The 57056-nt window shown below is 65.5% G+C and carries 51 protein-coding genes and 2 pseudogenes (1 of these 53 running past the window's edge); 37 read left to right on the top strand and 16 right to left on the bottom strand.

Annotated features, from left to right (window positions below):
- Positions 1-33: 33 nt before the first annotated feature.
- Positions 34-228 carry a hypothetical protein gene (locus J2X52_RS03640; protein WP_310148883.1) on the bottom strand — a complete coding sequence of 65 codons (195 nt, stop codon included), beginning with the start codon at positions 226-228 and terminating at the stop codon, positions 34-36.
- A 541-nt stretch (positions 229-769) separates the two neighbouring features.
- Between J2X52_RS03640 and J2X52_RS03645 the strand changes: the two genes are divergently transcribed.
- The 11 genes and pseudogenes from J2X52_RS03645 (at position 770) to J2X52_RS03695 (ending at position 14407) form a co-directional block, all read left to right on the top strand.
- Positions 770-4633, top strand: a complete 3864-nt coding sequence (locus J2X52_RS03645; RefSeq protein WP_310148886.1) for a methylmalonyl-CoA mutase family protein — start codon at positions 770-772, stop codon at positions 4631-4633.
- 20 nt (positions 4634-4653) lie between these two features.
- Entirely contained in the window at positions 4654-5172 is a 519-nt protein-coding gene (locus J2X52_RS03650; protein ID WP_310148889.1) for a DUF6036 family nucleotidyltransferase, read from the top strand.
- Entirely contained in the window at positions 5159-5368 is a 210-nt protein-coding gene (locus J2X52_RS03655) for a hypothetical protein (protein ID WP_310148891.1), read from the top strand. The genes J2X52_RS03650 and J2X52_RS03655 overlap by 14 nt, the downstream gene beginning before the upstream one ends.
- 14 nt (positions 5369-5382) lie before the next feature.
- Positions 5383-5850, top strand: a pseudogene (locus J2X52_RS03660) (methylmalonyl-CoA mutase family protein); the annotation flags it as partial.
- A gap of 140 nt (positions 5851-5990) precedes the next feature.
- A complete protein-coding gene (locus tag J2X52_RS03665) occupies positions 5991-8369 on the top strand; it encodes an NACHT domain-containing protein (RefSeq protein ID WP_310148894.1) in 2379 nt (792 codons plus the stop codon).
- Positions 8370-8539: 170 nt separating this feature from the next.
- On the top strand, positions 8540-9925 hold the full coding sequence (locus J2X52_RS03670) for a S41 family peptidase (RefSeq protein ID WP_310148898.1): 1386 nt from the start codon (positions 8540-8542) through the stop codon (positions 9923-9925).
- 116 nt (positions 9926-10041) lie between these two features.
- Complete coding sequence (locus tag J2X52_RS03675; protein WP_310148901.1) at positions 10042-10770, top strand: phospholipase D family protein; 729 nt, start codon at positions 10042-10044, stop codon at positions 10768-10770.
- A 1-nt stretch (position 10771) separates the two neighbouring features.
- A complete protein-coding gene (locus J2X52_RS03680; RefSeq protein WP_310148903.1) occupies positions 10772-11593 on the top strand; it encodes a restriction endonuclease in 822 nt (273 codons plus the stop codon).
- Between the two features lie 224 nt (positions 11594-11817).
- Positions 11818-12474 (top strand): hypothetical protein, encoded by a 657-nt coding sequence (locus tag J2X52_RS03685; protein WP_310148907.1) that lies wholly within the window; start codon positions 11818-11820, stop codon positions 12472-12474.
- A gap of 380 nt (positions 12475-12854) precedes the next feature.
- Positions 12855-13559, top strand: a complete 705-nt coding sequence (locus J2X52_RS03690) for a hypothetical protein (protein WP_310148909.1) — start codon at positions 12855-12857, stop codon at positions 13557-13559.
- Between the two features lie 299 nt (positions 13560-13858).
- On the top strand, positions 13859-14407 hold the full coding sequence (locus J2X52_RS03695; RefSeq protein WP_310148912.1) for an RNA polymerase sigma factor: 549 nt from the start codon (positions 13859-13861) through the stop codon (positions 14405-14407).
- 776 nt (positions 14408-15183) lie between these two features.
- On the opposite strand, the gene J2X52_RS03700 is transcribed toward J2X52_RS03695, so the two are convergent.
- Positions 15184-15630 carry a hypothetical protein gene (locus tag J2X52_RS03700; RefSeq protein WP_310148915.1) on the bottom strand — a complete coding sequence of 149 codons (447 nt, stop codon included), beginning with the start codon at positions 15628-15630 and terminating at the stop codon, positions 15184-15186.
- Between the two features lie 123 nt (positions 15631-15753).
- Between J2X52_RS03700 and J2X52_RS03705 the strand changes: the two genes are divergently transcribed.
- A complete protein-coding gene (locus tag J2X52_RS03705) occupies positions 15754-17883 on the top strand; it encodes a hypothetical protein (protein WP_310148917.1) in 2130 nt (709 codons plus the stop codon).
- Here J2X52_RS03705 and J2X52_RS03710 read toward each other — a convergent pair.
- Entirely contained in the window at positions 17784-18098 is a 315-nt protein-coding gene (locus J2X52_RS03710; RefSeq protein ID WP_310150248.1) for a hypothetical protein, read from the bottom strand. The genes J2X52_RS03705 and J2X52_RS03710 overlap by 100 nt on opposite strands.
- On the opposite strand from J2X52_RS03710, the gene J2X52_RS03715 reads away from it, so the two are divergent.
- The 3 genes from J2X52_RS03715 (at position 17991) to J2X52_RS03725 (ending at position 19487) form a co-directional block, all read left to right on the top strand.
- On the top strand, positions 17991-18257 hold the full coding sequence (locus J2X52_RS03715; protein WP_310150303.1) for a hypothetical protein: 267 nt from the start codon (positions 17991-17993) through the stop codon (positions 18255-18257). The two genes, J2X52_RS03710 and J2X52_RS03715, sit on opposite strands and share 108 nt — an antisense overlap.
- 179 nt (positions 18258-18436) lie before the next feature.
- A complete protein-coding gene (locus J2X52_RS03720) occupies positions 18437-18706 on the top strand; it encodes a hemolysin XhlA family protein (protein WP_232135700.1) in 270 nt (89 codons plus the stop codon).
- Between the two features lie 100 nt (positions 18707-18806).
- The gene (locus J2X52_RS03725; RefSeq protein ID WP_343226782.1) at positions 18807-19487 is read left to right on the top strand and encodes a hypothetical protein; all 681 of its coding nucleotides are present in this window, start codon (positions 18807-18809) and stop codon (positions 19485-19487) included.
- Positions 19488-19785: 298 nt separating this feature from the next.
- Here J2X52_RS03725 and J2X52_RS03730 read toward each other — a convergent pair whose 3' ends face one another.
- Positions 19786-20349 carry an NAD(P)H-dependent oxidoreductase gene (locus tag J2X52_RS03730; protein ID WP_310148925.1) on the bottom strand — a complete coding sequence of 188 codons (564 nt, stop codon included), beginning with the start codon at positions 20347-20349 and terminating at the stop codon, positions 19786-19788.
- 90 nt (positions 20350-20439) lie between these two features.
- On the opposite strand from J2X52_RS03730, the gene J2X52_RS03735 reads away from it, so the two are divergent.
- The 6 genes from J2X52_RS03735 to J2X52_RS03760 all read left to right on the top strand — a co-directional run bounded on the left by J2X52_RS03735 (position 20440) and on the right by J2X52_RS03760 (position 27041).
- Positions 20440-20832 carry a helix-turn-helix domain-containing protein gene (locus J2X52_RS03735; RefSeq protein ID WP_310148928.1) on the top strand — a complete coding sequence of 131 codons (393 nt, stop codon included), beginning with the start codon at positions 20440-20442 and terminating at the stop codon, positions 20830-20832.
- Between the two features lie 263 nt (positions 20833-21095).
- A complete protein-coding gene (locus J2X52_RS03740; RefSeq protein WP_310148933.1) occupies positions 21096-21518 on the top strand; it encodes a hypothetical protein in 423 nt (140 codons plus the stop codon).
- Positions 21515-22993: an ATPase domain-containing protein gene (locus J2X52_RS03745; RefSeq protein ID WP_310148936.1), complete on the top strand. Its 1479-nt coding sequence runs from the start codon at positions 21515-21517 to the stop codon at positions 22991-22993. The genes J2X52_RS03740 and J2X52_RS03745 overlap by 4 nt, the downstream gene beginning before the upstream one ends.
- A 21-nt stretch (positions 22994-23014) precedes the next feature.
- Positions 23015-24652 (top strand): diguanylate cyclase, encoded by a 1638-nt coding sequence (locus J2X52_RS03750; protein ID WP_310148939.1) that lies wholly within the window; start codon positions 23015-23017, stop codon positions 24650-24652.
- 280 nt (positions 24653-24932) lie between these two features.
- Complete coding sequence (locus J2X52_RS03755) at positions 24933-25946, top strand: alpha/beta hydrolase (RefSeq protein ID WP_310148942.1); 1014 nt, start codon at positions 24933-24935, stop codon at positions 25944-25946.
- A gap of 204 nt (positions 25947-26150) precedes the next feature.
- The gene (locus tag J2X52_RS03760; RefSeq protein WP_310148945.1) at positions 26151-27041 is read left to right on the top strand and encodes an alpha/beta hydrolase; all 891 of its coding nucleotides are present in this window, start codon (positions 26151-26153) and stop codon (positions 27039-27041) included.
- A 293-nt stretch (positions 27042-27334) separates the two neighbouring features.
- Here J2X52_RS03760 and gnd read toward each other — a convergent pair.
- From gnd to J2X52_RS03780, 4 genes and pseudogenes are all read right to left on the bottom strand, one after another.
- Positions 27335-28330: pseudogene (gene gnd, locus J2X52_RS03765) on the bottom strand (phosphogluconate dehydrogenase (NAD(+)-dependent, decarboxylating)); the annotation flags it as partial.
- Positions 28331-28657: 327 nt separating this feature from the next.
- Positions 28658-29023 (bottom strand): hypothetical protein, encoded by a 366-nt coding sequence (locus J2X52_RS03770; protein ID WP_310148948.1) that lies wholly within the window; start codon positions 29021-29023, stop codon positions 28658-28660.
- A gap of 11 nt (positions 29024-29034) precedes the next feature.
- Positions 29035-29610, bottom strand: coding sequence for a DUF3667 domain-containing protein (locus J2X52_RS03775; protein ID WP_310148949.1), 576 nt, complete (start codon positions 29608-29610; stop codon positions 29035-29037).
- A 3-nt stretch (positions 29611-29613) separates the two neighbouring features.
- A complete protein-coding gene (locus J2X52_RS03780) occupies positions 29614-31515 on the bottom strand; it encodes a DUF5694 domain-containing protein (protein ID WP_310148952.1) in 1902 nt (633 codons plus the stop codon).
- A 686-nt stretch (positions 31516-32201) separates the two neighbouring features.
- Here J2X52_RS03780 and J2X52_RS03785 point away from each other — a divergent pair.
- The 4 genes from J2X52_RS03785 to J2X52_RS03800 all read left to right on the top strand — a co-directional run bounded on the left by J2X52_RS03785 (position 32202) and on the right by J2X52_RS03800 (position 34986).
- Positions 32202-33608, top strand: a complete 1407-nt coding sequence (locus J2X52_RS03785; RefSeq protein ID WP_310148954.1) for an alkaline phosphatase PhoX — start codon at positions 32202-32204, stop codon at positions 33606-33608.
- A 165-nt stretch (positions 33609-33773) separates the two neighbouring features.
- A complete protein-coding gene (locus J2X52_RS03790; RefSeq protein ID WP_310148956.1) occupies positions 33774-34010 on the top strand; it encodes a hypothetical protein in 237 nt (78 codons plus the stop codon).
- 251 nt (positions 34011-34261) lie between these two features.
- The gene (locus J2X52_RS03795) at positions 34262-34576 is read left to right on the top strand and encodes a hypothetical protein (protein ID WP_310148958.1); all 315 of its coding nucleotides are present in this window, start codon (positions 34262-34264) and stop codon (positions 34574-34576) included.
- A gap of 287 nt (positions 34577-34863) precedes the next feature.
- Positions 34864-34986 carry a hypothetical protein gene (locus J2X52_RS03800; protein WP_310148961.1) on the top strand — a complete coding sequence of 41 codons (123 nt, stop codon included), beginning with the start codon at positions 34864-34866 and terminating at the stop codon, positions 34984-34986.
- Here the strand turns inward: J2X52_RS03800 and J2X52_RS03805 are convergent.
- Entirely contained in the window at positions 34983-35108 is a 126-nt protein-coding gene (locus tag J2X52_RS03805; protein ID WP_310148964.1) for a hypothetical protein, read from the bottom strand. The genes J2X52_RS03800 and J2X52_RS03805 overlap by 4 nt on opposite strands.
- A gap of 360 nt (positions 35109-35468) precedes the next feature.
- Positions 35469-36212, bottom strand: coding sequence for a creatininase family protein (locus J2X52_RS03810; RefSeq protein WP_310148967.1), 744 nt, complete (start codon positions 36210-36212; stop codon positions 35469-35471).
- A 321-nt stretch (positions 36213-36533) separates the two neighbouring features.
- Between J2X52_RS03810 and J2X52_RS03815 the strand changes: the two genes are divergently transcribed.
- The 3 genes from J2X52_RS03815 to J2X52_RS03825 are packed head-to-tail and all read left to right on the top strand — an operon-like array spanning position 36534 to position 38815.
- Positions 36534-37277 carry a hypothetical protein gene (locus J2X52_RS03815; RefSeq protein ID WP_310148971.1) on the top strand — a complete coding sequence of 248 codons (744 nt, stop codon included), beginning with the start codon at positions 36534-36536 and terminating at the stop codon, positions 37275-37277.
- 42 nt (positions 37278-37319) lie between these two features.
- Entirely contained in the window at positions 37320-38192 is an 873-nt protein-coding gene (locus J2X52_RS03820; RefSeq protein ID WP_310148974.1) for a hypothetical protein, read from the top strand.
- 20 nt (positions 38193-38212) lie between these two features.
- Positions 38213-38815: a hypothetical protein gene (locus tag J2X52_RS03825; protein WP_310148976.1), complete on the top strand. Its 603-nt coding sequence runs from the start codon at positions 38213-38215 to the stop codon at positions 38813-38815.
- A 97-nt stretch (positions 38816-38912) separates the two neighbouring features.
- Here J2X52_RS03825 and J2X52_RS03830 read toward each other — a convergent pair whose 3' ends face one another.
- Positions 38913-41738: a WG repeat-containing protein gene (locus tag J2X52_RS03830; RefSeq protein ID WP_310148978.1), complete on the bottom strand. Its 2826-nt coding sequence runs from the start codon at positions 41736-41738 to the stop codon at positions 38913-38915.
- Between the two features lie 214 nt (positions 41739-41952).
- Here J2X52_RS03830 and J2X52_RS03835 point away from each other — a divergent pair, with 214 nt between their 5' ends.
- The 4 genes from J2X52_RS03835 to J2X52_RS03850 all read left to right on the top strand — a co-directional run bounded on the left by J2X52_RS03835 (position 41953) and on the right by J2X52_RS03850 (position 44681).
- Positions 41953-42324, top strand: a complete 372-nt coding sequence (locus tag J2X52_RS03835) for a YajD family HNH nuclease (RefSeq protein WP_310148981.1) — start codon at positions 41953-41955, stop codon at positions 42322-42324.
- Between the two features lie 170 nt (positions 42325-42494).
- A complete protein-coding gene (locus J2X52_RS03840; protein ID WP_310148984.1) occupies positions 42495-42773 on the top strand; it encodes a hypothetical protein in 279 nt (92 codons plus the stop codon).
- 112 nt (positions 42774-42885) lie between these two features.
- The gene (locus tag J2X52_RS03845; RefSeq protein WP_310148987.1) at positions 42886-43983 is read left to right on the top strand and encodes a hypothetical protein; all 1098 of its coding nucleotides are present in this window, start codon (positions 42886-42888) and stop codon (positions 43981-43983) included.
- Complete coding sequence (locus J2X52_RS03850) at positions 43983-44681, top strand: hypothetical protein (protein ID WP_310148989.1); 699 nt, start codon at positions 43983-43985, stop codon at positions 44679-44681. Before J2X52_RS03845 ends, J2X52_RS03850 begins: the two co-directional genes overlap by 1 nt.
- 234 nt (positions 44682-44915) lie before the next feature.
- Here J2X52_RS03850 and J2X52_RS03855 read toward each other — a convergent pair whose 3' ends face one another.
- Positions 44916-46769, bottom strand: coding sequence for a GGDEF and EAL domain-containing protein (locus tag J2X52_RS03855; protein ID WP_310148992.1), 1854 nt, complete (start codon positions 46767-46769; stop codon positions 44916-44918).
- A gap of 400 nt (positions 46770-47169) precedes the next feature.
- Positions 47170-47775 carry a hypothetical protein gene (locus J2X52_RS03860; RefSeq protein ID WP_310148994.1) on the bottom strand — a complete coding sequence of 202 codons (606 nt, stop codon included), beginning with the start codon at positions 47773-47775 and terminating at the stop codon, positions 47170-47172.
- A 343-nt stretch (positions 47776-48118) separates the two neighbouring features.
- On the opposite strand from J2X52_RS03860, the gene J2X52_RS03865 reads away from it, so the two are divergent.
- The 5 genes from J2X52_RS03865 to motB all read left to right on the top strand — a co-directional run bounded on the left by J2X52_RS03865 (position 48119) and on the right by motB (position 53546).
- The gene (locus J2X52_RS03865; protein WP_310148996.1) at positions 48119-50248 is read left to right on the top strand and encodes a prolyl oligopeptidase family serine peptidase; all 2130 of its coding nucleotides are present in this window, start codon (positions 48119-48121) and stop codon (positions 50246-50248) included.
- 190 nt (positions 50249-50438) lie between these two features.
- Positions 50439-51029: an NAD(P)H-dependent oxidoreductase gene (locus tag J2X52_RS03870; RefSeq protein ID WP_310148998.1), complete on the top strand. Its 591-nt coding sequence runs from the start codon at positions 50439-50441 to the stop codon at positions 51027-51029.
- 24 nt (positions 51030-51053) lie between these two features.
- Positions 51054-51599 carry a hypothetical protein gene (locus J2X52_RS03875; RefSeq protein WP_310149001.1) on the top strand — a complete coding sequence of 182 codons (546 nt, stop codon included), beginning with the start codon at positions 51054-51056 and terminating at the stop codon, positions 51597-51599.
- Between the two features lie 99 nt (positions 51600-51698).
- A complete protein-coding gene (motA, locus tag J2X52_RS03880; protein ID WP_310149005.1) occupies positions 51699-52559 on the top strand; it encodes a flagellar motor stator protein MotA in 861 nt (286 codons plus the stop codon).
- Between the two features lie 12 nt (positions 52560-52571).
- A complete protein-coding gene (gene motB, locus J2X52_RS03885) occupies positions 52572-53546 on the top strand; it encodes a flagellar motor protein MotB (protein ID WP_310149008.1) in 975 nt (324 codons plus the stop codon).
- Positions 53547-53573: 27 nt separating this feature from the next.
- On the opposite strand, the gene J2X52_RS03890 is transcribed toward motB, so the two are convergent.
- The 3 genes in view from J2X52_RS03890 to J2X52_RS03900 are tightly spaced (at most 7 nt apart) and all read right to left on the bottom strand, a layout consistent with a single transcriptional unit that may run on beyond the window.
- Positions 53574-54296 (bottom strand): ABC transporter ATP-binding protein, encoded by a 723-nt coding sequence (locus J2X52_RS03890; protein ID WP_310149010.1) that lies wholly within the window; start codon positions 54294-54296, stop codon positions 53574-53576.
- Between the two features lie 7 nt (positions 54297-54303).
- Positions 54304-55680 (bottom strand): DUF3526 domain-containing protein, encoded by a 1377-nt coding sequence (locus J2X52_RS03895; protein WP_310149013.1) that lies wholly within the window; start codon positions 55678-55680, stop codon positions 54304-54306.
- Positions 55677-57056, bottom strand: the 3' portion of a protein-coding gene (locus J2X52_RS03900; RefSeq protein WP_310149016.1) for a DUF3526 domain-containing protein. Its footprint extends 48 nt past the window's final position; 1380 of the gene's 1428 nt are visible here — the last part of the coding sequence; its start codon lies off the right edge, out of view — the gene reads right to left on this strand; the stop codon is at positions 55677-55679. The genes J2X52_RS03895 and J2X52_RS03900 overlap by 4 nt, the downstream gene beginning before the upstream one ends.

Consider the following 57056-nt stretch of genomic DNA (forward strand, 5'->3'; position numbering starts at 1 on the left):
CGCGACCGCGCTGCTGCATCCACGTAGCGCCCCTCAAGGCGTTTCAAGCGATGCCTGCAACGCCGTCGCCAGTGCCGCATCCCCGCTGACCAGATCGGTCCAGCGCAGTTCGAGGCCCTTGCGCTTCCCCTTGGGGACTAGCTTCAGGCCGTCGGGGTCGATGGTCAGCGAATAGGCGTGTTCGCCGATGCGGACTTCGCGCTTGAGGGGTTTGTCGAGTGGGGTCATGGGCGGCGGGTCTGCTGGGAGGGGTTGGATGCTGCGCCCGATGCTGTTGAGAGCGGGCAAGGGTGGCGTCAGCGCTCGACGTCCGTGAGGAAGTCGCTGGGACCCGGCGTGCGCCGGGGCGACGGGGCTCATAGGCCTTCGCTTCCAATCTTTCGTCGAGCGAAGTGACGAAAATCAAAATGGATGACCAGCCGTTCGGCTGTTGAAAGACTCTTCCAGCTTGATCCAGGCATACGTCTGTTGAAGGCCGCTGGGATGACGGAAGCACGCTGCCGATTTCCCGCCGTCGCCCCAGCGCAGGCTGGGGCCCATTGTGATCTTCAGCTTTGATCGCACCGCACTCGGCAACTACCAGATCGCGCATCGAACGAAGCCGTCGCCCCGGCGCACGCCGGGGCCCAGCGACTTCGCTCTCCGCATCGACACAACCAACCCACACCTGTAAACCCGAAATCTGCCGCACCGCAGCATATTTTCATCCGAAACAGCTACGCGCCCACCGCTACAATCGACGCATCTTTTGTCCCCGCAGGAGCGCGCCATGAGCACGCCGGCCAGCCAGATCGATTCCACCGCCACCGCCGCCCAGTCCGACGCCTCGCCGCTGCGCTTCGTCACTGCCGCCAGCCTGTTCGATGGCCACGACGCCGCGATCAACATCATGCGTCGCCTCATCCAGTCGCAGGGCGCGGAGGTCATCCACCTCGGCCACAACCGCAGCGTCGAGGACGTGGTGCGCGCGGCGCTGCAGGAAGACGCCGACGCCATCGCGCTGTCGAGCTACCAGGGCGGTCATGTCGAGTACTTCAAGTACATGGTCGACATGCTGAAAGAGAAGGGCGCCGGCCATATCCGCGTTTTCGGCGGTGGCGGCGGCACGATCACGCCCGAGGAAATCCGCGAGCTGCAGGGCTACGGCGTCGAGCGCATCTACCACCCCAACGACGGCATGAAGATGGGCCTGGTGGAGATGATCGAAGACGTGGTGAGCCGCGCAGGCGGCGCCCGGGATGCAGCGGCCGGGGATCGCGATGCGCTGGAGCAGATGCCCGACATCGAAGACGAAATCGGCATCGGCCGGGTTCTCAGCGCGCTCGAGGACGGCGTCTACTCCGAATCCGAACTCGCCCTGATGCGCAAAGGCTGGGCGAACCGCTCTGCCAAATCCCGAATCCCCAATTCCGAATCCCACCCGACCACGCCAGTGGTCGGCATCACCGGCACCGGCGGCGCCGGCAAGTCCTCGGTCACCGACGAACTGCTCAACCGCTTCCTCGCCAGCTTCCCGCAGATGCGCATCGCGGTGATCTCGGTCGATCCCACGCGTCGCCGCAGCGGCGGCGCCTTGCTCGGCGATCGCATCCGCATGAATTCGCTGCGCAGCCATCGCGTCTACATGCGCTCGATGGCCACGCGCCGCCAGAACGTCGCCACCAATGCGGTGCTCAAGGACTGTATCGGCTTCCTCAAGAGCCTCGCCTACGACCTCGTCATCGTCGAGACCGCCGGTATCGGCCAGTCGGATTCGGAGATCGTCGATCTGGTCGATTTCCCGATGTACGTCATGACCAGCGACTACGGCGCGGCCAGCCAGCTCGAGAAGATCGACATGATCGATTACGCCGAGCTGATCGTGCTCAACAAGTACGACAAGCGCGGCGCCGAGGACGCGCTGCGCGACATCCGCAAGCAGTGGAAGCGCAACCGCGTGGCGTTCCAGACCGCCGACGAAGACGTGCCGGTGTATCCCACCATCGCCAGCCAGTTCAACGACCCCGGCGTGAGCTGGATGTTCGCCAACCTGTGCCGTCTGCTGCGCGAGAAGACCGGTGTAGGAACGGCCTCGGCCGCGAATGAGGCCTCCGGAGACATTGCGCGGATCGCGCCCGAGGGCGCTCCTACAACAGCGGTGGGCTGCGATTTCCAGCCTCACCTCGACACCTCGCTCAAGGAACCGCGCGCCACCGTGCTGATCCCCGGCGCACGCGTGCGCTACCTCGCCGAGATCGCCGAGCAGGGCCGCCGCATCAACACCGACATCGAGCGCCAGGCCGAAGCCGCCGACCGCGCCCAGGCCATGTGGCAGGCGCTGCAGGAACTCGAAGACCCGCAGCTGCCCAAGGCCCTGGATCTCTACCACTCCGACGACCTGCAGCCCGCGCGCGAGTCCACCACCTCTCCCTCTGGGAGAGGTCGCAGCGCAGCTGCGGGTGAGGGTGCTTCTCGCGCCACCGTCGTCGACAGCCCATCCCCCGCAGTCCCCGCCGACCCCGTCCAGGCCGGCACCGCGCCCGACCCCAACACCGCACGCGAACTCAGCACCTCTCCCTCCGGGAGAGGTCGCACCGCAGGTGCGGGTGAGGGCGGGGCTGTCGCAGCCACCCCCATCGACCGCTCCTTGCTGACCCTCCGCCAGCGCTACAACGACGCCATCCAGACCCTCAGCAGCGAATCCCTCAAGCTGCTGCGCGAATGGCCGCAGCGCCTGAAATCCATCACCGACGAATTCACCGAGTACCAGGTGCGCGACAAGTCGATCAAGGTCGACAACTACCGCGACTCGCTGAGTCACCAGAAGATCCCCAAGATCGCAGCCCCCACCTACAAGAGCTGGGGCGAGCTGCTGACCTTCCTGGGCAAGGAGAACCTGCCGGGCAGCTATCCCTACACCGGCGGCGTCTACCCGTACCGCCGCACCGGCGAAGACCCCATCCGCATGTTCGCGGGCGAGGGCACGCCCGAGCGCACCAACCGCCGCTTCCATTACCTGTCCGTCGGCCAGCCGGCCGCGCGCCTGTCCACCGCCTTCGACAGCGTCACCCTGTACGGCGAAGACCCGGCGCCGCGCCCGGACATCTACGGCAAGATCGGCAACTCGGGCGTCAACATCCCCACGCTCGACGACATGAAGAAGCTCTATTCCGGCTTCGACCTCTGCGCGCCCACCACGTCGGTGTCGATGACGATCAACGGCCCCGCGCCGATGATCCTGGCGATGTTCATGAACTGCGCCATCGACCAGCAGGTGGAGAAGTACCTCAAGGAAGACGAGGCCCGCTGGAAGGAAGCCGAAGCCAAACTCGCCAAGCTCTTCGAAGGCCGCGAGCGCCCCCGCTATCACGGCGAACTGCCGCCCACCAACGATGGCCTGGGCCTCGGTCTGCTGGGCGTCTCCGGCGACCAGATGGTGGACGCCGATACCTATGCCGAGATCAAGGCGCGGACGCTGGCCACCGTGCGCGGCACCGTGCAGGCCGACATCCTCAAAGAGGACCAGGCCCAGAACACCTGCATCTTCAGCACCGAGTTCGCGCTGCGGATGATGGGCGACATCCAGCAGTACTTCGTCGACCGCAAGGTCCGCAACTTCTACTCGGTCAGCATCTCCGGCTATCACATCGCCGAAGCCGGCGCGAACCCGATCAGCCAGCTCGCCTTCACCCTGAGCAACGGCTTCACCATCGTCGAGTACTACCTCGCGCGCGGCATGCGCGTGGACGACTTCGCGCCCAACCTGTCGTTCTTCTTCTCCAACGGCATGGACCCCGAGTACACCGTCATCGGCCGCGTCGCCCGCCGCATCTGGGCACGCGCCATGCGCGAGCGCTACGGCGCCAACGAACGCAGCCAGATGATGAAGTACCACATCCAGACCAGCGGCCGGTCCCTGCACGCGCAAGAGATCCAGTTCAACGACATCCGCACCACATTGCAGGCGCTCTACGCCCTGTTCGACAACTGCAACAGCCTGCACACCAACGCCTATGACGAAGCCATCACCACGCCCACCGAAGAAAGCGTGCGCCGCGCCGTCGCCATCCAGATGATCATCAACAAGGAAATGGGGCTCAACTTCATCGAGAACCCCTGGCAGGGCAGCTTCGCCGTCGACTACCTCACCGACATCGTGGAGGAGGCCGTCTACAAGGAGTTCGAAGCCATCAGCGAACGCGGCGGCGTGCTGGGCGCCATGGACACCATGTACCAGCGCGGCAAGATCCAGGAAGAGTCGATGTACTACGAGCACAAGAAGCACGACGGCTCGTTGCCCCTGGTGGGCGTGAACATGTTCTTGCCCAAGGAACACGCCGGCGAGATCGCTACCGAGATCGAGCTGATCCGCAGCACCGAGGAAGAGAAGGGGCAGCAGATCGAGAACGTCCGCAACTGGCAGGAAGGCCGCAACGCCGTCGTCCTTCCCCCTCTCCCCCTGGGAGAGGGCCGGGGTGAGGGCGCGCTTCGCGCAGACGCGTCAGAAACCGAAAACCTCACCTACCTCCAAACCGCCGCCCGCGAACGCCGCAACGTCTTCGAAGCCCTGATGGAAGCCGTCAAAACCCACAGCCTCGGCCAGATCAGCCACGCGCTCTATGATGTGGGCGGCGAATACCGCCGCAACATGTAAACGTCCGCAGGTCCACCACGATGGCCTTCAACCTCCGCGAGATCTTCAAGGCACTGGCCGACGCCGAGGTCGACTATGTTGTGGTGGGCGGACTGGCGGTGATCATGCACGGCTACCTGCGGGCCACGGCCGATCTCGACCTGGCCATCGGCCTGTCGCCCGATAACGCGCGGCGGGGCATGGCCTCGCTGTCCGGTATCGGCCTGCGGCCCCGTCTGCCAGTGACATTCGAGGACTTCGCCGATCCAGCCAAGCGCGCCGAGTGGCGCGAGACCCGCAACATGCTGGTCTTCCCGCTGTGGGACCCCGCCAATCCGCTGCGCTCGGTCGATGTCTTCATCGATGAACCCATCGCGTTCGAGCAGTTGTTGCAGCAGGCCGTCACCAAGGATCTCGATGGGCTGGCGGTGCGGGTGGCGTCCATCCAACATCTCATCGAGATGAAACAACGCGCCGGCCGCCCTCGCGACCTTGAAGACATTGGCAAACTCCGGCAGATCCTCGATGCAGAAACAAGCGCGCGCCATGCACACGACTGAGCGCGCCTGCGACGCGGCAGGTTTCACGTTCGAAGATGCTGAGCGGGCCCAACTTTTGGACTGGATCGGGTTGAGCACTGCCGCGAAGGTCGACTTCTTCGAAGAGATGGTCGAGCTGGCCTATCGCAGTGGCGCGCTGTCGCCTGAGCGTCTCGCGCTTCGGGATCGCGTCTCACCGAAGCATAAGGCGCCATGACGCCCACCTGGAACGCCATCACCGAGCGCGGCGGCGTGCTGGGCGCCATGGACACCATGTACCAGCGCGGCAAGATCCAGGAAGAGTCCATGTACTACGAGCACAAGAAGCACGACGGCTCCTTGCCCCTGGTGGGCGTGAACATGTTCCTGCCCAAGGAACGCGCCGGCGAGATCGCCACCGAGATCGAACTGATCCGCAGCACCGAGGAAGAAAAGGGCCAGCAGATCGAGAACGTCCGCAACTGGCAGGAAGGCCGCAATGCGGTTGCACTTCCCCCTCTCCCCAAGGGAGAGGTCCGGGGTGAGGGCGCTCTTCGCGCCGATGCACCAGAAACCGAAAACCTCGCGTATCTTCAGAACGCGGCGCGCGAACGACGCAATGTGTTCGAAGCGCTGATGGAGGCGGTGAAGACGCACAGCCTGGGGCAGATCAGCCATGCGCTGTATGACGTGGGTGGGGAATATCGGCGGAATATGTAGCGAAAACATGCGGCGCTGATAGCCATCACTCGAATCGCGTTCTTTTCTGTAACGGGCGTCGCTTAACTTGACTCAGCTGCAAGCTAATGTATGGGTCAATATTATAATTTCGACTAAGCCGTAAAGCTGGCAGGGGTGATATGTTTATCACGCAAACCGAGAAAGAAAAATTTCTTGCTGAGCTCAGCGAAGATAATTTCAGAGATCAGATTGTTCGTCGTTTGTTTAAAGCGCTTGGATTCCGTGATGGTCGTGACCTTTGCGGTCCAGAGGAATTCGGTAAGGACGCGATCTTTGTTGACACCGACCGGTTTGGAGACGAATCCTTCGTGGCCGTTCAGACCAAGGTCGGATCCATCACCATGGCTGGGGATCCTTCGAAGAATCTCCACATCATTCTCGCTCAAGTTCGGACAGCACTGGATCACCCTTACATCTGTGTTAGATCGAAGAATAGAAAACTTCCCTCCGTCGTATACCTTGCTGCCTCCGGCACGATCAACGCGAATGCGCGAGGTTACATTCAGCACGAAATATCTGACCCGCGGCTCAAGTTTCTTGATCGCGATGATCTGATTGCGAAAGTCGACGAACACTGCCCAGAAATTTGGAGCGGTATTGTCGCAGAGGTGTCGCCCTACCTCAAATCTCTCTCCGACCGAGTGGATGATCTTTCGATTTCTATTCAAGACATCAATAACGCTCAGTCGAGTCTGGGCGCATTTGCCGCCGCGTCGGATCGAGCATTTGTCGATCCGTTGTTAGGTTATCAAGAGCTCGCAATCGAGAAGCGCGAGGGAAAGATCACAGAAGACTTCCGTTTCGTTGAGGTTCGTGGAAGTCAGCTCTTCCGCAACGATGGCGTCAGAGCCTTAGTGTTGGGAGAGGCCGGAAGCGGTAAAACGACTCTCATGATCAGGCTTGCATATCTGCTGGCCAAAAACAGCTCTTTATCACGCAAAACCTATAGGGTTCCGGTTTTTGTTCGCGCGTTCGAACTTGTGGGGCAAACGGGCGACGCATTCTCAACGCTTTCAAGCCTTGTATTGAAGAACCACGCGTTGCGTGCGCTACCTTTCAGTTTGGAGGATTTTGAGGCGGGACGAATCGTACTATTAGTCGATGCTCTTGATGAGCTCGCAGAGAGTCACGACAGGCAAACGGTCATCGACTTCTGCCTTAAATTTGTCGATGCGTATCCGAAATGCTCGATGGCACTTACAACGCGACCTTATTCGTCGGTTGATCGCCTCGCGGGCTTGAATCGGTTCAAGCGGTTTCGTATCTCATCCTTGAGCATGGAAGACGCGTCCAAGATGCTTGCAAACATGGACACGCAGAAGGGTGTTGCTGCGGCAGCGGACTGGAGGCGCGAAACCCTGAGAAAGCTGCAGGGAATTCATGGTGTCGAGCTTAATCCTTTGTTAGTTACGGTCTTTGCTGCATCCACTAAGATCGATAAGAAGGATGTTCCTGCGAACATTACGGAGCTTTTTTCAAAGTTTTCCGAGTTGATGCTAGGCCGATGGGATGAGAAGAAGGGTCTAGACCAGCAGTATCAAGCGAAAGTGAAGGAAGCTCTGCTTTCTGAGTTTGCGTTTGAGCTCCACAATAGGGGCGAATCTTCGTTCCAACGTTCCGAGTTCGTCGCGTTCGCGTCAAGGCGCTTGCATGAGATTAACTTGACAGCCGATGTCGATATATTGGTGGACGAGTTGCTTGATCGCTCCGGATTGGTGCGCGGTGACGAGGAAATGGAGTTTCGCCATCACCTGTTGCAGGAGTATTTCGCTGCGAAGGGAATGCCGGACATCGAATTTGTGCGCAGCGTTCTAGCTGACGACTGGTGGCGCAACTCGGTGGTGTTCTACTTTGGTGAGAACCCTCGAAACGTAGATCAGCTGCTGGACGTTGCGACCTCAAACGTCGGCCGTGCTTCGGATTCATTCATAGCAGTCGGACTTGCTTTGCAAGCGTGCTACCTGTCAAAAATTGATGATCGAGTTGATGTCTGGAAGTGGGTAAATGGGGCTGCAGCTGAAAGTCTCGTTGAGTTGCAGTTAGTCGCGCAAGATGACAAGTATCCGCTGACATATTTTCTTGAAGGATATTTGGAAGCTAGAGATGCACTCGCGCTTTCTGGTATTGAAGATAGCTGCCATCAGCTTGGGAAGTGGTGCGCGTCCTACGAGGATGCAAAGATCGCGGAGCGACATGCTTTCTGGTATGCAGTCGGGCTCAGTGAGCTAGGCGAGTTTAGTCTGATTGGAAGCGTCATTGAGGCGGTTAAAGATCCCGTTTTGCTCACGGCGATTCACTTCGGGCTTTTCTTCGCTCATGACATGAAGGCGTTGACGTCAGACCAGAAAAAGCAGGTCGATGCATTGATGAAAAAGCTCGATCCAGTGGTCGCTGCGCATCGTTTTAGGATCACAGAAGAGTTTCGGGGTCAGCTTCTTGAGTATCGCCGCGGGGGCGTGGTTGCACTCGATCAAGTCGAGCCCGCTCGCAACTCGTAATCGAAGGGACTATAGGGGACGGAGGTAATTAATCCGTCTCCAGATTTAAGCCCGCCAGCCGCAATGGTTGCCCTCGCCGCCTGGCCAAGACGGCCCGGTTCAGCACTTTTGCCACCATCAGGTCGAACCGTGGATCACCTGGCGCCTTCTCCTGGGACATATAGGCGCGGATGCGGGCGAGTTCGTCGGCCGCGAGTGGGGGCGAAGAAGAGGGGGCAAATTGGGTTTTTCTAGGCGAGTCAACCAGTGGCACATGTGTTGAAGCGTTTACGCTGCAAGGATCGCGCAGTACGACAAGGAGAGCATTGGAAATGAGGATCGGACTACTCACAGCATGTCTCGCGATGGCGATCTTCATGCCGGCATTGGCGCAGGACTACGATTCACTCTTCGAAGCGCTCGACGACACCGTCCGCGCACGCTTCTACGATCCACATTTCGGCGGGCGCGATTGGAACGCGATCAGCGCGCAGCACCGGGTGCGGTTGCCGGAGGTGCGTGACGATGTGGAGTTCCGGCGGCTGGGGCAGGGTATGCTCGACGCGCTGGGTGTGTCACATGTCAGCCTGCATCCACCTGGAAGCGGCGGCCCCACCCTCGGGCTCGCGGTCCGCACCGAGGACGTCAACGGTCAGACGGTCGTTGTGGAGATCGATCCCGCGTCGGCGGCGCGCGTGGCCGGATTACGGATTGGCGACCGTATCCTCGATACCGAAGCAATCCGCGGGCCACGCGAGCTGCCGGCGCAGCTGGATGTCGAGCGTTGCGACGGATCTCAGGCGCGACTTTCGGTGCCGCGCGAGTCAGCGTTCTGGCCGCCACGCGAACGCACGATCAGCTGGAGCGTGCTGCGCCGTGGCGATGGCCGGTCCGTTGGCTACCTGAAAGCGGACCGCTTCGGTGACGACGCGGCTGCATTGATCGACGCCGCCATGAGTACGCTCGGCAAGACGGACGGTCTGCTGATCGACGTGCGGGGCAATAGCGGTGGCAACGCGTCCGCACTTCGCTTGCTCGGTTATTTCGGAACGCCGGGGCCGGGCGTGGCGCTGCTGTCGCGACCGTTCCTGGAGACACTGGCCGGCCCCGTGCGCGCAGAGGACCTGGCCGATATCCATCGTGTGGAGGGCGCATACACCACCGAGGCGATATTCGCGGCCGTCGGCGCTGGCAACGGCGCGGTGATGCTCATGGTCGAAGATCTGGGCGCGCAGCGCTACAGCGGACCTGTGGCGATTCTGATCGGGCCTGAAACCGGCAGCGCGGCCGAAGGCTTTGCATGGGGCGCCCGCGAGCAAAGCGACGCGGTGCTGGTGGGCCGCAACACGTACGGGGCACTGTTGAGCTCGGAGCGGTTGCCGCTGCCTGACGGCTGGGCGGTCACTTTGCCCGTCCACGGCACTTGGGGCCCAGATGGGCGGGATTACGGCGACAAGCCGGTGCCGCCGCATGTCGCAACCGCGCATTCGCGCGAGGCGATCTGTCGGCAGGACGATGTGGACCTGTCGGCGGCGATTGGTGTTCTGGAGAACGCTTGGCGCACGGAGGTGCGCTGAGCTGACTTAGGGCCTATTGGTACGGCCAGTCGAGCCTTGTTTTTACTGCAACAGCGCCTTGCCTGTCGTCGGTGTTATCAGTTCCAATGGTCCGTCACGACCAGGCAAGGACGATCATGGCGAAGTTCCTCAATACCAGCGCGACCAACTATTTCCTTGAGGAACTGATCAAGGAGGCCAAGGATCGCCTTGTGCTGATCAGCCCGTATCTGAAGTTGAATGATCGGGTCAAGGAGCTGCTGGCGGACAAGAACAGGCTGAAGATCGACGTCCGCATTGTGTACGGCAAAAGCGAATTACAGCCGGCCGAGATCAGCTGGCTGCGTGAGCAGACCTACATCCGCACCAGCTTCTGCAAGAACCTCCACGCAAAGTGCTACCTCAACGAGGAGCTCTGCATCGTCACGAGCTTGAACCTCTACGAGTTCAGTCAGGTCAACAACAACGAGATGGGCATCCTCATTCGGCGTGCCGAGGACGCTGAGTTGTACCGCGAAGCGTACGAAGAAGCGCAGCGCATCATCCGGATCAGCGACGAGGTCCGTATCTCGATGGAGCGGGTGGCGCCCAGTGAGGCCGCGACCGACGACAGCGAAGAAGCCAGCACGTCTGACGCTGAATCAGCCGACGCCGCCGATGGCGGAAAGCTGACGACCTCCAAGCTTGCGCGAAAGCTCGGCTGCAAGACGAACGAACTGCTGGACAAACTCGTGGCCTGTGGGCATCTCGAGCTACGCGGCGGCAAGCACTACCTGACCGACGCCGGAAAGGCTGCGGGCGGCGAGTTCCGGACGAGCCCGAGATTCGGTCCTTATTTCCTTTGGCCCGAATCCCTGACGGTGTGAGATGGCAGGCCGTCGGGATCGCCGTGGTTTGCAACCAGTAGAGAATCGTCGCTACGACAGGCTGTCGCAGGTCAGCCCGTCTGCGTTCGAACAGCTGATTGCCGACCATTACCGGAAGCTTGGCTACAGCGTCGAGCGGGTGGGCCACGGCGGTGCACACTTCGATGGCGGGATTGATCTCAAGCTTCGACGCGGCAGCGAGTACATCCTTGTGCAGTGCAAACGCGAGAATGCGTACAAGGTCACCCACAACGTGGGACACGAATTGCTCGGGGTCATGTGCACCCAGGGCGCTACGTCCGCAATCGTGGTCAATACGGGCGAATTCACGCCGCATGCGCAGGAGAGTGCGCGAGGCGATGCGCGGCTGACGTTGGTCGATGGCGACGAACTGCGCCAATGGTTTCCCGAGCTCGCGACGCCTTCCGAGGTCACGGGCGCGCCTGTGCTTGCGGAGGCCACGCCGGGCCACCGCCGCAGCAAGAAACGCGGCGCCGATAGTAGCGGGATAGGGAGGTTCGCTTGGGCCGCAGCGGCCTTGGCGGTGTTGATGGTGTGGCAATGCAGCAGGCCCGCTCCGAACCGGTTCGACGGATCCGGTTCCCCGGCAATTGAGATTCCCAAGCAACGCCATGAGCGCGTCGCCGCAGAACCGGCTGCGCGGGTCGCTAGCAATGTGCTTCCAGCCACCACTGCAGGCGAAGAACAGGCAGAAGGTCGTGTCATCGAGTTTCGCCGTACAACCGATGCCGAGCGTGCCGATTGGGAGCGCCGGAATGCCGAAGCAATGCGTGTGCTTGAGGCGACGACACCGGAGCTCTAGTCGGTACGGCAAGGATGAAAGTGCCAGATTGACGTGCTCGGGGTTACACCGCCTCTGCACGGTGTTGTAGGTCTGCCTGGGCAGTGGTGTTCGAAAGACACTGCAGCTCTTGGGAATGAGGTAAAAGTTCCTGCTTGGGCGCGGTCGGTCAGCGTTGGAAGTGAGTAGTGCTAGATTCTTCGCATAGAAGATTGAACTGCTTTTTGTTGATCGGGAATTAGGCAATGGATCAGAAGCAGAATTCTCTAGACGAAGCGAATCGCCTTGAGGGCGTCAGGTTCGGAACGCATGCTCTGCACTGTGCGATCGAACCTCTATGGGATGAACTGCCAGAGCCTACGAACCTGCGTGAGTTGGCCGTGCGTGGTTTCGCGAACATAGTTAGGCAGCACGTGATTGCGCAGTGGGTACTTATGCAACGTGAGTTGGACGTATCAGCGACGGCGCTAGTCCGGCCAACCTATGAAGCGTTGTTGCGCGTTCTTTGGACCTTCCGCGGTGCGAATGATGCGTGGCTTGAGGGCTTCCTCAGTCCTAGTGAGAAAGCGGTTGAGACTGATGCGGAGACCCGGAAGGGCCCGGACGTGGCAGCCATGCTGGCGGCTATCGAACTGCATCATCCAAAAGAGATCTATCAGCCGCTTCTGGAACTGAAGGAGGCGACGTGGCGCGCCATGCATTCTTACGTCCATGGTGGCATTAGGCCTCTGGTGCAGACTTTCGTTGCGTTTCCGTCGAAGGAGGCTGCGTCGCTTCTCATCAACGCTAACGGCATGCTGATACTCGCGACTAATGCTGTGCGCATGGCCCACGGGCTCCAGTCGCCTATGTTGCCGCTGCTGCAGCGGCAATACGCGGACTGCCTGCCTAACGCTGGATAGAACAAAGAAGGTGCGTGACAACGGCTAAATCGGCTGAAGGGACGGAAGCGAATTAGTTGTCTCCATCTCAGGTTCTTGCTGTCGTCTTGTGTGGTCGGTCTTCTACCAGCGTAGGCTTGACGTCACCGCATGAGCCATTGCAGACTCGAATCCAAGGAGCGTCGAAACTCCTCTACGAGCGGTCCCCACCTCCGTCAATCTGGTGGGTTTTTTGTGCCCGTGCGCTTGCGGGCATGGACCGACGCGATGCCTGCGTCGGGAGGGCGGCTAATACAACACCCTTCGGGGAAATACGCCCGCCGGCTCGTAGCGGTTTCGAACCTCCCGACTTCCCGTCCTCCGTCTGGCGGACGGGCACTTCATGGATCGAGGAGATGACGATGTCGAAGTTCGATACGGAAGATCGCGGCGCGCTGGGCTATTTCCTGACCGAGGACGGTCAGTCCCGGCTGCGCAATCTGCACCAGCACATTGTGTTTCTGTCGCGCCTGGCAGAGCCGCGCGTGGACGAGGAAGAGGACGGGCCTGAAATCGACCACCCCGCGCTGGCCGGCTGTATGGATCTGCTGGCCGAGCAGGTGCAGTTGGTGCTGGACACGGTGTCCTGGCCGGCGCGCCTGCAGGTGAAGGGCAAGCCGGGCGGTGATCAGGACGAGGCTGACGACGGAGACGGAGACGGAGACGGAGACGGTGACGACGACGAAGCTGAGGATGTGGACGCCTCGGACGATGTCGAAGAGGCAGTCGCGACGGGACCGGGCGGGGCGAACTATCTGGTCGGCATGACGCTGCGTCAGATCGATGAAGCGAACAACCTGCTCGACATGCTGGTTGCCCAAGGCGATCTCCTGCACTTGAGCGGCACTTCGGGCACCGAATTCACGGATAACACGATCGCAATGGCCGGCGCTTCCATCTTCGATAGTGCGCAGGCGCTGCAGGCACTCCACCGGCAGGTGAATTCGCAGTACCTCACTGATCGGCCGGCCGCACGACCGCGGGTGCGGGAGACGCCGCCGCTCTACAACGTGCACGTGACCGCACCTCCCGAGCCGCAGGGCGAGCACCGTGCCGATCTGCACTGAGCCCAACGCAACCCGCAGCCGCGCTGACGCGTGCTGCGGGTTGCACTTGCATTCGGGGCGATGGCCCAGGCTTGGTGGGCGCGCCTGCGCACACAGTTCGTGCATGGCCTGATCTCCCAACAGTCACCGCGCACCTTCTAGATCGTTGGCGTGCTGACCGCGCGTGCCGCGACTAGATTCAGTCCAACGGCAGCAGAAGCCATTGTGCCGCCCCACAGACGTGTGCCGACCTGGGCGGCTTTGGCGTGCGCATCGCATGTGCAGGGCCGTGTATGTCGACAGCGCACCGGAGGGTTTGTATGTCGAACAACAAGGATGTTGTCTCGTCTGATGTGGCGCGCCGCCGCGCCGCATTCGATGCAGCGCTGACGCATCTGCAACCGGATCTGCTGCACTTCATGCAACGGCGCGTTCGCAATGTGGACACGGCCGCTGACCTCTCCCAAGAAGCGCTGCTGCGCATGCTGGCCTACCGGGATGCGCCCGACATCGCCTGCCACGCATCGCTGATGTATCGCATTGCATGGAATCTGTTGCGCGAACACTGGCGAACGCAGCGTCGCCACCACACGTCCAGCCACGTACCGCTGGACGTGATGGAACCGCTGCTGGCGGATGCCGCTTCGGTGGAAGACATCGTCGACGCACGCCGTGCATTGCTTCGTCTTTCCAGCCAGGCGCTCGACGCCTTGCCACCCAAATGCCGCAAGGCATTCGCGCTCCATCGCGCTGACGGTCTGACCTATCCCGAGATCGCTGCCGAGATGGGGGTCTCGGTGAAGACTGTGGAGAAGCACATCAGCAGGGCGCTTGCCGTGTGCCGTGTGGCGGTGGATCCAGCTATGTGACCTGAAAGCCCTGGCAGGTTTCAGGCGGTCACAGCGAACAGCAATGACTTGCGAGGTTTGTGTACAGGCTCGAGCTGGCTTCATTGGCGCGCCCGACGCAGTGAGCGATTACCAGGGAGCGCGTGCATCAACGCAAAGCATCAACGAAAATCAGCATGCACGAGAAACATCATCCTCGATCTGGCTTGACCAGGAAAAATGGTCCTGGGCAAAGAGCTAGCGATTCACGAGGAATCATCTTTTCGGCGGATTCTTTGTACAAGACTGATCCCCCGATCTGCGTATCACCACTGACAGTGAGTGCGGGCACTCCGGAAGCATCACGTACGACTACTTTGCGATGTTCCTCGACTAGGCTGTAATTGTGAGGAAAAACAAGCGCGTAGCTCTCCCCGCCATGTGCTCTAAAGCGAATGCATCCATCTACAACTTCCGGTGAGCCATCAAGCGGAGCCATTCCGTACACGATCGGTTCGTCAGAGGCAGCCGATCGCAAAAGCTTGATCTCATTTAGGTCGGGCGTAGGTGTTGGGCTACACGCAGCGATAAGCATGGCCGCGAAAGTCGCGGCCACAATCGAATAAAAACGCTGTGGAATGTGCGTCATGGCGTCACGAGGATGGAAAAACCGGTGGCTGGGAACACATGGCGGGCCTGCATAGACAACTGAATTTCGTTTCCAAGCGTGCGTTCTCTGCTGATCACTCCAAGCGCGACAAGGTATTCCAACTGGTCCGCCGCTGCCCCCCCTGTAAACCTGACCAACGGTGCCAGGTTCACTTCCCCGCTTTGAGGGGCGGTGCGCAGGGCGTGTGCCCGCGAAGCGGCGGGTCTTGGCTTCCACCATCGCGCGGAAGTCGTCGCGGCCACAGGGCGCGTTGCTGTTGCAGATACTCGCGGATCTCGGCGAGTTGTTCGTTTGGCAACGCCTCGTCCAGCAGGCTGCGCCAGAGGGTGGCACGCCGCGAGGGGTCGGCATCCAGCGCAAGCCAGGCGGGGTGGGGCGTCAGCAGCGAGCCGGCGCGCTGCCCCAGATGCGCAGCGCAGCTGGACGAGCGATACATCAGGGGATCGTCGGTGATCCGGGCCCGGACCGGGTTGAGTTCGATGTAGCGCTGGCAGGTCAGCACGTAACGCTCGTCGCCGACCAGACAGGCCTTGTAACGGCCTTCCCAAAGCGTGCCGGTGCGGCGGTGGCGGGCGTTGAATACCGCAACCGACACGCCCGAAGGTCTACTTTTGAATTGTCGGCTTGACCGGGGAGCTTACGTAGGGTTTGCCCGGATGCCGGACAGCGACCACCTTGGCTAATGTGAAGCCCTTCCTTCCTCTGCGGGCACGTCGCCATGGGCGATCTCTACGGCATCGACTCCTCCACGTACGGCAGTCTGCCGTCGCAAGACCAGCAGGCGATCCGGGAGCAGTACCGTGCCGAGCAGGCGCCGGTCGAATCGCCACCTGAGACGCGCGAGGCACCCGAGATTGCGCCTGCCGAACCGATCACCTTCGCCAGCGCCGACACCACGGCCGAGGCGGTCGAGGCGATCCATGGAATCGACCTTCCATCGTCCGACGACTTGCCGAGTGGATTGGGCGAGCCCGTGCGCCAGGCGATCTACGGCGGACGCGTGGAGGCGTTCAACGAACGCCGCGCAGCGCAGGCCCAGGCCGCGCTCGACCGGCTGGAGCCGCAACGTTCGGATTTCGATTCCCTGAATGGCGCCACGGCCTCGTACGAACACGGCGAGGCGGTGACGGCCTTCAACAACAATCCGTACACCCAGCAGCTGCGTCGGATCGTGGAGGAGTCAACGACCAATCCGACCCAGGTGCCCGGCTACCTGCTCACCGCGGACACGCCGGCCACCGACGCCACGCGCCTGGACATCACCCAGGTGCGGACCGCACTGGGCGCGCTCGGCATCGACCTGCCTGCGGATGCCTCGCCGTCACAGGTGCAGGCTGGCTACGACATCCTCGCCACCGCGCCCGACGGCATCTTGGCGTGGGCGATCAATCCCGGCCAGCAGGTCAGCTTCCAGACGCCGGTGGCCGGCGTGGCCACGCTGCCGCTGCCCGTGCGCGGCGGGGCGGACATCACGGTGGTCGGGCAGGTAGAGATGTCGGGCGTGCAGACCGACATGGACTTCACCCAGACGCAGACCTTCGAGATGCAGGTCGATCTGCAGGGGACGCTGACTGCCGCCATCGGCAAGACGCCGCTCAACCGGATGTACGCATGGGCCGAGCGGCTCGATGCCTTCCCGGGCGCGCGGCAGATGATCGAGCAGTCGCCGCTGCTGCGCAACGTCTTCAAGGGCCTGCCAATCCCGGTTTCGGGCAGCTACACCGAGTTCGGTGGATCCCGCGTGACCTACGAGGCGGTGGTGACGCCTGAGCAGGGCGCGCGCATTTCCGATGGCGATCTGGCCGCGGTGCCCAATCCGCTCGACCCGATGTCCATGCCGATCGGCACCGGCACCCTGATGCGTGGGCAGACCCTGGCGGGCAGCCACTTCGAGGCGAACTACAAACTGCTGCACGTGACCGGCACGCACGTGGAACTGGACGGCCAGGGCTTTGGCGTGCATCGGGTGGACGCCAACACATTCGAGATCGTGGCCGGCGACGTGGAGACGGTGGAAAACGCCCTGTTCGTCGGCCTTGGCTATCGCGGCGTCGCCGCGATCGGCCTGACCGCGGACAGGAGTTCCGAGATGCGCGACCTGTCGATCGCACGCATCGACCTGCGTACCGAAGAAGGACAGGCCGCCTACCAGGCGTTCATGAGTTCCGGGCAGATGCCGGCCTGGTCGCCGCCTGGCGTGCTGCAGACCGGCACGACCCAGGTCTACGACGCCGACCATGCCACGCGCTTCGGCATCGAAGTCGGCGGATTCGGCTGGGGCACCGAGCTCAACAGCAGCGAAACCAATATCGTTTCCACCAGCTGGGCTGACGGCACCACCGACTACACAAATTCGGAGCGGATGGGCGACAACCACCTGGCGGAGTGGAGCTGGCAGACCGATGCCAATGGCGTTGAGGTCCCGGGCAGCGCGCGCTACCGCATGATGCTGTCCAGCTACGATCCTGCGCTGGCGTCGTATATGACCAATGCCTACAGCAGCGACCCACTCAACTCCAGTTCCTATGGCGACTTCGACGGCAACCAGAACGTGCGCCTGGAGTTCAGCGAAGCGGATCTGATGCAGATCCAGGCAGATGCACGCGAAGCGTTCCTGGCCAACGATCCGCAAGGTTTCAACCAGAACCTGCTCGACCAGATCGAGGCTGGCACCGCGGCTTCGAACGATCTCCAGGTACAACTTGCGATGGCGCAGACGCCAGCCGACGTCTGCAGGCTGGTGGGCAATCATTTCCTCCAGCAGCAAGTAGCGGTGCTGTTCGCGGGCATGTACGCGGGCCTCGGTCGTTCTGCGCCGGGAACGCTGACGGTGCGCGACGCGGGCTGAGTCGGGTCGCTGCTGCGGATGATCCGCGCTTCGCCTCCGGCGCCCGGAACACCCGGTAATGCGTCCCGGCCCAGCAGATGCACGTGGTTGTCCATCAGCACATAGGCATGCAGTTGCACGCCAGTCGCCATCAGCGCCTCCTGCAGTGCCTGCAGATAGCGCAGGCGGTCGCCATCGTCGAGGAAACAAGGCAGGCGATTGTTGCCGCGCTGCACGATGTGCTGCGGAATGCCAGGCAGGCCGAGGCGGGGCAGGCGAGCCATCAAAGAAAGATAGCGTGCCGCTCCGGACTCGGCGCGCGCATCGGTGGAATTCGGAGAAGGCTGGCCGGTTGGATGATCGACGCGTCGGAAAATGAACCTGATCCCGTCTAGCTCTCCTGTCCGAAAGACAAAGCACAACTCGTTATTTCCAGCATCTAGGGGACGCCCTAGGTGAGTAAAGCAGCGCATTTCACAGGCCGTCTACGTACTCCAATCTTGCCTGAAGACGCACGGTATCCGCGGCAAAAACGCCGCTATATTCCGGTCTCCCCCGAAGCAGGAGAACTGAAATGTCGCTCATCCAACAGCATAAGAAGACGGCACAAATGGTCGGCGTGGCGCTGGTCGCGGCCGTGGGGCTTGGTGGCTGTGCCACCTACAAGGACGACTTCGCACGCATCGACACGCGCCTCGATACCCTCGACTCACGGGTGCAGGGTGCCGCCCAGAGCGCGGAATCCGCCAACCAGTCCGCGACGCAGGCCAATCAGCGCCTGGATACGATGGAACGTCGCGTCCAGCAGCTTGAAACGGCGCCGCGTCGTACGCCGCGCGGTTGATCTGATCGGACCGGGACCCGTTGGCCTGCCGGCCGCGGGTCCCGGTGTGTCACCCGTTTTTTCGAGGAGTGTTCCCATCGCCAGGTCCCCACACGTTGCGATGCGGGTCTTCCACGGTGCGCTGCTGCTTGCGTTGGCATCCGCCAGCGTGGGCGTGGCCATGGCCGAGGAGTCCGCGACGCAACCGGTCGCTTCGGTCGACCAGCTTCCGCCCGGACAAGACGTGTCCGACACAGTGATCGAGCTTGCGGGCTGGGTCATCGCCGCCAACGACAACCACGGCTATCCGTTCGCGGTGATCGACAAGGCCGCCGCGCAGGTGCTGGTGTTCGGCGGCGACGGCAAGCTGCGGGGCGCAGCCCCCGGGCTGTTCGGTTCGGCCGTCGGCGACCATGCGGCGCCCGGCATTGCCGGTCTTGCGCTGCGCGAGATTCCGGGGCGGGATCGCACCACGCCTGCTGGTCGTTTCGTGGGCGGCTATGGCCCATCGATCGATGCCGGGCGTGTGCTGTGGGTGGACTACGATTCGGCGGTCTCGCTGCACCCGACTGCCAGCGGCCTTCCGGCCGAGCGACGCGACGAACGCTTGGCATCGCCGACGCCGGACGACAACCGCGTCACCCACGGCTGCATCAACGTCGCGCCCGGGTTCTATGAGCAGGTGATCCAGTCGACGTTCGAGAAGGGCGGCGTGTTCTACATCCTGCCGGACAAGGATTCGATGGCGGAGACGTTCCCGGAGTTCGCGGAAAGCCGCGCGTCGTCGAAGCGCGACGGTTGATTCAAATATCGGTCGGTGCCCGGGTACGTGAGCCTGGCGCTGTTGGAGAACGCGGGCCGGCTACGCGCTCTTGAGCGAAACGACCGCCAGGTTCACGTCCTGAGTGTGGCGGGACGATGCGCCGGGCCGGTTCCGGCAAAGCGTCGCTGGTGTCTGCATCGCATCGCATGGAACCTGTTGCGGGAAACACTGGCGAACGTCGCTTCGCCACACACGTCCCACCAAGTGACGCTGGACGCCGCTGCTGCGTCGATACACCGGTTCCAGTGTGGGCCCGGATCGGACCCACGCGCTTGCATCAAGCCGCCAACGCATCGATCGAAGACCGGGCCTGCGTCATCGTCGCTTCCTTGGCGTCCGGCCCGAGCAGCATGCCTTCGGCGATGACGAACTCGGGCGTGATGCCGATGAAGCCGAAGACCGCCCGCAGCCAGGTCTCGGCGTGCTCCTGATGCGCGGCGGGCGCGTCCCCGGCGTAGCGGTTTCCGCGCGCGATCGCGACGATGACGCGCTTGTCACCGACCAAGCCGATGGCACCCGTTTCGCCATAACGGAAAGTGCTGCCCGCGACCAGAATCCGATCGATCCAGGCCTTCAGCTGGCTTGGCACGGCGAAGTTGTACATCGGCGCACCGATCACGACGACGTCGGCGGCCAGAAATTCCGCAAGCGCGGACTCCGGGTCGTCGGGCGAGGGCGGGGCGGCCAGGGTGAAGTGATCGAGTGGGCGGGTGACCAAGTCGCGATAGGTAATGTCGAGAGCGGGATTGGCCGCCTTGAGGTGCGACACGATGTCGGCGGTGAGTCGGCGGCTGATGGATGCGTCGCCGGTAATGGCGCTGTCGAGATGGAGCAGTTTCATTGTGTGCCTCGGTTACGATTTGTGCCCGGGGCGACGATGCGCTACACCTGCAGCCTCCACAAGACGGCACATGCCGGTAACCGGAGGCACATGGGTGTGACCAGCCCGCCCGAACACACCATCGAGAGCTGCATGCACGTCAGCGATGTGCTGGCGCGTGTGGGCAGCAAGTGGAGCATCCTCGTCATCGCGAAGCTGGGGCAGGGGCCGCAGCGCTTCAACGCGCTCAAGCGCGAGATCGCCGGCATCTCGCAACGCATGTTGACGCTGACGGTGCGTGGGCTGGAACGCGACGGGCTGATCCTGCGCACCGTGACCCCGACCATTCCGCCGCGGGTGGATTACGCGCTCACCGATCTGGGGCGGTCGCTGCTGGAGCCGGTCCAGGCACTCGGGGAGTGGGCGATTGCCAACCGCGCGGTGGTCGAAGCGGCGCGGCATACGTTCGACGCGCAGCACCGGGAAAGCGGCACCGACGATTGAGCGCCCGAGGTGCGACGGCGCGGCGCGATCGGCGTGCGGGACTCGCTGCGGAGAAGTGAACCTGGCACCGTTCGGTGGAACGGGTACCTGGCGTCCTGGCCACTTGGCCAGGCTCAGGTGGATCGTTCGGCTGAATGCGCCCGCGTTGTCGGGATGACGGGATTTGTAAAGCGCTCAGTGCGACGACCGTACTTCGTCGCATGGGCTTCCCGCTGGCAGCGTAGGATGGGCGCACCCCGCATGCGCGGGAGTTCAGGTCGCATATGCAGACCCAGATGCATCGAGTGGAAAGCCTGCTGCGGCGTGTTGCCGCGGAAGGGGGCGGCACGGACGCCATCACCGCACAGGCAGTCACCCTCTGGAACGACTTGGGCGGGGCGCTCGTTCCCATCATTGGCGAGCGTGGCATGTCCGCGCTGTCTTCGCGTGCGCTGCATCTTGCGGGCGCGCGCCACGCCTGGCTGCGGGACGCTCTTGAAGCCGCTGGAAGCGTGCCTGCCTTTCCGGTCCTCGCCGAGGCGAGTTCGCGTCAATCCGAGGACGACGCGATTGTCGCGATCGCCGATCTATTCGACACGTTCGAGCGCCTGCTGGTGACCCTTATCGGGGCATCGCTCAGCGAGCGCCTGTTGCACCCACTCCGGGACGATCCGAGCGATCCGCCCCGCCAGGACATCTCTTCATGACCATGCAGAACGCGACGATCCGGCGACTCGCCACAGGAGTGAAGGGCCTTGATGCCGTGTTGGGCGGCGGGATCCCCGAATTCTCTTTCAACCTCATTGCGGGGTCGCCCGGTGCCGGCAAGACGACACTCGCGCACCAGCTCATGTTCGCCATGGCCACGCCGGAGCGACCGGCGATCTACTTCACCGTGCTGGGTGAGCCGGCATTGAAAATGCTGCGCTACCAGCAGCAGTTCGAGTTCTTCGATCCGGCGCGCGTGAACACCGCGATCCGCTTCGTCAACCTCGCCGACGACATCGCAGGCGGCGATCTGCAACAGGTGCTGGCGCGCATCGACGCCGAGGTGCGCGCGCATGCGCCTGGCTTCGTCTTTGTGGATTCGTTCCGCTCGGTGCTCCTGTCCCACCACGATGACGGCAATGCGTTTCTGACGCTGCAGCAGTTCATCCAGCACCTCGGGATGCTGTTGACGAGCTGGGAAGCGACAACCTTCCTGCTCGGGGAGTACTTCAGCGACGCGGATCCCAATCCCATCTTCACCGTTGCCGATGGACTGATCTGGTTGCGCCAGAGCGTCGAGCGCAACTCGATGGTGCGCAAGCTGGAGATCGTGAAGATGCGCGGCCAGCCGACCCTGCCAGGTTTGCATACGTTTCGCATCACCCCCGCAGGGTTGAGAGTGTTCGCCCCCGCGCGGGTGCCGGCCGATCCGGCCCGCGATCCGCCCGTGTCTTTGGAGGACCGGTGCAGCATGGGCGTTCCCGGCCTGGATGCGCTGCTCGGCGGTGGCCTGCCAAGAGGGTATTCGCTGCTCGTGGCCGGACCTTCTGGGTCCGGCAAGAGCATCTTGGCGACGGCATTTCTCGCCGAAGGTGCGCGCCTGGGCGAGACCGGTGTGATCGCTGCGTTCGAGCAGCGCTCGCGGCGATCGCGTGGCCCGCTGATTTCCGGGTTGATCGAGGACGGCCGCATTGGCGTGATCGACACCCGGGGGCCCGGACTTTCCGTGGACGAAATTGCGGTCCTGCTGATCGAGGAAGTGCAGCGGCTGAAGGCGAGCCGGGTGGTCATCGATTCGCTGTCCGGCTTCGAGCTCGCGCTCGCGCCGACCTTTCGCGAAGATTTCCGTGAATCGCTGGCACGGCTGGTGGCGGCACTCGCGGACACCGGCGCCACCGTCTTGATGACGTCCGAACTCGAAGACCGTTACAACGAGTTGAGATTCAGCCCCTACGGCACCGCGTTCCTGACCGATGCCATCATCGTGCAGCGGTACATCGAGGTCGACAGCCGGCTGGAGCGCGTGCTCGCGGTGGTCAAGGTGCGTGGCAGCGCGCATTCGCACGATCTCCGCCTGTTCGACATCGACGCAGACGGTATCCATCTCGGCGAACGCCTGGCAGGGCACGAAGGCCTGCTCAGCGGGCATCCGCGTCGGGTCGAGCTGGCGCCGCCTACCGTGCGCGGCGACTAGGATGTGCCGGGTGGACCGCTGGTGACCACGTCCGGGTTCGAGCCGCGGCCGGAGCCGGTTCGCACGGCGTTCGATTCGCGCGCGAGTCATGCGCAGTTGCGCGCCCAGCTCATCGAGCTCCAGTCCTTGGTGGGTGTCCTGCGCGCGGTGTCGAATGGATCCGAACCGGACCTCGCCGAGGCCAATGGCCATCTTGTCGTCGCCGCGCTGGCAGCGCAGGTCATGGCTGAAGATGCCTCGCGCCAGCGCGACCGCGTGGCGCTCGAGAGCTTGCGCGATCCGTTGACCGAAACCCCGAACCGGACCGCGATGCTCGACAGGCTGGGCGTCGCGATAACAGCGGCGCAAAGACGCGGCACGCGCTTTGCGGTGTTGTTCATCGATATCGACGACTTCAAACGCATCAACGACACGTTCGGTCATTCGGTTGGCGATGGCGTGCTGCAGTCCATGGCACGGCGGCTGGAATCGGGCCTCCGTGACACCGACACCGTGGGCCGCTACGGCGGCGAGGAGTTCCTGGTGTTGCTCGACGACCTGGCCTCGAGCGCGGACGCCTCGGCGATTGTGGAACACCTGCTGACGGTGATTGCGGCACCGGCGATCATCGGCGGTCACGACATCGCCCTGTCTGCGAGCCTCGGCATCGCCCTGTATCCGGACGACGCGACCGACGCGGCCTCGCTCATCGCACGCGCCGACGCTGCGATGTACTGCGCCAAGCGCCGGGGGCGGGGCGGCTACGAGTTCTGTCACAACGTCACGCGTCATGCTGACGGCTCGGTGCCCCTCTCCGGAGCAGGCGACGCTGCCCATGACGAGGCGTTGCGCTCGGCATACGTTCGAAGCGATCAGCACGCCGTACTGCAGGAAGCAAACGGCCAGCTTGTCGTGTCTGCCCTGGACGCACGTGCCGGCGAAGCGCATGCACGCGAGGCGCAGTCCAGGCAATCAGACGCGATGGCGATGGCGGCGCACGAGTTGCGCAATCCGCTCACCCCGATCCGCCTCGCCGCCGACATGCTCGACGCGGCGCGCGACGATCTGCCGCGGTTCGCCCGCTTGCGGGAGATCATCGATGACCAGGTCGGCCATATCGCGCGATTGGTGGATGATCTGCTCGACGGCACCCGGATCACCACCGGCAAGCTGCGGCTGGAGCAGGGGCCTGTGGATCTGGGCCAAGTGCTCGAGATAGCCGTGTTGAGCTGTCGGGCCGGGATCGATGCGCGTGGCCAGCAACTGGAATTCGCTGTTCTCCCTGCGGGTGCTGTCTGGCTTCACGCCGACCGGACGCGCCTGTTGCAGGTGTTCACCAACCTGCTCGACAACGCCTGCAAGTACACGCCAGAAGGTGGCCGCATCGGCGTGGCCCTGGAGCGGTTCGATGATCATGTGACAGTGAGCGTGCGCGACGATGGCATCGGGATTGCAGCCGAGGCCTTGCCGCAGGTATTCGATCTGTTCGTGCAGGTGGGTGACGGCTCGCCGGCACACAAAAGCGGGCTCGGCATCGGCTTGGCCCTGGTGCGTGAACTCGTCATGGCCCACGGTGGCACCGTCGTCGCGAGCAGCGCCGGCACGGGCCAAGGCAGTACGTTCGTGGTCACGTTGCCGCTGCCGGTCGCATCGACACCGGGCAGCCTGAGCGTCGGCTAGGACAGCTGGATCGATTCCGCGGGCATCTGCCTATATGCCGTTAGCGTTGTGCACGATCTCGGGTGGCATCGAAGTAAGGTGCCCGGTTCACTTATCCCGTTCCGCTTTGATGGTCGGAAAAGTGAACCTGGCAAACCTCGCACCATTTTTTGAAACGGCTGGCTTGAGGCGGCGGTCGGTGACGTTTCCGATCGACCGCGCGCGAGTTGGAGGGGGAGCCACACAGCGCTAGTCTGGCCGCTCATCAATCGTCGGTCTCAAACGCCGGAAGAATGGGGGCATGCGCAGTTGGATCTACGTTTGGCTGGGCCTCGCTGCGCTGATCCCAGCGAGCACGTGGTCGGTAACGGGCATCGCACAGGCAGTGCCGCATCAGCGCGTCAGCGAGACGCAGCCTACGGAGGCTTCGCCAACAGCTGCGCCTTCCATGGCGTACTGGCGGGAGGTCCATTTGTGGCCGGAGGATTCACCGGTGCTGCAGGCGGGCATCGAGGCGCTGGCGCATGAGTCATGGGCGCTCACCCATCCGAGCATGCTGGTCTACCGGCCAGCCGCGCGTGCACCGAGCGCCGCTGTTCTGGTGTTTCCGGGCGGTGGTTACAAGGCGCTGGGCATCGGTCCAAAAAGCACCTTGGGTCTGTACGGCTCGGACGTCTGCAAGTGGCTGACCGATGCCGGCATCACCTGCGTGCTCGTGAAATACCGCGTGCCCAACACGGGCTGCAACTGGAACCCCGTAACGAAGCAGCATGAGTCACCGGCGATTCCGATGGCGCTGCAGGATGCGCAACGGGCGATGTCGCTGGTCCGCCACAACGCGGCGGGCTGGGGCATCGATCCGAACCGGATCGGCGTGATGGGATTCTCCGCCGGCGGCAATCTCGCAGTGCTATCGAGCACGGAGTTTGCGTCGCGCAAGTACGCGCCGGTCGACTCCGCCGACGCGGTGCGTCTGCGTCCCGACTTCGCGATTCCGGTCTATGCCGGACACATGACCATGGAGCACAAGAACATTCGGCCTAAAGATTCGCCTGCGGCGCGGGCACTCAACACCGACATCGTGGTGTCCGCGGCTGTGCCGCCGACGTTGCTCATCCACGCGAAGGATGATGCGGTCGATCCTGTCGAGTATTCGGAGGTCTATAACAAGGCTCTGCGCGACGTCGGTGCGAACGTGACGCTGATCCGCTACGAGACTGGCGGACACGCGTTTGGCGTGCGTCTGAAGGGCACCGACAGCGACCGGTGGACGCAGGACGCAATGCGCTGGCTGACTGAGATCGGGATGCGGTGAGCCCCGACCTGGCTTTCACACCGCGCTGGCGCTGGGAGGCGGTTGCAGGTGCACTGAACCCGCGATGTTAATCGGCGTAGCGCCGCAGCACGGAGAGCCCGCTGTCGACGCAGCAGGATTTCGATCGCGTGCAGATCACAGTGCAATTCCGCGAGGGTGCCTACCGTTGTTGCGACTGCCGTCGTCAATTCGGAGGGAACAGGCGTGACATACACACAAGCCGCTGTGCAACCCATTGCAGACAAGCACACGATCGTCGACGGCCATCGGATCGCATACGCCACCTTTGGCGAAGGCGAGCCCGTGGTTCTCGTGCACGGCACGCCGTCTTCGTCGCTCATCTGGCGACATGTCGTGCCGCGTCTGACTGCAGTGGGCTTCAAGGCGCACGTTTTCGATCTGCTCGGCTATGGAGAATCCGAGCGCCCCTGGCGCAAGGATGTGGACACCTCGATTTCCGGTCAGGTCCGCATTCTCGAAGCGATGATGGACGTCTGGGGTCTGGACACCACGCACCTGGTTGCACACGACATTGGCGGCGGCGTTGCGCAGCGCTTCGGCGTTTTCCATCTGCCGCGACTCCGGACGCTCACGCTGATCGACAGCGTGAGTTTTGACAGTTACCCGTCCAGGCGGACGCAGGAGCAGATGTCTCAAGGTCTGGATGCGCTTGTGCGGGCGCCTGAAGCCCAGCATCGGGCGCATTTCGAGACGTGGCTGCGAAGTGCATCTGCAGACCCGGAACGCTTTGCGAATGATGCGCTGCCAGCGTACCTGGATTACATCTCCGGGCCGGTCGGGCAGGCGAGCTACATCCAGCATCAGATGCGGCACTACGATCCGAAACACACGATGGAAATCGCGGACCGCGTGGCGGAGCTTGGGCGGATTCCGGTGCAGTTGATCTGGGGGCGGGAGGACACCTGGCAGGTGCTGGATTGGGCGCATCGCCTGCACAAGGCGATCCCGGGCTCCGAGCTCCACGTTGTGGAAAACGCCGGTCACTTCTCGTTGGAGGACAGGCCGGAGGCCGTGTCAGAACACTTGATCCATTTCCTGCAAGCGCAGGTTCGAGCGCCGCTCAACCGGGAGTAGCTGCCGCGCGCAGCAACGACCATGTCCAGGTCTTCCGCATTTGGGCTCGTTGCGTGGCGATGACTCTGAAGCGGCGTGTCCTGGCATCCACCCCTACGTGCATGTCGTCGTGGCCGCAGGCGTATTGCGGCGGCAGGGAGGGACGGGTTACGGCAAGCTGCCGGTCAGCCAGTGCCTTCTCGAGCAGCTGCGCCAGATGTTGACTGGCGCTATGCAGCGGTCACATGCGCTGGGCGTGGCCCGCTGCGCAAGCGGTTCGTGTGCGGGCGACGCGTGCGCCTGGGTCGTTGCGGCTACTGCGGCATTTCGACATGCCCGCCGAAGCCGAAGCGCATCGCCGACAGCAGCTGGTCGCCGAAGGTGGTATCGGCGCGACTGCGATAGCGGGCGAACAGGGCGGCGGACAGCACGTACGCAGGCACGGCTTCTTCCATCGCGGCGTCGATCGTCCACTGGCCTTCGCCGGAATCGGAAACCTTGCCCGAGAATTCGGCCAGACGCGGATCGTCGGCGAGGGCGGATGCGCACAGGTCGAGCAGCCAGGACGAGATCACGCTGCCGCGCCGCCAGACCTCCGCCACCTCCGCCAGATCGATCTCGAAGCGCTCCGCCTCGGGTAGTTTCTCCGAGGCCTTGCCCTTGAGGATGTCGAAGCCTTCGGCGTAGGCCTGCATCAGGCCGTACTCGATGCCGTTGTGGACCATCTTGACGAAGTGGCCTGCGCCGGCCGGCCCCGCGTGGATGTAACCGCGCTCGGACGGTTTGACGGGGCCACTGCGGCCGGGTGTACGAAGCAGTTCGCCGTGGCCCGGGGCCAGCGTGTCGAATATCGGATCGAGACGTTCGACCACCTGTTGTTCGCCGCCGATCATCATGCAGTAGCCGCGCTCCAGCCCCCAGACGCCGCCCGAGGTGCCGACATCGACGTAATGCAGATGTTGCATCGCGCAGGCCTTTGCCCGGCGGATGTCGTCCTTGTAGAAGCTGTTGCCGCCGTCGATGATGATGTCGCCGGCCGTGGCCAACGGGATCAGCGCCTCGATCGTGGATTCGGTGATGGTGCCTGCCGGCAGCATGATCCAGAACACACGCGGCTCCGGCAGTCGGGCCGCCAGCTCATCGAGGGACCTGGTGACGGCGATGCCCTCGTCGGCGAGTGCGCTGGTGGCCGACGTGTTCTGGTCGAAGCCCACGACGTCGTGGCCGCCGCGCATCAAGCGCCGCGCGATATTGCCGCCCATCCGGCCGAGGCCGATCACTCCGATATGCATGGTCTCTGTCTCCCTCGAAACGGCTGTTCGGTGGCCTGGTCTGCGGCCGGATGGCGTAGGGCCACCCTGATGCCACGGTGCGCCGAGCAGGCGCACGGCGCAACTCGACGGGCGCCACCGGCTGGCCTGCGAACGACGCGCGAACGGTTGCAGCGATTGCGGTTCGAAGGGCTTAACTTGGATGTTGCAACCGTCTTGGATTGCCTTTGTATCGGGGTGGTCGTCCTTCCACGCGCTGTTCCTCGCGATGCCCGACGGCGTTGCACACGAACGCAGGGGCGAGGACGTTCGTAGCTCCCCGGTCGAGCGAAGCGGCATGGCGGGCCGGGCCGCTTCGCCGCCGTGTCAGGTAATCGCGAACACCACGACGAACTGCACGGCGCGGTACACCACGAAGTTGGCCGCCAGCAGCACCACCAGCAAGGCCGCGGCGGTCAGGCCTGCGCGCCACCAGGGGGTGGCGTAGACACGGCGGATGGCCACCGCCGAGTAGGCGAGCATCAGCGTCAAGACCACTGTGCGCCAGACGGTGTCGAACGCCGCGCTCCAGCCGCCCGACACCGCACGCTCCAGGTAGCCCAGCGGCCCCACCACCAGCTGGATCAGCAGCACGTAGAACGTGAACAGGTGCAGGGCGACGATCAGGTGTTCGGCGAAATACAGCGGCCGGCGGCGGAACGCGGTCGCCAGCACCAGCGCAAGAAAGGGCACGTGCAGGATGATCAGCAGTTGCTGATCGGGACGGCGCGGGCGTCGTAGGCGCGCGCGTAGTCGGCCACCGTGTAGCCCGCGCGACCGTCGGTGCGGGCGCGGGCAGCGCTGTCCCGTTTCGCGACGCGTACCTGCACCCAGCCGGCGGTCAACCGGCTGTGCAACTGGCCGGGCCATTGTTCGATGCGTGCCCGCGTCGCGGGCGAGAGGCGGTCGACGTTGTCGCGTGCGGCGAGGGACAGCGCGCCCGGCACCTGGTCGTCGAAGGGCAGGGTGAAGTCGCTCAGCGGTGGCGCCAGGAAGAACAGCAGGTTGGCGATGACGAACAGCGAGATCGGCGGCAGCCAACGCGCCCGGCGCCCCGCGATGTAATCGGCGGACAGCAGCCCAGGACGGAAGAACAGCGCGCGAAAACTACGCCAGACCCGGTTGTCGAGGTTGGTCAGTGCACCGAAGACCTGGCGCAGCAGGTGCATGAACCGGCGGTCGGCGTCGCGCAGGCGGGGCTGGCCGCAGGCGGCGCAGTAGGCGCCGTACAGCGGGGCACCGCAGTTGGGGCAGTGCGTGGTCGCGTCCGTGCCGGTCACGGTTCAGTCGTCGGTCTGTGGCTGGATGTCGGCAGGCAACGCATCGCCGGTGCGGCTGATGAATGCCGCCAACGCAGGCAGGTGCGCGCGGAAATCGCGTTGCGCCCGGTGCGGAACATAGGCGCGCTGCAGATGCTCCACCACCGGCCGGTACAGCGTGCCGCCCATGGCTTCGTTGAGTTCGAGATGCGTCTCTGCCGAGGCGGCGCCGAAGCGCTGGCCCTTGAGTGCGATCGCGACCGCATCGGACAGCACCTCGTGGACGAAGAAATAGGTGTTGAGGCGGGGATCATCGAAGAGTTCGAATTGCCGGGAAAACGCGTCGGCGTAGCGGATGTCGAGCAGGACGTCACGTTGGCCGCTGGCGAACTGTTCCAGTGCGATGTGCGTGGCCTCGTGCCACACGGCGTTGGCCAGCGGTTCGTCGAGATAGTCGAAGCGCGCGGCGTCGGTATCGCCCTCGGCAAGGAAGCGCGGATCGAACGGAATCAGGATCGGGCCGTAGTGGGCATGCCGCGGCGCGACTTCGTCGATGACGATGTTGGCCTTGAGCACCACGCCCAGCGGCGAAATGGAGAAATACAGCGTCTTGTCCAGGCCGCTGCCGTAGAAGTCGGCCAGCTCGGTGAGCGGATCCACCTGGGCCAGGCGCGTGCGGAACTGTTCGGTCCACCGCGCATAGTCGGGTTGATGGGCCTCGAAAAACCCGGCGAAGTCCGATGCGACGGCGAAGTCGGCCGCCAAGCGCAGGTATTCGTGCAGCCACTCCTCGCCCTTGATCGGTGTGAGATGCGCGAAGCCCTCGGGGGGCACGAGTACCGGTCCGGGCCATTCAAAGGCCCAGCCCAGTTCGACGAAGTCGTTGTAGGGCAGCGTACGCGCGTGGACGACGGCCGGGTGCTCGCGCAAATGGCCGAACCAGGCGTCGACCGCGCGGCGATAGTCGTAATCCTTGACCGGAGGGCCGTAGACGCGGGCGAGGTAATTGATGACGTGCAGGAGTTCGGTGCCCGGGTGGACGCCGACCTCGTAACGGATCGACGCGCTGGCATCGACCGGGGCGGCGGATGTGGACAGCATCTGCTCGGCCGCCTCCAGGTAGGGCGCGGGGTGGATGAGTTCCACATCGGGCAGCGTGCCCAGGCAGTCCCGCAGCCAGTGCACATGGCCCACGCCGTAGAGCACCAGAATGCGGTCGCCCGGCTCGGCCACCTGCAGGATCCGCGCACAGATCCGGGCATTGCGCGCGTACCAGTCGCTGACCAGATCGGCGCCGGGGTACCGGGTACCGTCGGACACGCGCACCAGGGTGCGGTAGAAGCCGTGATTCGCCTCGATCATCGCGTCACTGTTGAGCCACGCCATATAGGCCGGGATCGACAGCGTGTTGACCCGCTCGGCCATGACCGTGCCCAGCTCGGTGGCGTGGGCCAGGGCCTGGCGCATGTGGCCGGCGCCGGGCTCAGTGGTGATCGCACGCAGTGGCGCGAGATCGAAGCGGCCGTCCACATCCACCCCGTACATGCGCTCCAGGCCCGCCTTCATCGCGACGCGCTGCGCGATCTGGGTGATCTCGTTGCGGTCGCTGGCCAGTGCCTTCGGGTCGAGCGAACCGGACATCGCTAGGTCCGGTGTGGACACGCGCGCCTCCACGGCCACCTTGTTCGGCCGGAAGCCGAGCAGCGCATCACCCAGGGCCTCGAGCTCGCGCTGGCGCGCGGGCGACAGCACGTTGTCCGTATCGATATTGACCAGATCCTGGCCGGGGTTGTGCAGGTGGTGGGTGCCCAGCAGCAGGATGGTAATGGGCTTACCGCTGGCCGGAGGCTCGACAGGCGTGGCGACGGCAGAGACCGCTGCGAACAGTGTCAATACAGCCGCAATAAGGGCGCGCGGGAATGACATGGCGTGTGTTTTCCTGGGTGGCGACAGGGCGTACATCAACGTTTGCCTAGTTTTCCCAGGTCGTCAATATGCCCCGGCGCACTCCCTCGAGGGACGCGCGATTTGGAGGAATCCGCGGCCAGGCGCGAAGAACGCGGGGCGACACGTCGGGGCGGAATGGCGCTTCGCCCGGCCTCGTAAGCGCCTACCTGAGGCCGCGCTGCGCTCGACCGGCGTGCCGGAGACTGGCATACGAGGCGCCTGCGGTTGAGATCAGTGGCCGGCTTTTGCAGGTCGAGCGGCTGACTGCCAACTGCGCCCCGTAGATGGCCGGCGTGGTGGCGACTCCGCGAAGGCACGTCGGTCTTCATCGGTGCGTCATCGTCAACGCCGCAGATGGTGTACGCCGCCTCAGCCCGCAGGTAAATGCCCAACCGCCGTAATTCTGGATGATCACGCGGCTGCGCATGTGGGAGGCGGCGGCGTTCGCAATGTGCACGCGCGCGCCGCTTCACGCCATCAAGCGATCATCGCGCCGCATTGCCCTGAGCGTCATGAGGGCGGCAAGTGGGCCTCTCCCAGAACTTGTGAATCGTCGCGGCTCCACAAACTTTTCCCGAGGATTTGCGGTCCTGCGGTCTTCGTCCTGCCACACACGCTGCGTAGGCTGCGCCGTTCGCGCGCGAAGCGCCTGGCCTGGAGACACGATGGACACCGATACCCCGCTGATCGCCCGCCGCCGCCTGCTCAAGGCCGCCGGCTTAGGCCTGGGCATGGCCGGTATGGGCCTCACGCCGGTGGGGCAGCTGTTGGCGCGGGCTGGCAGTTCTACGCAGGTGCATGCCGGCTACGGGCCTTTGCAGCCGGTGCGTGACCTCAACACTGGTCTGCCGCTGCTGCAGCTGCCGGAGGGCTTCCGCTACACCACGTTCGGCTGGGCCGGGGAAGCGCTGGTCGGCGACATCGCGTGTCCGGGCAAGCACGACGGCATGGGCGTGGTACGCGCGCATGGTGACGTGGTCACGCTGGTGCGCAATCACGAGATCGGCGGCGAGACCACCGGCAGCTTCACGCCCCCCGGCGCGACCTGGGACCCGGACTGTGCCGGTGGCACGACCACGCTGCGCTTCGATACCGCGGCGGGCCGTCTGCTGGACGCACGGCCGTCGCTGTCGGGCACGCTGGTCAACTGTGCCGGCGGCGTCACGCCGTGGGGCACGTGGCTGTCGTGCGAAGAGATTGTGCTCACGCGCGGGCAGCAACTGCAGATCGATGGCGCCGTGCACACGATGAAGCAGTCGCACGGTTACGTGTTCGAGGTGCCCGCCGACGGGCTGTCCAGTGCCGAGCCGATCGTGGCAATGGGCCGCTTCAAGCACGAGGCTGCGACCGTGGATCCATCCACAGGGATCGTCTATCTGACCGAGGACGGGCACCGCCGTGCCGGCTTCTACCGGATGTTGCCCGCAGTACCAGGCGAGCTGCTGCGCGGCGGTCGGCTGCAGATGCTGGCCGCGGAGGGCGCACCGGATCTGCGCCGCGGCCGCCGGCAGGGCGAGCGGCTGAAGGTGCGATGGGTCGAGATCGAACATCCCGACGAGGGCGCCGATAGCGACAGTCCGACGCGCGACGAGGGGGTCGTTGCCCAGGGCGTGGCCGGGGGCGGCTCGGTATTCACCCGGCTCGAAGGCTGCATCTATGGCGACGGCCGCGTGTTCTTCACCTCGACCAATGGCGGCGATGCGAGCTGCGGCCAGGTCTGGGCCTACGATCCGGGCGCCGAGCTGCTGGAGCTGGTCTTCGAATCACCGGATCCGCATGTGCTGGACTATCCCGACAACGTGGTGCTCAGCCCGCGCGGCGGCCTGGTGATCTGCGAAGACTCCGCCCAGCCAGTGCAGCGGCTCTACGGGATGACCGGCGCGGGCGGTCTGTTCGAGTTCTGCCGAAGCGATGTTGTGCTCGCAGGGCAGGGCGGCTTTACCGGCGATTATCGCGGGGCCGAATGGGCCGGCGCATGCTTCTCGCCGGATGGTCGCTGGCTGTTCGCGAACGTCTACACGCCGGGCTTTACGGTCGCGATCACCGGGCCCTGGCGCGACGGGTTGATCTGAGGCACGCCGGGGTCGGCGTGCGTTGCATCAGCGGCAGTTCGTAGGGCGTCGTCGACGCAGGTACATGGAGCTGGCGGCTATCGACCACTGTTCCGACGTTTTTTGCAGTGTCACCAACATGGCGGAGGTGTTCAGACCCTACTACTGCTTCATAGGAAACCAGCCTTGCATGCTTTGAATGATGGCCCACATCTTTTGCGGAATTTTCAGAGCAGTCGTTTGGAACGTAATGGACCAGTCTCTCGCTACGTGATTCCGGCTCCGCTTGCCGTTCAATATGAGATCACGCCGCTTGGCAACACCTTGCTGCAACCCTTGCGAGAACTGCATGCGTGGACACTCGACAAGCTTCCGCTTGTTGAAGACGCGCGAAACGCATTCGATCTGCAAAATTCGAATTGAAGGGGCGGCTCAGAAGGGCCTGCCTCAATTTCTGCCCCCGGCGTGGGGCCACCGTCATGCGTTTCGATCAGGACTACCAGCCCGGCGCTGGGCCATCGCGCACCCGCGTCCTATCGCCCGCGCGGGAGAGCAGCGCGTATGTGGACGTACGGCGCCCTAGTCCAGCTTAGAAGCGAGCGGGTCGAATCGCCTGGGCAGTTCTGGCACGCTGCTTGCATGGATGAGCCCGTGATCAGTTTCCGAGCATCCACATGCCACACACCGCGCACTCCACCGTCATCGCCGGGCCCTGGACGGCCCAGCCCCATGCGCCTGCTCGCCGGACGCCCGAGCGTCGCCGGGGCGCGCCGCCGGCTGACACTGCCCAGCTGCGCGAAGGTCTGAAGCCGGCCCAGCTCGTCACGATGGAAGCGCTGGAGATCTTCGGCTGGCGCCTGGCCTTCGTGCGCCGCCCGCTGTTCCAGGCGCCGATTCCGGTTCTGTTCGACCGGGAGGGCACGCGCCATGTGGTGATCCTCGAAGACGGGACTTTGGACGAACAGCCCGTGCTGCCACTGAGGACCTAACCGCATGGCGGCTTGCGGTGCCAGGCTCACGTATCACGCGTGAACGGGCTATGCGTAGGCGTCGTGCGACGTCGGCGCCGCACCGCGCGCGCCCTGAGGGAACGTCCGCATTCCAGGCGCCTTGGCGGAGCGTCGGAAGCGACGCAGGCGGCCGACTACGATTGGCGGGCGCGCCACTACGATTCGTTCTGAATCGCTTTCCGACGCCGCGACGACACGGTCTCGTGCCGGTGCCGGAGCGTGGATCGCCTGCCTACGGCCCCATTCCCTGCACTGGAGCCGCTGCCATGTCCCTTGCGCACATCCTCGCGCTGGTCGCTCTGGTCGCGACCAGGTCCCATGCTCGATACGCGGGCGACGACATCCGCTATTTCGAGCTGATCGACGTCAGCCACGACCGCGAGGTCTAGGTCTCGGCGGCGCCCGCCGGCGACTGCAGGTTCGTATCGATCGCGATCTCGCCGCTGCGTGGCGGCTTCAACACCGCAAGAATCGAGCTCTCCAGGGCGTATTGCGTCCAGGACTTTCGCATCAGCTTTCGTGACGGCCGCACGCTGATCTATCGCGGTATCGATGCCTGGCGCAGCCGAGGCCTGTACCTGCGGGCGAGCGATCGCCGGCGCGGAGATGTCGGCGCGCCGGGCCTAACGGCCGCTCGTGCTGACTGAGCGCGGCCTGTCGAATCAGGTCTATTCGGAGAGTGGCGCTTCTGCCGACGTGACGCGACCGCGGCTGCCCGGTGTGGTCTCGGAGCGAGTTGGCAGCGTTTTGTTCCCAGCCACGCCGACGACTCCGTTTGTATTCCCCAGCTCAGCAGCGACACGAATCCTTGCGTGCGCATCGCGAGTTGCGCCGGGCGACGAAACGGCATGCGGCTACGTGCAGCCCCGCCTCAGCTGGCCTGCACGAATGCGCGATAGTCCTCGATGGTGTCCTCGACACTGGCCTCGAACAGTCGGGTGCCGGCATCGATCGACGCCAGCGAAGGATCGGAGCCGATGCGGCCATCCGGAAAGCGCTGGCGATAGTCCCTGGCATCGCCGAAATGACGGCTGGGCGCGAGGCGCGGTTCCAGCGTCATGGGTTGCGCGCGATCGGGATAGGCATGCCAGGTCAACGAGATTTCCGACGGCGTGGCATGGGCGCCTTCGCTGTCGGCGAAGAGCTCGCGCGAAATCGCCTGCACGCGCCTGCCCATGTACCAGTTGGCCAGCTTGAGCGACGGAGCGCTGGTGCTGCTGCCGGTGAAGCTGGCCTCGGAATGGATCTCGGCGAAGGCTGCGTTCACCGTGGCGACGTTGCCGCCGTGCCCATTGAAGAAGTAGATGTTGCGAAAGCCGTGGCGCGCCAGCGACTGCACCACGTCCCGGATCACCGCGATCAGGGTGGTGGGGCGGAACGAGATCGAACCGGGAAACGCCAGGTGATGCTGGGCCATGCCGATGCTCAGCGTGGGCGCCACCAGCACGCCGATGCGCTTGCCGACTTCATGGGCGACCACTTCCGGACAAATTGAATCTGTGCCGACCAGTCCATTCGGGCCGTGTTGCTCGGTGGAACCGATCGGGACGATGATGCCGTGGGAGTGTTCCAGATACTGCTGGATGTCCGGCCAGGTGCTGAGTTGAAGGCGCATGGGAGCTCAAGGACAGGGAAGGCTGCTCAGGATAGAGGGACCGCCGCTTGCCTGCTCAGATGGGCGACTGCAGCGGCGGGGGCAGCTATTGCACGGCCGCCGAGTGCGATGCGTGTCCGGTGCAGCGCCGGCAGTCCGCTCGCAGTCCGAAGCCTTCGCTTCGAAACTTTGGGAGCGATGCGTTTCCGCAAACCGTGCTGCCACCTCGTGAAATCTGCATTGCAGGCAGGGTGCGGCCTGATTGTTTTCAGGACACGGGCGGAGTAGCGTCGTTTCATGCAGGCCGCATGCACGCAGTAAACCGCAAATGGAGTTTGCCCCGTGAATCGAACCGTTTCCGGCGCAATCGCCGTTCTCCTGCGCTGCAGTCGGCGCGCCCTACGTCGCTGCCACATCGGCGCGCTTGTCGTCGGTTTCTCCACGATCACCGGATTGCTGATGATGACTGGATGTGCAGACAACACCCGGAACGGGGCGTCGGCTCCGTCGCCCCGCCCAGGCAACTTTCCCGTGGTCGAGCCTTTCGCACTGGACGAAGCCGGCAGCAGGGTGAGTGTCACGTTCGAGCTGCCCGATGCACGCGACAACGGTATCCTGCGGCCGGTGTTTGTCGGGTTTCGTGCAATTAACACATCGGCCGAAACCGATGCGGCATTGCGGGAGGCAATGAAAGTCACGGATTACCTCCACGAGACCCCGATCCCAGTCAGGTTGAAGCTGTGGCGGATCGACGACGCAGAGCCGAAGCCTGTGGTGCTCAGCGACGGACACTGGGACATGCAGAACAAACGTGCGTGGTGGGAACCCCATCCGGAAAAAGTGTTCACGCTGCATCCGGCAGGAAGTACCGATAACCGTCCTCTGATCGACTCGGGACTCTATGACCTCGACGAGGTTTACTACATCCACGAGTTCGCCAGAATCGTGCCGCCCACGCCGGGCCGCTACCGCCTGGAGGTGGAAAACCTGGAGTCCCACCCGATGCTGCAGCAGCAGAAACAGCTTTTAACCTTGTTGCGCTACGAGTTGCTCGTCTCGCATTACCAGCAACGTGGCATCGAGTAGCGGCCAACTTTGCCGTACTTTCCTGGCGCAAGGAACCTTGCCATGAGCGACCTGCAAACGCCTCCCGGATCAACGGACAAAACCTACACAGTCACCGTCCACGTTGCCGCGCCGGGCACGCCGATTCTGCAACCTGAAAACACTGAGGCTCAGCAGTCCGGGTTCGGTCATGTCTACTACAGCATCGGAGATGGACAGACCGAACGCGGCTATGGTTTCTCACCCATCGAGAGCGGTATAAGCGGCCCTGGTCGTGTTGTGCGCAACGAACACCGGACTTACCAGAACCCGGCCTACTCGCGCACCATGCAGATCAGCGAGTCTCAGTACGAGGCCTTGCGAGAGTTCGGCGAGGCAGGACTGAACAAGAACGAAAAATATTTCAACCTCCAGTACCGCGGCGCCACCAACAGCTGCATCGATTTCACCTGGGGCGCCCTGAATCACGCAGGCATGCACCGGGAACGCCAGCTGCCGCTCGGGGCCCAGCGGCAGGACAAGGACTTCGACGGCGCGGTCAAACCGCTGGACAACATCCGGGAATTCCAGCGCATTCCCGACCCGATGCCAGGTAGCCCGCACAACCGCGAGCAGGAAAGCCCCCTGCCTGAGAGAACGTTGTGGCAGCGCATGATCAGCGACAACGCGGTGCCGCCTGATGACGTCACCGAACCCTCGCGCCTGGCCGCGGCACCTGCTGCCGCCGAGCGGAAACCGTTCGACGACGCGGTACTCAACCAGCTGTATGCCGCGCTGCAGAACGGAGACTCAAGGGCGCTCGATCAGATCGGACAGCAGTTCAATCAGTCCGAAGAAGGCATCCGGCTGGCCGAGCGGAGTGCACAGCTGCTGGTCGAGCAACACGCTGCTGTCCAGCGTGAGTACGACCAGGCGCCCGCGCTCGTGCGCGGCTGACGAACGGGAGACGGTCAGGGATGACCATGCCACCAGGTAATGCGCTTGAAGCCGCCAACATCGAGCTGCGCAGGTCGATCGAGGCCAACACCGAGATCACCAAGCTGCTGCTCGCACTGCGGACCGAGATCTCCACGCATGCGGAGACAATCCGCGGTGCATTCCAGCAGGATGCCGATGCATCGAGCGCGTCGCGCGATCAGCTCCGTGCGGACGTTGCGCGGATCACCGCAGATGCCGCCGCTCGCATCGCAAGCCAGGCGGACGATGCGCTGCAACCACAGCTGCAGCAGCATCGCCATGCACTGGCATCGTTGACCGCACAGATCGAGGCCATGGGCCGGTCGGCCCGCACCTGGATGCTGGCATCGCTGGTGACGCTGGCCATGGTGGTCGTTGTGGCGTGGCTGGTGCTGGGTTACGTCCAGCGCGAGGCCGGCACGATGCGCGAAGAAGTGCAGCGCTACGAAGATGCACTTCCGGTGCTGCAGGCGTTTTACGCCTCGGACGCCATGGTCTGCGGCGACCGGGTCTGCGTGCATGTCGATCCCAACGGGCAGCGCATGGGCGACAGTACGCAGTACGTGCCAGCACGCCCGAGACCGCCGGCCGGCACGCGATAGGAGGCCCAGCGCGGCAAGGGCGATCCCGGTGCCCCGTTGTGATCGAGCGCGAAACATGCGGGGTGGGGCGCCCCGGTGCGGACCCTGCGTAACGGACTTACTGCGCTGGATGCTCGATCACCTCGTCGCCCCGATGCAGACGCACCCGCCAGTCCTGGACTTCGACGTGGTCGAAGGTGCCCTCCAGCACGCGACTGCCCTCCATGTCGAGCACTTCCCACCTGCCGTCGTGATCGGTGCCCGCGATGCGCGCGGTGGCGAACGGTGCGGCGCCGGGCGCGCGGAAATGCAAGGTCACGTCCGACCATCGGCGGGCGTCCTGCGCAGCACCGGTGCGGTCGATCACCCGCCACCGGCCGTCCTTGCTCGCGAACATGCGCCCGCCGAAACTCTGCGACAGCGCGTCCCAGTCGGCAGCCAGAACGCGGGTGCCGGTGGCGTCCCACGCGCCCCAGGTGCCGCGCGGTGCCTGCGCGGTGATCAGACCTTCGCGCATGCTGTACACCCGCCGGAACAGCACCGGCAGCACCAGCTCCAGATCCGGACCCGCCATGCCCATGCGCGGTGGCGTGCCGTCGTCGGCCACCACGGCATAGCCGCCCTCGGTGGGCACGAAGACCGCGTTCAGACCTTCGGGCGTGCGCGGCGCGAGATCGAGATCGAGGAACGATCTGCGTCCCGCCAGGTCGGTGACGCTGAGCAGATCTTCCGAGCGGTTGAACCAGACGCGCGCGTACCTTGCTTCGGAGCGCAACGCACCATCGAGGTCATGCAGGCGATAGCCGCCCTCGGGCGTCTCGCGTACGGCCACCAGGTCAGGCCCGGCCCGACGGATATCGTCTGCAGGGCCGATCAGCATGCGCCCCTGTCCGTCATGCAGCGCATGTCCGGCTGCGCCACGGGTGAGGAAGCGATCGCGGTCGCGGATGTTGTCGATGCGGTCCACGCCATCCTCCAGCGCCACCAGGAACCTGGCCGCCTCGGGATCGTAGAGCGCATGGGTCTTGTCCCGGCCCAGGCGCAGCAGGCGGCCACCCTCGAACTCGCGGATGAAGTCGAACTGGTGCGGGAGCAGGGCGCGACCGTCCGTGGTGTACACGCCCCAGTGGCCATCGCGCTCCGCCACGAGTGTGCCGGCGGCTGCGCGTATCGATTCGAACTCGACCGGCAGGGTTTCGCGGCCCTCCGCGTCGACGTAGCCGTAGCGTTGTCCGTGACGCACGACGAAGCCGGGCACGCCGCGCGCGGTATCGACCGACTCGTAGCGCGGCTCCACCAGGATGCGGCCATCCGCTGCCACCATGCCGCGCCCGTCGGGGCCACGCACGCGCAGCATCTCCGACGACCGGCCCAGGACCTGGGTGTAGGCGGAGAACTGGTCGAGCAGGGCGCGCGGCACCTGCGCAGTGCGCGTGCGCGCCAGATCGAAGCCCGCCAAGGCGGCCGCCGCCGAGAGGCAACGCGCATAGTCGCTGGTATCGGTCTGGCGCAGGATCAGCGAGAACCGCCGCCCGCGGGCGCCCAGATCGACCGGCATCACCGCGTGCGCGCGGCAGCCTTCGGGGTAGAACGCGAGGCCGGTGCCGGGCTCGAGGGTGCGATCGACGAAGCGCTCCAGCACGTCGGCAGGCCTGCCTTCCGCGAGGTCGATCGACATGCGCAGCGGAAGCCTGCCGTCGGTCTGCAACGCGAGAGTGGGTGCGCGCCACTCGGTCGTGCTGTCGGCGCGGACGCGACGTGCATCGAGCAGCAGTCGGGGCTCGACCAGTTCCGCCAGCGCCGTGTCCACGGCGGTATCGAAGGCATCGGCCGGGCGCAGGTGTGCAAGTGGGGCAGCGTCCGGCGTGCGCAGGGGCGACAGCCGCTCCACCGGCGCCTCCAGGCTCCGCCACATCGCCAACACCGTCGGCAGCTGGTCCGGCTTGAGGTCCGCGACCAGCAGATAGCGCTGGCCGTCGCGCACGGTGCTGGCCAGTACGTGCGTGCCGCCGAACATGTCGCGGCCAACCTGGATGCCGTCATCCAGCGTCAGCGCGATCGTGGCGCGCGTGTCGAAACGTGCCTGCGTACGTGCCAGCAGCGTCTGGGCACTGGCGTCGTCGTCGCCGGCCACGATGTTCACCTCGTCCGGGATGCCCGACACCCAGTAGTCACCGTGGTGGCCGTGGAACCGCGCCTGCGCCGGCAGTGCGAACGACACCTCGCCACCGGGCAGCGACTGGCGCACGTCCAGCGTGACGCGCTGATGGGCCGCCGCCTCCAGCTGGGCACGTGCGTCGTCGTGCTGTGCACGCTGCTCGAGACGTGCACGCTCACGCGCCTGCGCCACCTGCGTGAATTCGGCACTGTCGCGCTCGACCCGGCGCCAGGTCAGCCGGTGTGTCTGGAACACCGGAATATGCAGGGCGATCCGCGTTGCATCGATCACTTCGACCACCATGGACTCCGCGCTGCTGTCGTCGGGCACGAGGCGACTGAAGTTGGCGGCGAAGGTCGCGGACTGCGGCGCGTCATCGTCCGCGCGGGTGATCGTGGCGGTGCCGGCTTCGGCGTCCACCTCCATCCAGCCGGCCCGCGCCGCGGCCTCGAGCTCCGTCTCGAAGTCGCGAGTGATCATGTGGACGAGGTCACCCAGCACGCCGACCGCGGCTTCGGCGAGCGGGTCAGTGTCGTCGGGTGGCTGCGGTGCCGGCGGCGCATCGGCGCCCATGCGCGCTGCGTCTTCGAGCGTTTCGAACCGGTCGAGGATGTAGACGCCGCTGCGCGGCACCGCAGTGGTCTGGGTGACGCCGGGCGCACCGGCGGACTGGCTCGAAGGCGATGCGTGCGTGGTCGTGCTGATGGGTGTGGCGCTGGCGATGCCTGCGAGAAGCGGCGCGGTGGCCAGAGTGATCCATGTCGCTGCGAACAAGCGCGTGTGCATGTGACCTCGACGCGATGAAACCACCCATGGTCGCAAACCGACACCACTGCACTCAACCCGACCCATCGGCGGCGCCCGTCCTCACACGTCATGTCGCGATGGCCAGCGCATGGGCGAGCGCCCGACGTTGCATGGCTGACCCGGTCTGGGGAACCTGTTCGTGCGGGGGCTCCCGCGTCCGCAGCGGCTCCGATCTTCCGGCTAGACTTCGACCATGAGCAGCCCCGACCAGACCAAACTCGACCGCATCGTCGCAGAGGCCCGCCGCAGCGCCGAGCAGCGCAACAACGGGTATCGCGAGCGTGCATTGAAGATGTACCCGTGGATCTGCGGCCGCTGTGCGCGCGAGTTCACCCGCGTCAACCTGCGGGAACTGACGGTGCATCACCGCAACCACAACCACGACGACAACCCGGCCGACGGCAGCAACTGGGAGTTGCTGTGCGTGTACTGCCACGACAACGAGCACTCCCGCCAGCTCGATCACACCGGCGTCAGCGCGCGGAATGCAGAAGACGCGCCTGCCGCGGCCACGTCCAATCCGTTCGCGGACCTGAAGGCGCGGCTCGAAAAGCCACGCTCCTGACGACTGTCGCCACGGCGCCTGGTGGCTCAGGGCGAGCCGCGCGCAAGGCGCGCTGTGTGACGCCTCAGGCATGTGCGCGGCGGGGTCACATTGCAGAAAGTGCACGTCGAGCCCGGTTTGGCGGCGCCGGTCTGGTTAGCCTTCCGTACTTCCGAATCCAGGGGCACACCATGAGAGCCACCGTCGTCAGTCTCGTGACGCCGCATCTGCTGCGCGTCGTCGATCTCGCCAATGAAGCGCAGAAGGGCGTCAACGTGCATTTCCACCTGCACGATGCCGTGGCCAGGTCGATGGCCGAACTTGAAGGGCAGTACAACGCCTCCGCGCTGGCGGCGGCCTATGTCGAAGGACTGGAGAACGTCGCAAGCCAGGCCCCTCGGGCCCGGACGGAATACGTCGGTGTCCTGCAAGCCGCGGCGGATGCCGCGCGGCGTCTCGGTCGCGATTGAGGCCTGCCCACCGGGTGAAACCGGGTGCTGCGCGCGCCGCGCAGCATGGCGCGCGGCAGCACGGCCTGTGCAACCCAAACCGCGTCGCAGCGTGTCGTTGCTGGCGTGGAAGATGCCCCGGCTGTCGAATGCGTGGCCGGGACGCGGCATGGCGCGCCGTTGGAATCCGGCAGCCCGGCACTTAGATGCGGCGCAGAGTGCGGGACGGATTCGATCCGGTATCGTATTCAGCCTCATGTGCCCACGGGTCCGGGTCTGCAAGGAGATGGGTTTGCCGAAGGCGTTTGCTGTTGAATTGCGCCCAGCTTGGCGCTGCGCCCGGGGCATGCTGGTCCTCGCGTGCGTGTTGGGTTCGCTGTCGGCCGAGGTCTTCGCACAGGCGCGACCGATCACGGCCTACCAGGGCACGGTGGGGGATGCGCCGGTGGAGCTGCTGCTGATCCACGACTGGCAGCACGATGGCATGGGTGGCTATCTGTTCACCGACGCGCAGCGCACGCCGGTGCCGCTGGAGAAGACCCCCTATGCCGAGGACGAAAGCCTGCACATCAACGTGATGGGAGACGCCCGCTTGCCCACCACCGTGATTGTCCTGCAGCCGTTCGTGCCCGGCGCGAAGACCCTGCGTGGCCGTTCGATCGATCTGCGCAGCCGCGACCAGCGGGACGTCCGGCTCGAGCGCGTGACCCGGTTCTCCAGTGACCCGCGTGATGCGTATGACGGCGAGCTGCTGCAGGGCAACGCGGACAAGCGCTTCTATTTCCGGGTGCACGCGCGCAAGGCGCAGGGCGAGCACAGCGGCCGGGTGGGCACCATCACCGTGTTCGACCGCGCCAGCGGCGCGCCGGTGCAGCTGCTGGATGGACTGGATCTGTTTTTCTACGGCACAGAAACCCTGGAGCTGGTCGACTTCAACGGTGACGGCGTCCTCGACTTCTCGGTGATGCCGAGGCGTGCAGACGACACGTCGCGTGCCGCTGAGCACCGGCACTACTACCGCTATCGGGAGGAGGCCGGTGGCTACGGCCGCGAGCCGCAGCTCGAAGTGCTGGCCGCGCAAGGCGTCCTGAAGTTCGGCGCCGGCGGGCATGTGAGCCTGCGACCGCAAAACGGTATCGATTACCGCGCCGGCACCATCCAGTGGCAGCACTACCGGTTCGTCACGCCCGATACGCTCGAGCTCGTGAGCCATAGCGAGGAGCGGTTCTGATGGGACGTTTGCGCAGATGGCAGGTATGGCTGGCCGGCCTGGTGCTGCTGGCCGCGTCGCCCCTGTCGATGGCCGGGCATGCGGTCTACACCGGCCGGATCGGCGGCAACCCCATCACCTTCGTGGTCGAAAGCCGCAATTCGGTGCAGCGGGCGATCTACTTCTACAACCGCCATCGCACGCCGATCCAGCTCAAGCCCGCGTTCCTGTTCCGCCCGTACGAGTTCGGCATGGACGAACTGGACACGGTGGGCCTGCCGGCCGCGCGTCTGCGTTTCGATCAGGCGAGTTTCAGTCGCTGGACGCCGCGGCTCACCGGCACCTGGACCGACTACCGCAGCGGCAGGTCGCTGCCGTTCGAACTGGAACTGCTGGTCTACCTCGATTCCGACGGGGCTTGGCCCGCGGGCACGCATCCGCTGCTGCAGGCGGCATCGAGCGACCGTTTCTACTTCCAGGTCCCGATCGAGCGCGACGGCGCTGCGGTGCGCACCATCGAAGTGATGGACAAGTCCAACGGCGCGCGTTGGCAGACGCTCGAACTGGCGGAGCCGGGCTGCAATCGCGGCACGGCAACGGTGCAGGTGGTCGTCGAGCGCGGGCTCACCCAGCTTCGAACAGCGCAATCGGCCTACTGCAACGCGGCGGTGTTCCAGTGGAACGCGGCGAAAGACCGCTTCGAGGATGCGCTGCGGTAGACGACAGCGCCTGATCCCGCGCCCGGGTTCGCGGTGCGCCGGCGCCGCGGTCGCCGAAGATCCGGTGCCCGCATCCAGGAAGGTTTTGAATCACCGCCGTCATCCCCGCGGCTTTCAACGGACGCATGTCCGGTCAGGCGGGGATCCAGCGACTTCAGGTCTTTCAAAATCAAAGACGCTGGATTCCAGCCTTTGACGGAATGACGGCCAAAAGCGGGCGTATCCAGTCCTTCCCTAAGCCGAAAAGGTCTGCAGCAGCGCTGCCGCGCTCATCGGGCGCCCGGTGAAATAGCCCTGCACCTCGTCGCACTCCCAGGCGCGCAGGACATCGAGGGTGGCCTGGGTCTCCACACCTTCCGCCACCACGCGCAGGCCGAGGTCGTGGGCAATGCCGATCATCGCGCGGGCCAGCGGGCGTGCGTCGACGTCGCCGTCCAGGTCGAGATCGCCGATGAAGCTACGGTCCAGTTTCACCGCGCGCGCCGGCAGTCGGCGCAGATAGTCGAAGTTGCTGTAGCCGGTGCCGAAATCGTCGATCGCGATGGTCACGCCCATCTCGCGCAGGCCTTCGAACTGCGCCAGCACGTGCTCGACGTTGCGGATCAGCGCGGTCTCGGTGAGTTCAAGCTCGAGCCCCGCAGCGGGCAGGGCCCGACTGGCGAGATGCGCGGCGAGCCGCGGCAGAAAATCGACTTCCTCCAAGTTGCGCGCCGACACGTTGATCGACACCGCGATCGATGCGCCTTGCGCCCGCCAGGCCACCTGCTGGTCGAGGGCCGCGCCGAGCACCCATTCCGTCATGGGGCGTGCCAGCGCGGTCTGCTCGACCAACGGGACGAATTCCGCGGGCGAGACGTCCCCGAGTGTGGGATGACGCCAGCGCAACAGCGCCTCGGCGCCGGCGCAGCGGCCGGCGCGCAGATCGATGCGCGGCTGGTAGACCAGCGACAGGGCGTCGGGCTGCGCCAGCGCCTCGGCGAAGTCCGCCAGCAGGGTGAGCCTGCGGCGGTTGGCGGCGTCGCTGTCCGGGCTGTAGACCGCGGAGTCCAGGCCCATGGTGCGCGCATCGTTGGCCGCGCTGATGCCGGTGCGCAGCGCATCATCGGCCGTGGCGGCGCCTGCAGTGAAGGGCGACACCCCGAAGACCGGCAGCATCTGTACGGGAATGCCATGGCTGGCCACGGGCACGGCCAGCGCCGCGGACAGAGCTGCCATCACATTGGCCCACGGGCCGGCGTCGGCTTCATCGACCAGCACCGCATAGGACACGACACCGACGTGGTAGGCGGTGCAACCGGGGCCCAGCCGGTCCTTGAGAATCCGGCTGCTGGCCTGCACGACATCGTCGATGCAGTGCATGCCCATCACGCTGACCAGCTCCTGCAGCCGGGCGGGGTCGAGCAGGCTGACCAGGAGCAGGACGCGTGGCACACCAGGCCGGACACGCGCCAGGTCGGCCAGATCGTCGGCGAACTGGTTGCGGTTGGGCAGGCCGCTGAGTGGATCGCGCCGGCCGTAGTCGCGCTCGAGTTCGACTTGCGCCATCACCATGGCGGCGAAATCGCGCAGCGAGGCCAGGTCGTCCGCGCTGGCCTCGCGCGGTGTCCGGTCGAGCACGCACATCGCGCCCAGGGCGTGGCCGTCACGGGTGACCAGCGGCGCGCCGGCGTAGAAGCGGACGCCCGAGCGTGCCAGCACGCCGTCGCGGAACCGCGGATCGAGCTGCAGGTCGGGCACGACCAGCACCTGGGCGCTCGCGGTGACTTCGGCGCACGGGGCCTTGTCGCGCGGGATTTCACGTCCCGCGGTGCCCACATGCGATTTGAACCACTGGCGGTGCGCATCGGTCAGCGACACCGCGGCGATCGGCGTATCGAACAGCCGGCTGGCCATGCGGGTGATGCGATCGAAGCTGTCGCTCTCGGGCGTGTCCAGCAGGGCCAGGTCACTCAGGGCGGCCAGGCGCGCCGCTTCCGTCGCCGCGGCGGTCGGGCCGGCCATGCAATGCGCGGCGCTGGCGGCCGGCAAAGGCTCGGCAGCAAGGGGCGGGGACGCGAGGAGTGCTTCCATGAGAGGGGCGATCGCCATGGGCGGCGCACATGACACGCTGGAGGAGGTTTCTCCCTATCGGCCGCGGGGCGCGCGGCTTGACGGCGGCGCGTCTTCGCGCAGCGTCAGGTTCAGGTGCGCATGGCCGCGGCGCCCTCGCGTGCTGGGTGCCCGTGCCGACAGCTCGTCTCGCAGGCAGACAGACTGGCAGGTCGTCGGCATCTGCGCGGGATGGGCTGGGGCCATTGCGAGGGGGCGTGATCCGGCCCCGCTGCCGCGGGAATGCACCGCATGCCGCACCAGTGCCGCCAGGTGGGGCTGGCGACGGGTGTCGGATTGGGGAGGGTCTGAATAACTGCCGTCATTCCCGCCTGACCGGACATGCGTCCGTTGAAAGCCGCGGGAATGACGGTCAAAAGCGGAATTGTTGAGACCTTCCTTAGCGGACCGTGGCCTCGGCTTCGTCGCGCATGCGGCGAATCTCCGCCAGCGCCGCGCTGTCGGTCTCAACGCGGCGCCAGGTCAGGCGATGGGTCCCGAATGCGCGGATCTGCATCGCGAAGCGTCCAACATCGAGCGCGTCGACAGGCATCGGCGGGGTATCGCCTTCCTCGGGTAACAGGCAGCTGAAATCCGGGGTGAAGCGGGCGCGGCGCGGGGCGGTGCGCGAGGTGCCGACGACCGTGGCGGTGCGCGTGTCGGCATCCAGTTCAATCCAGCTCAGGCGCGATGCGGCCTCGAGTTCGGCTTCGATGTCGCGGGCGATCGTGTGGCCCAGCGTGGAAAGCGCAGCCTGTCCGAGCGCAGCGGGATCGAGCGCATCTTCCGGGGCGAGCGGGGAGGCGACCGGCTGCCCGGTGAGGTCGTCGAGCGTTTCGAAGCGGTCGAGGATGTAGACGCCACTGGCCGGTCGCGTGGCAGCGGGTTCGGTGCGGCCGGCGGCGCAGGACTCGGCGATTGCCTGCGGGGACGGCACTTCGGCCTGGGCCGTCATCAGGGCGGCGGGAAGGATCAGGGCGAACAGCAGCTTGCGCGGTGCGGGCATGGAATCTCCTGCGGCGAAAGCGCCCATGGTGCCACGAGGTGTTCAAGCGCCCGGCGGGTGCGTGCGGTCATCGTGATGACGCGACCACGCGGTGACTGCGCGACTGCGGCAGGCAGCCGCAGCTGCCCGGATGTCCTGACGAGCGTTGCATCCGCGGATGCGCACCGCCGACGCCTCGTCTTCGCAGCAGATGGTGGTGGGCTTCGGCGCGTGTCGACTGTGTTGCCGGTGCGCGGTCGGCTCGAGGACCGCCGCGCTGCAATGTCCGTTCGCCGCATCGTCTTCCGTTCTACTTCGGGTCAAGGCGGGATGCCCGCCTCGCGCCCATCCTCCGGAGACTCCGATGCGTCGTCTTTGCCTGTCCTTGCTGCTGTCTGTCACCGCGCTGGCCATGGCCGTCGCATCCGCCCAGCCACCGGTGGCGAAGGTGGAGCCCGTTGTCGACGCCTACTACGGCACGCCGGTCACTGACCCCTACCGCTGGATGGAAAGCGGCGACGATCCCGACTGGATACCGTGGCTGCAGGCGCAGGGCGCGTATACCCAGACCGTGTTCGCGAGCTTGCCGGCGCGCGCGGCGTTCCTGGCCGAAGTGGCGGCCCGCTCCGGTGAACTGACCAGCGTGGGGAGTGCCGAACTGGCGGGCGGGCGTGTGTTCCACGAGATCCGTGCAGCCGGTGAGCAGGATACGAAACTGATGGTGCGCGAAGCGGACGGTCAGACCCGCGTGCTGTTCGATCCGCGGCAAATCCAGGGCGAGGGCGATCAAGTGCTGGACCGCTGGATGGCAGCGCCCGACGGTCGACACGTGCTGCTGGCCGTCTCCCGGCGCGGCACCGAACATTCGACCCTGCGCGTGGTGGAGGTCGAGCAGGGCGGGCTGCTGCCGCTTTCCATTCCTCATGCAATGGCACTGAGCTGGACGGCGGACAGCCGCGGCTTCAGCTATCTCAAGTTCCTCGGCGCACCGGGCACGCCGGCCTATTTCGTCGGCAACGAACCCCGCCTGCACCGGCTGGACGGCGCCGGCGACGATGTGGTCCTGGCCCGCCGTGGACGCGGCGGCATCATCGCCAGGGCCGAACAGTTCCTGGTGGTTGCGTTCGATCCGTCGAGCGACACGGCGTTGGCGATCGTGCGCGATGGCCGTAGCGAGGTGGCGCTGTACCAGGCCGATGCCGCGCAGGCGGCCACTGGATCGGCCGCGTGGACGCCGGTCGCCGACTTCGACGATGTGATCGTCGATGCGGCCTTGCAGGGCGACCAGCTGTATCTGATTTCGAAGAAAGACGCCTCGGGGGGGCGCGTGCTGCAGACCTCGGCGCGCGCGCCCAACCTTGCACATGCGAAGGCTGTGGCCTTGCCCGGCACCCCGGTCATTGAATCGATGCTGCCCACGCGCAATGGCCTGCTGGTGCGCACATTGGAGGGCGCGGCGTCAGGGTTGTGGCGCGTCGGATCTGACGGCGCGGCGGTGCGGATCGCGCTGCCGTTCGAAGGACAGGTGTCTTGGCTGCAGGGTGACCTCCCCAGCGGACGCGTGCTGGTCGCGATGACCGGCTGGTTCACGCCGCTGACCGTGTTCGCGCTGGATGTAGACACCGGGGCGCTGCAAGACCTGGCCCTGGTGCCGCCGCCGCCCTTCGATGTCGATGGGTATGAGGCGCGCACAGGCGCAGTCGACGCACGCGACGGCGTGCAGGTGCCCTACACGCTGGTGATGCGCAAGGGCCTGCGTCCCGATGCACGCACGCCGGTGTTGCTGGAAGCCTACGGCGCATACGGATACCCGGCATCGCCGCGCTTCAGCGCGCGGATGCTGGCGTTCTTCGACCGGGGCGGGGTCTACGCGGTGGCCAACGTGCGCGGCGGCGGCGAGTTCGGCCGTGACTGGCACTACGCCGGCAAGGCCGCGAACAAGGCCAATACCTGGCGCGATGCGATTGACGTGGCGGAAGGACTGATAGCCGCCCGGATCGGCTCGTCGGAGACGATGACCCTGCTGGGCACATCGGCCGGCGGGGTGATGCTCGGCGGCGCGATCAACGAGCGCCCGGACCTGTTCAGCGGCGCCATCGCCAACGTCGGCTTCATGAATCCGGTGCGCTACGTGTCCGAGCAGAACTACGCCGACATCGAAGAGTGGGGCGGGCCGATCACCGACGCCGCCTCGTTCAAGACCATGTACGCCCTCGATCCCTATCAGCACATCCGCGATGGCGTCGACTACCCGGCCACGCTGGTGGTGTCGGGCCTCAACGACCCGCGCGCGGCGACGTTCCACAGCGCCAAGTACGCCGCGCGCCTGGCGGCCGCCACGGCCAGCGCGAAGCCGGTGTTGCTGCGGATCGATTTCGACGCCGGGCACGGCATGGGCTCGAGCCGCAGCCAGCTGGATGCGGTGTGGACGGACATCTTCGCGTTCGCGCTGTGGCAGGGCGGCCATCCGGCATTCCGGCCGCCGCCGCGTTGATCGCGCGGCGGCGCCCGCCAGATTATGCGAGTCGTCGCGATGGCCAAGCGTGGTGCTGCGCACGCGGGTCTGTCGCGGAACGCTCCACCAGTGCGACAACCGCGCGCGCCACACGTCTCCACGTGGCGCTACGCACCCGATGCGATGATCCGATGCCCGACGTTTCGTCGCCGCTTTCCAGGGTATCGCCATGGCCGAACGCATCCTCGTCTTCTACGGCTCCTACCGCGCCGACCGCATGGGCATCCGGCTGGCCGACTACTGCGTGCAGGCGCTGCAGGCGCGCGGCATCGACGCGGAGCTGATCGACGCCAAGGCGGTGGATCTGCCGATGCTCGACCGCATGTACAAGGAGTATCCGGAAGACCAGGCGCCGGAGGCCATGGCCGCACTGGCCGGCAAGATCCGCAGCGCCGATGGCTTCGTATTCGTCACCGGCGAGTACAACTGGGGCGTGCAGCCGGGCCTGAAGAACCTCACTGACCACTTCCTGGAGGAGTGGTTCTGGCGTCCCGCCGGCGTGGTCAGCTACTCGGCCGGGCGTCTGGCCGGTGCGCGTGCGGGTATCGCCTGGCATGGCACCTTGTCGGAGATGGGCATGGTGGTGATCTCGAGCACCGTCAACGTCGGGCCGATCGCCAAAACGCTCGATGCGCAGGGCCATCCCATTGGCGAGGCCGGCAAGTCGCTCGAGAAGAGCTTTGCCCGCTTTGCCGACGACCTGACCTGGTGGACCGAGGCCACGCGTGTGCAGAAGACGCGCAGGTCGCCGCCGTACTGATAGCGGCGGTGAAACGCGCGGGGCATGCTCGCCGCCATCGCGCAGTTCGCGCATCATCGCCGACCATCGTGCATCGCATGCGTCCGGGCATTTGCACCGTCCGCATGCAACACGCAAAAGAGGATTCGTTTCATGTCGGTCCAGGCTACAGGCGTGCCACGCGCGCGCCGGTTCGAAGGCGCGCTTCCCGCGGCGGTGCTCACTGCGCTTGCCACCGCGGTGCAGGTGACATGGGCCGCGCCCGTCCTGGAGTCTGCGGCCGGGTGGAACGTGTCTGCGCTGGTCTACGTGTCTGTGCTGTGTCTGGTGGCAGGGGCGGCCACGCTCGCGGCGCTGGCGCTTTGCCCGCGTCGCCACGGCGCAGCGGCGCGCACGCGGTGGGTGGTGCTGACGATGGTGGCGTACTGGGTGCTGGCGAACTGGATCGATTTCAGCGTGCGCGTGGCCGCGTGGAGCACGTTCGAAACGTCCTCCATCGCGTTGCATGTCCTGCGGGCATCCGCGCTGCCGGTGGCTGCATGCGCGGTCGCGCTGGCCTTGCTGCTGCCGCGCGCGCTGGTCCGTCGGTAGGCGCCACGCGGCATTGGTCCGCGTCCGAGATGGGCGCTCAAGCCGGGGGAGGCGCCGCCGATACTGATTGGACTGTTCTGCTTTGCGGGTCCATTGCTCATGTATCTGATCATCGGAGCCATCGTGGTGATCGCCAGTATGGCCGGCGGATTCACCATGGTGGGTGGCAACCTTCTGGCGTTGTGGCACGTCAACGAGATCATCGTGATCTGTGGCTGTGCACTTGGCGCCTATGTGATCGCCACGCCGCCCAAGGTGATGAAGGGCGCGATGCAGACCATGCTCTCGTTGTTCAAGGGCCCCAAGTACCGGCGCGCCGACTACGTGGATCTGCTGAAGCTGATCTACGAGATGCTGATGAAGATGCGCCGCGACGGCACGATGTCGATCGAAGAACACATCGAGAATCCCGAGAAGAGCACGATTTTCCAGAAGTATCCGAAGATCGCCGCCGACCACCACGTGGTGACCTTCATCACCGACTGCATGCGGCTGATGATCGGCGGCAGCATGAGCCCGCACGAACTCGAATCGCTGCTCGAATACGAGCTCGAAACCCACCACCAGGAAGCGCTGGAACCGGCGCACTCGGTGCAGAAAGTCGCTGATGCGCTGCCGGGCTTCGGCATCGTCGCGGCGGTGCTCGGCATCATCCTTACGATGTCCATCGTCGGCAGCGCGCCGCCGGCCGAGATTGGCGCCAAGGTCGCGTCCGCGCTGGTGGGCACCTTCCTCGGCATCTTCCTTGCGTATGGCTTCGTCGGGCCGATGGCCACGGCCATGGAGAACCGCGCTCACGAGGAAGGCAAGGCATTCGAGGTGGTGAAGATGGCGCTGGTGGCGTCGCTGCGCGGCTATCCGCCGTCGGTGGCGATCGAGTTCGCGCGCAAGCTGCTGTTCTCCGACGTGCGTCCAAGCTTCCAGGACCTGGAAGCCGACCTCAAGACCGCCAAGGGCTGACGGGCCGCAATCATGAGCGAGGCACTGCAACCGATCATCATCGTGCGCAAGAAGAAGCGCGGCGGTGGTGGCCATCATGGCGGCGCCTGGAAAGTCGCGTACGCCGACTTCGTCACCGCGATGATGGCGTTCTTCATGGTGATGTGGCTGGTGGCGACGATGCCCCAGGAGCAACTGGGCGGCATTTCCGAGTACTTCAAGAATCCCAGCGCGGTTTCCGGGCGCGCCACGGTCATGGCCGCCGGTTCGAACGGTCCCGGCGGCGCTGGCAATGTGCCGATCAAGATGTTCGACCATCTGCGCAATCCGCCCGGCGCCGGGCCGGACGCGAAGGTGGGCGAGGGCAGCGACGCAAGTGAGCGCGCGCGCGATGCCGCCGACCAGGAGCGCCTGGAGGCGCTGCAGCGTGCGCTGGAGAAGGCCGTCGCCAGCAGCCAGGCGCTGGCGCCGTTCAAGGACCAGCTGCTGATCGACATCACCCCGGAGGGTCTGCGCATCCAGATCGTGGATACCCACAACCGGCCGATGTTCGATCTGGGTTCGCCGAACCTGAAGGACTACACCTCGCAGATCCTCGTTGAGCTGGCGACCTATCTCAACCAGGTCGAGAACCGCGTGGCGATTTCTGGACATACCGACAACACGCCGTACTCCGGCGCGACCGGTCAGAGCAACTGGGAGCTGTCCACGCAGCGCGCCAATGCGGCGCGGCGCGCGCTGGTGGCCGGCGGACTGGAAGAAGGCAAGCTGTCGCGCATCGTGGGTCTGTCGTCTTCGGTGCCGTTCGACAAGACCGACGAAGCCAACCCCATCAACCGTCGCATCAGCATCGTCGTGCTCAACAACGCCGCCGAGCGTACGGCGGCGCGCGTCGATGACGCGCTCGAACCCGACGAGTCGTCGGCGCCTGCCTCCGGGACCTCGGCGCCCGCATCCACCCCCGAGACCGCGGCGCCCGCGCCCGGGACCGCGGCAGACGCGGGCTGAGGCGCGGCTGCGATCCTCCCACCGGTTTCAGGCGGCGACGCTGCCCTCGGCCGTCATTGCCTGCAGATAGGCTGCTTCGAGCTGCTGCGCGCTGACGTCGCCGGCATCGAGCTGCAGCACGAGACGGCCTGCACGCATCACGCCGATACGGTCGGCGATCTGGCGTGCGCGGAACAGATCGTGGGTCGCCATCAGCACCGCGGCACCGGCGTCGCGGCGGCGCGCCACCAGGTCGTGGAACTCGGCCGAGGCCTGCGGGTCGAGCCCAGAAGTGGGCTCATCCAGCAGCAGCACGCGCGCGTCCTTGGCGATCGCCAGCGCCACGCCCACCTTCTGCCGCATGCCCTTGGAGTAGGTCGCCGTCCGCTGGTCGAACGCGGCGGACTGCAGTCCGGCCTCCGTCAGGCAGGCCTCCAGACGTGACGGGCTGATGTCGTCGATGCCGGCCAGCGTGGCGAAGTAGCGCAGGTTCTCCCGCCCGGTCAGCGCCTCGTGCAGCGCGACCTGCTCGGGAATGTAGAGCAGGCGCCTGCGCGCGCCGACCGGATCCGCGGCCACGTCGATGCCCTCGACCAGGGCGCGGCCGGAGGTGGGCGCGAGGAAGCCGAGGAACAGTTTGATCGTCGTGCTCTTGCCGGCGCCGTTGGCCCCCAGCAGGCAGAACACTTCGCCGGCTGCGATGTCCAGGTCGAGCGCATCGAGCGCGGTGTGGTCGCCGAACCGTTTGGTCAGTGCGTGGGATGTCAGCATGTGTGCCTCAGGTGTCGAGCGGATGGCGGCGGCCGAGCCGCCACAGGGCGACGCCGGCGATCAGCAGCGTGCCGGTTAGAAGCACGGCCCAGTCCCACAGCAGCGGCGTGCGCTGGTCGGGTTCGCGAAAGGCGAACTGCGGCACGCGTGCGTAGTCGGCGAGCGTGATTGGGGCATCGGCCTCCAGGCGCCCGGCCAGCCATGCGCGGGTTTCGCCGCGGAAGGCCAGCACCTGGGCCTGGAAGGCCACCGCGCGGTCGGCGTCCGATCCGGCGATGCGGTCCAGTGCATCCTGCGCCGCGACCGACGGCAGCACGAAGCGGATGGCGTCGATATGGGCGCGGCGATCGGCGAGGGCGGTCTCGTAAGGCGCGCGGATCGGGGCCTTGCGCGCCTCCAGCCGCAACGCGTCGTCCATGAACACGCGCAGCCGCTGCGGCAGGCGCGGCGCGGGATCGGGTTCGACCAGCGGCGGCCGGGCACGCACCTCCGCGCGATGTTCGAGATAGACCGCGCGCAGCGCATTGCCCTGGGCGATCGCCGAGGGCGCCGGGCGGGCGATGTCCACCACCGCGAGTGCCAGCGCCGGGCCGAGGGCGACCACGACCAGCCACAGCACCCCGCAGGCGATTGCGGCTGCAGCGCTGCGCCGAACCAGCACGTTCACCAGCAGCGCCAGTGCGAGCCAGAACAGGCCGTATCCCAGAATGGTCAGCAGGGTCATTGCGAGACCGACCGGATGCAGGCCTGTGACCCAGGCCAGCGCCACAGCGCCGAGCAGGGCCATCGGCGCCAGCACCAGTCCGGCGCGCGCCAGCAGCTTGGCGAGCAGCAGCGTGCGCGGCAGGACCGGCTGCGACAGGGCCATCGCGCCCGTCCCGCGCTCACGCCCGCGCACCCAGACATCGTAGGTCGCGGCCAGCAGCAGCAAGGGCATCAGCACGACGATGACGAAGGCCAGATCGAAGCGGCCGGCGGCCTTGATTGCAGGGTTGTCCACGTGCACCCGGAACGCATCGAAGATGGTGTCGTCGCTGAGCGGCAGCATGCGGCCCGCATAGGGATAGGACTCGGCCTGGCCGATCGACAGCGCACCGAGCGCGCCGGGTGTGAGCACGGGCCGGAACGGTACGCCCTGTGGTTGGGCCGCGAACGGCTGCTCGCCCGGTGCGGCCTTGGCGAACTGCTCGCGCCGGATCTCCATGATCTCTTCGATCTCGGCCGCGACACCAGCCACCGTGGCCGCGCGCTCGGCGCGCCATTGGGCGCCGGTCCAGGCACCGTAGAAGGCGGTCAACGCGAAGGCGAGCAGCAGCCAGGGCAAGGCGCGGTCGCGCGCGGCCAGCCGCAGTTCCTGGGCCAGGATCGGCAGAAACCCGCTCATCGCGGCCGCCCCAGGCGCGCGCCGGCGTGGCTGGCCAGCGCCAGCGCGGCCAGCGCCCAGGCCAGCAGGATTCCCGCATTGGTAGCCTGGCCGCGCCAGATCGCGCCGAGCGTGCGGCGCTCGGGGGCAAAGACCAGGTGGGAGGTCAGCGCGCCCACGTCGGTCAGGTAGGGGCCATCGCCGTCGGGCAGGTGTTGCGCGACATCGGTGTTGAGGGTCTGGATCAGGCGGTAACGGTAGTCCTCGGCCTGGCGCAGGAAGGCCAGGTGGGCGTCGGTGTCGGTCCCGGCGAAGGCCATCGACAGCGGCGCGATGGCCAGCTCCGGCGCCAGCACGGCGGCCATGCGCTGCACGCGCGCCTGGCCGGCGTAGCGCTCGAACAGTTCGGCGTAATGGCGGTTGTAGGTCTGCGTGGAATTGCGCTCGCCGAATTCCAGCGCCAGGCCGGCGAAGTTCACCGGCAGGTCTTCCACCCGGGTCACGCCGTAGCGGCGCAACGTGGCCTCGCGGAAGGCGTCCAGGCGCTGGTCGGCCGGGTCGTGGCCGCTGACGCCGTTGCGGGCTTCATCGGTCACCGCCTTCTCGAATGCGGGCGCGCTCGGCGTGGGGTGCAGGTGCTCGGCCAGCGCCGGCACCAGGCGCGGCGCGATCAGGGTGGAGAGTGCCCAGAAGCAGAGCAGTGCCACCAGTGCGCCGCGCGCAGTGCGGAAGTGCGCGGAAGCCGCCAGCGTCACGCCGACGAACAGCAGCAGATAGGCGAGATAGCCAGCGCCGATGCTCAGCGCCGCCAGATAGTCCTGGACGCCGGCGCCGCCGGCCGCGAGCAGCACGAGACCTGCGCCAGTGAACACCGCCACCAGGACGAACGCCCAGCCACCGAGGGCGAGCAGTTGCCCGGTCATCAACGTGCGCGCAGGCACTCCGGCCGCCAGCTCCTGCAGCAGCAGCTCGCGCGGCCGCTCGCCGGCGAAGGTGGAAAATCCCGCGAGGATGATCACCAGCGGTGCCAGCACCTTGAGCGCCCAGGCCGCGCTGAAGCCGCCGAAGCGCGAAGCCGCGGCGGCGGATTCCGTCGGCCGGTCCCGCGCCGGATTCTGCGAGTGGCCTTCGAGCCTGACCGACACGCCCAGCTGATCGGTCAGGCCGGGATCCAACGCGGCCAGTGGCGACACCGGCGCATAGACATCGCGGCCGAAATGCGCCGCGCCGTGTGGATTGGTGGGGCCCTGGCCGTTCCACAGGTGCGCCGCATCGAGCGCCGCGGCGCTGCGCTCGAGCCCGAGCTGCGCGAACCGGGCGTGCCCGGTCAGCAGGCTGGTCAGCATCACCAGCACGACCAGCACGCTCACCCAGACCAGGCGGCGGTCACGCCAGTG

It is taken from the genome of Luteimonas sp. 3794, assembly GCF_031456825.1.
Taxonomy (GTDB): Bacteria; Pseudomonadota; Gammaproteobacteria; order Xanthomonadales; family Xanthomonadaceae; genus Luteimonas.

What these genes read in the sequence shown, in the direction of transcription:
- J2X52_RS03640 (WP_310148883.1), bottom strand. Translation starts at nt 228, where the DNA reads ATGACCCCACTCGACAAACCCCTCAAGCGCGAAGTCCGCATCGGCGAA.
- J2X52_RS03645 (WP_310148886.1), top strand. Translation starts at nt 770, where the DNA reads ATGAGCACGCCGGCCAGCCAGATCGATTCCACCGCCACCGCCGCCCAG.
- J2X52_RS03650 (WP_310148889.1), top strand. Translation starts at nt 4,654, where the DNA reads ATGGCCTTCAACCTCCGCGAGATCTTCAAGGCACTGGCCGACGCCGAG.
- J2X52_RS03655 (WP_310148891.1), top strand. Translation starts at nt 5,159, where the DNA reads ATGCACACGACTGAGCGCGCCTGCGACGCGGCAGGTTTCACGTTCGAA.
- J2X52_RS03665 (WP_310148894.1), top strand. Translation starts at nt 5,991, where the DNA reads ATGTTTATCACGCAAACCGAGAAAGAAAAATTTCTTGCTGAGCTCAGC.
- J2X52_RS03670 (WP_310148898.1), top strand. Translation starts at nt 8,540, where the DNA reads ATGCGGGCGAGTTCGTCGGCCGCGAGTGGGGGCGAAGAAGAGGGGGCA.
- J2X52_RS03675 (WP_310148901.1), top strand. Translation starts at nt 10,042, where the DNA reads ATGGCGAAGTTCCTCAATACCAGCGCGACCAACTATTTCCTTGAGGAA.
- J2X52_RS03680 (WP_310148903.1), top strand. Translation starts at nt 10,772, where the DNA reads ATGGCAGGCCGTCGGGATCGCCGTGGTTTGCAACCAGTAGAGAATCGT.
- J2X52_RS03685 (WP_310148907.1), top strand. Translation starts at nt 11,818, where the DNA reads ATGGATCAGAAGCAGAATTCTCTAGACGAAGCGAATCGCCTTGAGGGC.
- J2X52_RS03690 (WP_310148909.1), top strand. Translation starts at nt 12,855, where the DNA reads ATGTCGAAGTTCGATACGGAAGATCGCGGCGCGCTGGGCTATTTCCTG.
- J2X52_RS03695 (WP_310148912.1), top strand. Translation starts at nt 13,859, where the DNA reads ATGTCGAACAACAAGGATGTTGTCTCGTCTGATGTGGCGCGCCGCCGC.
- J2X52_RS03705 (WP_310148917.1), top strand. Translation starts at nt 15,754, where the DNA reads ATGGGCGATCTCTACGGCATCGACTCCTCCACGTACGGCAGTCTGCCG.
- J2X52_RS03715 (WP_310150303.1), top strand. Translation starts at nt 17,991, where the DNA reads ATGCAGTTGCACGCCAGTCGCCATCAGCGCCTCCTGCAGTGCCTGCAG.
- J2X52_RS03720 (WP_232135700.1), top strand. Translation starts at nt 18,437, where the DNA reads ATGTCGCTCATCCAACAGCATAAGAAGACGGCACAAATGGTCGGCGTG.
- J2X52_RS03725 (WP_343226782.1), top strand. Translation starts at nt 18,807, where the DNA reads ATGCGGGTCTTCCACGGTGCGCTGCTGCTTGCGTTGGCATCCGCCAGC.
- J2X52_RS03730 (WP_310148925.1), bottom strand. Translation starts at nt 20,349, where the DNA reads ATGAAACTGCTCCATCTCGACAGCGCCATTACCGGCGACGCATCCATC.
- J2X52_RS03735 (WP_310148928.1), top strand. Translation starts at nt 20,440, where the DNA reads ATGGGTGTGACCAGCCCGCCCGAACACACCATCGAGAGCTGCATGCAC.
- J2X52_RS03740 (WP_310148933.1), top strand. Translation starts at nt 21,096, where the DNA reads ATGCAGACCCAGATGCATCGAGTGGAAAGCCTGCTGCGGCGTGTTGCC.
- J2X52_RS03745 (WP_310148936.1), top strand. Translation starts at nt 21,515, where the DNA reads ATGACCATGCAGAACGCGACGATCCGGCGACTCGCCACAGGAGTGAAG.
- J2X52_RS03755 (WP_310148942.1), top strand. Translation starts at nt 24,933, where the DNA reads ATGCGCAGTTGGATCTACGTTTGGCTGGGCCTCGCTGCGCTGATCCCA.
- J2X52_RS03780 (WP_310148952.1), bottom strand. Translation starts at nt 31,515, where the DNA reads ATGTCATTCCCGCGCGCCCTTATTGCGGCTGTATTGACACTGTTCGCA.
- J2X52_RS03785 (WP_310148954.1), top strand. Translation starts at nt 32,202, where the DNA reads ATGGACACCGATACCCCGCTGATCGCCCGCCGCCGCCTGCTCAAGGCC.
- J2X52_RS03795 (WP_310148958.1), top strand. Translation starts at nt 34,262, where the DNA reads ATGCCACACACCGCGCACTCCACCGTCATCGCCGGGCCCTGGACGGCC.
- J2X52_RS03800 (WP_310148961.1), top strand. Translation starts at nt 34,864, where the DNA reads ATGTCCCTTGCGCACATCCTCGCGCTGGTCGCTCTGGTCGCGACCAGG.
- J2X52_RS03805 (WP_310148964.1), bottom strand. Translation starts at nt 35,108, where the DNA reads ATGCGAAAGTCCTGGACGCAATACGCCCTGGAGAGCTCGATTCTTGCG.
- J2X52_RS03810 (WP_310148967.1), bottom strand. Translation starts at nt 36,212, where the DNA reads ATGCGCCTTCAACTCAGCACCTGGCCGGACATCCAGCAGTATCTGGAA.
- J2X52_RS03820 (WP_310148974.1), top strand. Translation starts at nt 37,320, where the DNA reads ATGAGCGACCTGCAAACGCCTCCCGGATCAACGGACAAAACCTACACA.
- J2X52_RS03825 (WP_310148976.1), top strand. Translation starts at nt 38,213, where the DNA reads ATGACCATGCCACCAGGTAATGCGCTTGAAGCCGCCAACATCGAGCTG.
- J2X52_RS03830 (WP_310148978.1), bottom strand. Translation starts at nt 41,738, where the DNA reads ATGCACACGCGCTTGTTCGCAGCGACATGGATCACTCTGGCCACCGCG.
- J2X52_RS03835 (WP_310148981.1), top strand. Translation starts at nt 41,953, where the DNA reads ATGAGCAGCCCCGACCAGACCAAACTCGACCGCATCGTCGCAGAGGCC.
- J2X52_RS03840 (WP_310148984.1), top strand. Translation starts at nt 42,495, where the DNA reads ATGAGAGCCACCGTCGTCAGTCTCGTGACGCCGCATCTGCTGCGCGTC.
- J2X52_RS03845 (WP_310148987.1), top strand. Translation starts at nt 42,886, where the DNA reads ATGCCCCGGCTGTCGAATGCGTGGCCGGGACGCGGCATGGCGCGCCGT.
- J2X52_RS03850 (WP_310148989.1), top strand. Translation starts at nt 43,983, where the DNA reads ATGGGACGTTTGCGCAGATGGCAGGTATGGCTGGCCGGCCTGGTGCTG.
- J2X52_RS03855 (WP_310148992.1), bottom strand. Translation starts at nt 46,769, where the DNA reads ATGGCGATCGCCCCTCTCATGGAAGCACTCCTCGCGTCCCCGCCCCTT.
- J2X52_RS03860 (WP_310148994.1), bottom strand. Translation starts at nt 47,775, where the DNA reads ATGCCCGCACCGCGCAAGCTGCTGTTCGCCCTGATCCTTCCCGCCGCC.
- J2X52_RS03865 (WP_310148996.1), top strand. Translation starts at nt 48,119, where the DNA reads ATGCGTCGTCTTTGCCTGTCCTTGCTGCTGTCTGTCACCGCGCTGGCC.
- J2X52_RS03870 (WP_310148998.1), top strand. Translation starts at nt 50,439, where the DNA reads ATGGCCGAACGCATCCTCGTCTTCTACGGCTCCTACCGCGCCGACCGC.
- J2X52_RS03875 (WP_310149001.1), top strand. Translation starts at nt 51,054, where the DNA reads ATGCTCGCCGCCATCGCGCAGTTCGCGCATCATCGCCGACCATCGTGC.
- motA (WP_310149005.1), top strand. Translation starts at nt 51,699, where the DNA reads ATGTATCTGATCATCGGAGCCATCGTGGTGATCGCCAGTATGGCCGGC.
- motB (WP_310149008.1), top strand. Translation starts at nt 52,572, where the DNA reads ATGAGCGAGGCACTGCAACCGATCATCATCGTGCGCAAGAAGAAGCGC.
- J2X52_RS03890 (WP_310149010.1), bottom strand. Translation starts at nt 54,296, where the DNA reads ATGCTGACATCCCACGCACTGACCAAACGGTTCGGCGACCACACCGCG.
- J2X52_RS03895 (WP_310149013.1), bottom strand. Translation starts at nt 55,680, where the DNA reads ATGAGCGGGTTTCTGCCGATCCTGGCCCAGGAACTGCGGCTGGCCGCG.